Genomic DNA, 47,896 nt, shown 5'->3' on the forward strand with positions numbered 1-47,896 from the left:
GCTTGTTCTGTACGACCGGCAGGTTGCCGTTGTTCGGCGCGCCGCCATTGCCCTGCTGGACGAGCGGGATGTACTTGGTCGGGCCGAGATTGCCGGGCTTGAGCGTCGGCGCGATGGTCTGCGGCGCGAGGAAATGCGTCGCCTGCATCAGCGGGATCTGCTTCGGCTCGATCTGGAGCTTCAATGCCGGCGTTGCATAGGGGCTGTTGGTGTAGCTGTCGTAGAAGGTCTTGTAGGCGAGCGGCGAGTTGGCGAGAACGGCCTTGTGCCAGGCCTCCGCCATCAGCAGGTTGGCGAGCAGCGAGCGGATGTGGTCGGACAGCGGGTCGCGCGGGTACATCTGGATGAACTCCCGATAGTACGCGGGATTGCTCTCGGAGAGCACGTAGTCATAGGCCTGCCGCGCCGAGCGGCTCGGCAGATTGGACGCCACCTGCACGACAGGCGCATTCACCGGCGGACGGTTGGCGGCGACAGCGGTGTCACCGAAGAAATAGAAGTCGCTCGTCAGCGACGAGCTTTCCCACGGCGTCTGCTGGCCATCGGTGGTGTGGTTCACCTCCAGGCGCACGCGCTTGAACAGCTGCTCGATCGGCACGTTCGGCTCGCGCGCGACGTTCAGGAAAGCCTGGGTGTAGGGGCTATGATCACCCCTGCCGTCGAGCGCTTCCGCCCCCGGCGCGGTCGAGTAGCCGACGATCGAGCCGTTCGGCGCGTCGACGATGGCAAGGCCGCGATTGGCATCGATCAGGGATGGGAACGGGTTGTTGCGGCAGGCATCGAGGATGACGATGCGCATCCGGCTCGGGATCGTCTCCAGCGTCGACATCACGTCGACGAGGCGAACCGAATTGTTGACGAGCTCGGTGGGGTTGGAGACCTTCGCATCGACCGGCACGAGATAGTTCTCGCCGGCGAGCTGCACGCCGTGGCCGGCATAGTAGACCATCGCCACCGTGTTGGGACCGCGCGAGGCGACCTTCGCGGAAAAGTCCTGCACGACCCGGAGCATGTCGTTCTGGGTCAGGTCGGTCGCGGAAATCACCTCGAACCCGGCGGAGTTGAGAAATTGCGCCATCGACTGCGCGTCATTATCGGGGTTCGCAAGCTGCGGGGCGTTCCGGTAGTTGGAATTGCCGATCACCAGCGCGACCCGCTGCTCCGGCCCTTGCAGCGCGGCTGGCGCGGCATTGCCCTGCGCGACGACAGCGGTCTGCGCGGAAACAGGGCTGCACGCGAAGCCGAACAGGCTTCCGAGCAGTCCCGCATACATCAGGAATGATTTGAAGCGGAACATGAGCGTGCTCCCTCGGGGCTAATCTCGATGCGAGATTGGTTGCGCCCACGCTAGACCGCGTTCAGGGAAGGGGTACGTGATGCCGATCACAATGGCGCCGTGCGTGAGCTAGGTCACGCAGGGAGCCGAGACGGCTATCGGAATCTCCGTAGGATGGATGGAGCGTAGCGATATCCATCCTCTTGCCGTCGGCGGCGGACGTTCACCGAACGCATGATCGAGCCGGAACGTTGCTGGTCCGATCTTCGGAATTGGCAGTTTGGCACGGCGTGGCTTGATGGGTATCGCTGCGCTCCACCCGCCATACGGGCCCTAGCGGTTCAAAGAGATGGAAAAGTATTTGTCGAAGGTCAGCACCATTGACGTGCAAGGTATCAAACACGCCTCTCACTCCACAATGGACAAGCCACAGCATAGGGTGTTGATTAGCCGGCCAAGAAACTCAAAGTAGTTTCGTCAAGAGATTTGCAATCACTGATCCGTTTCAGAGGGGAAGCCAGATGTCCTTAGCGCGACGATTGGCGACGTTCTCTGCCGCGTTCATTCTAGCAGTCGCTAGCATTGGAAGCGCGCTCGCTCAAAATAAGTATGATCCAGGCGTAAGTGACTCCGAAATAAAGATCGGCAACATCATGCCGTACAGTGGACCAGCCTCCGCATACGGCCTGATCGGAAGGACGATGAGTGCCTATTTTCGGATGATCAATGACAGCGGCGGCATAAACGGCCGGAAGATCAATTTCATTTCGTATGACGACGCCTACAGTCCACCCAAGACGGTGGAGCAGGCTCGAAAGCTGGTCGAGAGCGAAGACGTCTTTCTGGTGTTTGGGCCTCTAGGGACTGCAAGCAACGCGGCCATCCAGAAGTACATGAACACAATGCGAGTGCCACAGCTTTTCGTCGCAACGGGAGCTTCACGCTGGGGCGATCCGGAGCACTTCCCTTGGACGATGGGTTGGCAGCCTACCTACAGAGCAGAAGCGCGTGTGTATGCGACGTACATCCTCGAACATCATCCCAGCGCAAAAATCGGTTTGCTGTATCAGAATGATGATTTGGGAAAAGACTACCTTCTGGGCTTAAAGGACGTGCTTCGAGACAACTACGAGAAGATGGTTATCGCTAGCGTGCCCTATGAAGTTGGAATGCCCACGATTGATTCACAGGTAGTGGCGATCAAGGCAGCGAACCCAGATATCTTCATCAATATCACAACGCCAAAGTATGCGGCGCAAGCAATAAAGAAACTTGCCGAGCTGAATTGGCATCCGATACAAATCCTAGGCAATGTTTCGACTTCGGTCGGTGCAGTTCTGAAGCCAGCAGGACTCGACAATTCAAAAGGCATAATGAGCGCCGCCTACCAGATGGATGTCACCGATCCGCAATGGGATAGCTATCCTGGCATGCAGCGGTTCCGGACATTCATGGAGAAATACTATCCGGAGGCCGACAAATCCGACGGCATGGCGATGACCGCGTACAACATGTCGACGGGGCTGGTGGAGGTTCTCAAGCGGTGCGGTAATAACTTGACGCGCGAAAATGTCATGAAAGTAGCGGGCAACCTCGACTTTGAGATCGACACTCTCCGCCCGGGAATCCGCGTCAAGACCTCGCCGAGAGACTTCTATCCGATCGAGCAGCTTCGGATGGTTCGTTTCACCGGGCATAACTGGGAGGCGTTCGGCCCAATCATAGACGGCCACGCGGAGCAGGTGGCCGCCTCATCAAATTGATCGGTGACAGCAAGCCGTGTGCGCTCTTGCTGTAGTTCGTCCGCCATGCGCGACACACTCGTGTGGCTCGATCCCACCGGATTAGCGCCCCGCAAGCCGACGGACGGCCGCACGGTCCCTACGGCCTTTAGGGAAAGCTTCGAGTAATCTTGATCGGGCCGACGATGGCGGCGTTGAAGGCGTCAAGGTCCTCGGCGGGGATCCAGTATTCGAGATGGGATCGGCCGCCGGCCTCCTGCACGTCGTACTTGTCGATGTAACTCCGCTTGATTCGGAAACGGGTCACGAAACCTGCACCGCTCGCAGGCACGTTCCAGTCACGCGCGATCTTGATGGCGTAGTCCTCGGTCAGCACCGGGTAGAAGATCGGCTGGTCAGGAAGGCGCGGCGGGAAGGCGCGCATGCCCGCTTGCCGGATCAGCTCAAGCTCCTTTGGTCCGACGGGGCGCCAAAGGTGAGGGTGTCGTCAACCGGCATCGCTGGGCCTGTTCGGCATCAGGGTGACGGCGAACCCAATTGCCACGTCGCGCGCTCTGCACTGCCGGGCCAGATGATGCAGGTCGACAGGAGTTAAGTGCAATGTCATCGTATATCCGGGCCTTTAGATTTAGGCCACCTTTGCCACTTTCGGTTCTGCACGTAGCTCAACGCCAAGAGACCCGAGCACTTTCATGATAGTGCCGAATTCGGGATGCCCCTCTGAGCTAAGAGCCTTGTAAAGGTTTTCGCGGGAGAGGCCGGTATCCTTGGCTAGAGCGGACATGCCGCGAGCGCGCGCGGCGGCGCCAATAGCTTCAGTGATGAAGCTTGGATCATTGGTTTCGAACGCTTCGCTCAAGTAAGCGGCGATTGCCTCTGAACTGTCGAGGTATTCGGCTGCATCAAATGGTCTTGTTTTGGCCATTGCTCAGTCCTCCAACTCACTCGCGATCTTCCTAGCTTTGGCGATATCCGCGTCTTGTGAGTCTTTGTCGCCGCCGCAAAGAAGAAAGATCAACTCTTCACCCCGTTGGATGAAATAAACTCGATAGCCGGCTCCGTGATGGATACGCAGCTCACTTACTCCTTCGCCAACTGGCCTGACGTCTCCGGGATTGCCACCTGCAAGTCTTTGGATACGAACAAGTATCTTGGACTTGGCGACGGCATCGCGTAACTTCCTAAGCCAATTGGAGAATTCTTCCGTTTCTCTAACCGACGGCATGTGTATGTTATAAGATACATATGCCGTTTTGCCAACACGAAATTGAAGTTCTGGTTCCGGGAAGATACCGAATTATCTCGCATGCCTTCGCCAATTCAGAAATTTCCTTGCCGGCTTTTCAATTCGGCGTGGGGTCTTTTTTGCCTGGGCGGGCGATTGAGTCGCTTACCAATGATGCCCTTCGCCGCGATTTCGGCGCGGGTGTAGTCGCCAACACTATTTGCTTCTTTCTCTTAGGTCGCGGCGGCCATGCCACGGGCTTCGACATGCCGCCGAGCTGGCCTTGAAGATGAGTGACCGGCAGATCCTCACCGGCCAACCATCGGTCGAAACTGACATCCAACATGTCCTCTTCGAGAGCGGCGGCGTCTCCGCCGATCCCGATCAGTACTCGCCTCTTGGTGGGCTCGCCGACGATGGTGTGAAGCGTGCCGCCTCCTCGGAAGTAGCCATGGAAAAATGCCGGCGACGTGGATCGGTTCAAGGCCGTGAACATCTGCTCGGCGCTCAAGCCCCTCGACGCCCATGCCTCCAGGGGCGACAACCGATGTTCCGAATGGGCCGCACGAACGCGATGATTGAGTGGGCGAAGAAGCGGCGACTGAAAATGATTGGTGCACGCAAGCCATGCGTCTGTTCGCGCCGCGACGGCCCCCGCGCCGGCTTCGACGACTGCCGCACAGCCGCCGGCATCGAGAAGCGAGTAGTTGTACTGCATGGCGTGAGGCAATTCACGGAGTCTGGCAACCGCTTCCTTCGTCGTCGAACATTGATCCAGGATCATCCTCACGATCAGGTCGGCTGATAATCCGGGAAAGCGAGGGCTCTTCTTGACCTGGTGCAGCCCGATCATCAGGCCGTACTCGTTCATGCCATCAAGCCGCCCTGTCAGCTGGTGGCTCGAGCCGATGCTGGCATTGCACCCGCTGGCTTGCAGCAGGACGAACTGCGCTCCGTAGTATCGCGGCCGATAATCGTAGTTGCGACCGTAGACATCGGCGCTGATCGCTGCCGAGCAGCCACCGATCGGCGGGCGCATCCCATCGTTGCCGAACCGCAGCGCGGCCCGTTCCATCGTAATGCCGAGCTCGTCTGCAAGTCCGCAAAGCTCTTCCCAGAGCGCCGGTGCATATTTGGCGAACATTCTCTGCTCGGCGCGAAGATTGAACCACCACGGAAATCTTGTCGTCTTGCTGCGGAGAAAAGCCCGCCCTTTCGGCGTCGTAGCAAACAATCGCGCCTGCGCACGACCGACCTCATATGGCGTGCCCCTGCACTGAGCGATGCTGACGCGAAATGGCTTCGCCGGAGTCTTCATCCGCGCACTCAGTGACGAAAAGAGGGGTGTTCAACAGGAATGCGATGACCGCGTGATCACCGGAATACGTGTCTTCGGCGGGGGCGAACAGCCGCGCCTGCAAACTGCGCAATGATGGCAGATTACCCCTGATTTGCCCGACGTGTCAAATTATTTCGGATAATGCGCAGTACGCAATATCCGTGACCCCCGCTCCTTTGCATGGGGTTGTTTTCGCAATTTTGATCTGAAGCCCGCCCAAGGGGATCCCTCAGGAGAAGAACGCGATCTTCTCGGCCTGGGTCATGCGGCGGATCGGCGCCAGCGGATCGTTGGCGGGGGGGCGGGGCTTTTGCAGCATGCCGCTGGCGAGGATGGTCGAGCCGAGCGACGGCTCCGGCAGCGGCGAGGGCATGGGAAGCGGGGAGGCCTGCGAAGCCGCCTGCAGCGTGGCTTGCAGAGCTGCCAATGCCTCCACCGGCGCCGGGCGCTCCATGATCGCGACGGCGGGCTCGAACGCTGCGACCGGCGCGATCGACTCGGCCGCGATCGGCTCGGACAAAGCTGGCTCGGGCAAGTCTGGCTTTGGCAAGGCTGGCTCGGCAGCGACAGGCTCCGCAATGGGGGCCACTTCGGCCGGCTCGGCGATGGCCTCGTCGAACTCAGGGTCGGGGGCTGCCATCTCCATCGCGATCCGCTCGAGAATGGCTTCGTCCTCAGCCTCTGCTGCAGCATCGAAAGGAAGCTCGTCGACGGCTTCCGCAATGGCGGCAGGCGCGGCGGCGCTCTCTTCGATCGCGACGTGGTCTTCCGCAACCTCGGCCGGTTCGGACTCGCCGGCGACGTCCATCGCCTCGTTGGTCGCCATCTCCTCGGCGGCCTCGGCCGCAGCAACGGTGGCCTCAGGCTCGAAAACCGCCGCGAACTCCTGCGGCATCTCTGCTGCCGGTGGCTCGCTTGGCGACATCGCCGTCTCGGCGTCCGCAGACCGCACTTCCATCGTGGCGGGCATCTCGGGCGCCGGAGCAGGCGAGGGGTGAGTCGCCTCGGCTGCCGGCGCCGCGGTGCCCGCCGTTTCGACCAGCTCGACGTGGTCCCTGAGCAGATCGAAGGCGGCCTTGAGATCGGTGCGGGGGTCGATGGTCGACGTCTGACCGCAGGCGGCCTCGATGGCCGCGAGCTGCGAATCGATCAGGTCGCAGATTCGGCCGTCGGCGCCGATCTCGCGCCAGCGCCAGGAGATCTCCTTGATGATGCGCACGGCGCGATGGATCGGCCCGAGGCTGGTCTCGACAAGGGTGGGATCGACGGCTGCGATCGCGATCGTCTCCGCCTCTCGAATCGCGCGGCGGATCGCCACGAGCGCTTCGGGCAGCCGGTCCTCGACGACGGGCTGGCGCTGTGCTGCAAGGGTTTCCTCGATTTTGGCGACCGCATCGAGCACCATGCGCGTGTCGGCGTTGCGGTTGCGCTTGGCGTATTCGCCGAGGAACCAGCGGCCGCGCGCGGTCTCCATGAAGGCTTCGCGGATCGCATCGTAGTCCTGCTCGTTCGGCTCGGCCGCGCGGGCAGACATAGGCGAGAGGGCGAATGCTTCAGTGGCCATGGCAATCTCGTCGCGCAAATCAGTGCGCGTTACAGTAACGATCATCACGATATCGACCGAATCGCAATTGAATTGATGCCGCCCGAATCACAAATCCCCATTGCAGCAGCGCAAGGCCGGCGATTCGCCGTGCGTCTGGCGCTGTTCTACAGCGTGTCGTTCGCCATCCTCGGCACGCATACGCCCTTCTTCACAGTGTGGCTGAAGGCGGTCGGCATCGAGCCGGCCTGGATCGGGATCATCGGCGCTGTCCCTGCGATCACGCGCTTCACCACGCTGCTCTTCGTGACGGGCCTCGCTGAGCGGCGCCAAGCCGTGCGCGCGGCGTTGATCCTGACCGCCTTTGGATCGGCAGCCGGCTTCGCGCTAGTCGGCACGCAGCATCAGCCGCTGCCGGTGCTGCTGCTCTACATCGTCACGTGCTGCTTCTGGACGCCGTTGCTGCCGCTGACAGACGCCTATGCGCTGCGCGGCGTCGCCCGCTACAAGCTCGACTACGGGCCGTTGCGGCTGTGGGGATCGGTGGCCTTCATCGCCGGTGCGCTCGCTTGCGGGCTCCTGGTCGACGTGATCGACGCGCGCGAACTGATCTGGATCATCGTCGCGCTTGCGGCGCTCACCGCTTTCACCGGCCTTTTGCTTCAGCCGCTGGACGAGGCGCGGCGAAAGAGCGCAGCCGCGCATGGCGGCAAGCGTCTGCTGCGCGATGCGAGCTTCCTCGCGATCATTGCCTCGGCGGCTCTGATCCAGAGCAGCCATATCGCCTACTACACCTTTGCCTCGATCAGCTGGCAGGCTCATGGGCTCGGCGGGCTGACGATCGCCGGCCTGTGGGCGCTCGGCGTGCTCGCGGAAATCATCGTCTTTGCGGTGTCGCCGCGGCTTTCGCTGCATCCTTCGCTGCTGGTGGTGATCGGCGGCCTGAGTGCGGTGGCGCGCTGGTCGATTACCGCGCAGGAGCCGCCGGTCGCAGTCCTCGCGATCGTCCAGCTCGGGCACGGGCTCACCTTCGGCCTCACCCAGGTCGGCGTGATGAATCTGCTGGTCCATCACGTGCCCACGCATCAGATGGCGCGCGGGCAGGGGTACTACGCCGCCACCTGCGGACTGCTCAGCTCGACGACCTCGATCATCTCAGGCGCGATCTACGCGCGCCATGGCGAGGCGCTGTATTACCTGATGGCCGCGATGGCCGGCACGGGAGCGATGCTGATGTGGACGGCGCGGCGGCGCCTGTTCGCTCACCCCCAGAGCGAGGCCTCCGGCGGATAGACGAGGCTCTCGTGGTAGCGCAGGCCGTGGTCGCGATCCCGTGCCAGCAGCAGCGGTCCGTCGAGATCGACGAACCGCGCCTGCGGCGTCACCAGCATCGCGGGTGCCATCGACAGCGAAGTCGCGACCATGCAGCCGACCATGATGTCGAATCCCAGCGCCTGCGCCGCATCGGCCATGGCGAGCGCCTCGGTCAGGCCGCCGGTCTTGTCGAGCTTGATGTTGACGGCGTCGTAGCGCTCGCGGAGAGGCGCGAGGGATGAGCGGTCATGCACGCTCTCGTCGGCGCAGACGGCGAGCGGCCGCTTGATGCGCGCCAGCGCCTCATCCTGGCCGGCCGGTAGCGGCTGTTCCACCAGGGTGACGCCGACGTCGGCGCAAGCGGCCAGGTTTTGCTCCAGATTGGCTGCCGTCCAGGCCTCGTTGGCATCGACGATCAGTTCCGATTCGGGAGCGGCTTTCCGCACTGCGGCGATCCTTTCAGGATCGCCCTCGCCACCGAGCTTGATCTTCAGGAGCGTGCGGTGCGCGGCCTTGGCCGTCGCCTCTGCCATCGCCTCAGGGGTACCCAGCGAGATCGTGTAGGCCGTGGTCCGCTCGCCCGGCACCGGGCGATCGAGCAGGTTCCAGGCCCGCAAACCCGCCTCTTTGGCCTCCAGATCGATCAGGGCGCAATCCAGGGCGTTGCGGGCCGCCCCCGGGGCCATCGCGGCTTGCAGGGCGTGCCGGTCCAATCCGCCCCCAACCGCCTCCTGCATGGCCTGGAGCGCCCTCAGCGTCGCCTCCGGGGTCTCCCCATACCGGGCGTAGGGCACGCATTCGCCGCGACCGGTGACGCCGCCCCGGCTTACCTCGGCCACGACGGTCGCGGCCTCGGTCTTGGCGCCCCGGCTGATCGTGAAGTGGCCTGCGATCGGGAAGCGCTCGATTCGCACAGCCAACATTGGAAGTTTGCTGGAAGTCATTTAGAACTCTGGCAATTTCTGAACCGGCTGGTTACCTGATGCAACTAACTATGGCTGGTTGGGGATACCTTCTTCAAGGTAAGGGCGCGTGCGCAACCATCTCTTCTCATCCGAACCCTTCGCTAGGGAGCGGACATCTTGAACGGCGACCCAAAGCTGGAGCGGATTGCCAAGGGCAACGCGCTGGCACTTTGCGCCACGGGCACCTGGACCGCGAGCTTCGCGCCGGCCCTGGAGCGGATGGTGGCTGACGCCGAGAAGCTCGCCGGCAGCCGGCCGAACATCTTCATCGACGTCTCCGAAGTCTCCAAGCTCGACACCTTCGGCGCTTGGCTGATCGAGCGGCTGCGCCGCAGTCTGACCCAAGGCACCGCGGAGGCCCAGATCGCGGGCCTGTCGGCGAACTATTCGAGCCTCGTCGACGAGGTGCGGCGGGTCAAGGCGACGCCGGTCATCGAGACCGGCGCCATCACCATCACCGGCATGCTGGAGCAGATCGGCCGCGCCGTCGCCGGCCTGAGCGGGACGGTGACCGATCTCGTCGACATGCTCGGGGCGGTGCTCGCGGCCAGCGGTCGCGTGCTGATCCGCCCGCGCTCGTTCCGCCTGACCTCGACCGTGCACCATCTCGAGCAGGTGTGCTGGCGCGCGGTGCCGATCATCGTGCTGATCACCTTCCTGATCGGCTGCATCATCGCGCAGCAGGGCATCTTCCATTTCCGCAGGTTCGGCGCCGACATCTTCGTCGTCGACATGCTGGGCGTGCTGGTGCTGCGCGAGATCGGCGTGCTGCTGGTCGCGATCATGATCGCCGGACGCTCGGGCAGCGCCTACACCGCCGAGCTCGGCTCGATGAAGATGCGCGAGGAGATCGACGCGCTGCGCACCATGGGGTTCGATCCGATCGAGGTGCTGGTGCTGCCGCGCATGCTGGCGCTGGTGCTGGCGCTGCCGATCCTGGCCTTCCTCGGCGCGATGGCCGCGCTCTATGGCGGCGGGCTCGTTGCCTGGCTCTATGGCGGCGTCGATCCCGAAGCCTTCCTGCTGCGCTTACGCGATGCGATCTCGATCGACCATTTCATCGTCGGCATCGTCAAGGCGCCGGTGATGGCGGCGGTGATCGGCATCGTCGCCTGCGTCGAGGGACTTGCCGTGCAGGGTAGCGCTGAATCGCTGGGACAGCACACCACCTCGTCGGTCGTGAAGGGCATCTTCTTCGTCATCGTCATGGATGGCGTGTTCGCGATCTTCTTTGCATCGATCGGGATGTGATGATGGCACCCGAAATTCAAGACCCCATCATCCGCGTCCGCGACATCACCGTGCAGTTCGGTTCGACACGCGTGCTCGACGGGCTGAACCTCGACGTCAAGCGCGGCGAGATCCTCGGCTTCGTCGGCCCTTCCGGTGCCGGCAAGTCGGTGCTGACGCGGACCATCATCGGCCTCGTCTCGAAGGTCGCTGGCCGTATCGAAGTGTTCGGCGTGGATCTGGATTCGTCCAACACCTCGCAGCGCCGCGGCGTCGAACGGCGCTGGGGTGTGCTGTTTCAGCAGGGGGCGCTGTTCTCCTCGCTGACGGTGCGGCAGAACATCCAGTTTCCGATGCGCGAATATCTGAAGGTCTCGCAGCGCCTGATGGACGAGATCACCATGGCCAAGCTCGCCATGGTGGGTCTGAAGCCGGAGGTGGCCGAGCGCTTCCCGTCGGAGCTGTCGGGCGGCATGATCAAGCGTGTCGCGCTGGCCCGTGCGCTGGCGCTCGACCCCGAGCTCGTGTTCCTGGATGAGCCGACCTCGGGCCTCGATCCGATCGGCGCCGGCGATTTCGATGAGCTGGTGAGGACGCTCCAGCGCACTTTGGGCCTGACCGTTTTCATGGTAACGCACGACCTCGACAGCCTCTATACAGCTTGCGACCGCATCGCCGTTTTAGGGAACGGTAAGATCATTGCGGCAGGGTCGATCGCCGACATGCAGGCCTCGCAGCATCCCTGGTTGAGGCAGTATTTCCATGGCAAGCGCGCCCGCGCGGTCATGAGCTGATGTAGCTGGAGCATTTGATGGAAACGCGGGCGAATTACGTTTTGATCGGGTCCTTCACGCTGGCGGTGATCGCCGCGGCGATCGGCTTCGTGCTGTGGTTCCAGTCGCTGCACACCACCAAGCAGCGCAGCCCCTTGCGGGTCGTGTTCGAGGGCCCGGCAGCCGGCCTGCGCAACGGCGGCAGCGTCAATTTCAATGGTATCCGGGTGGGTGAGGTGGTCTCGGTGAAGCTCGACAACCCACGTCGGGTTGTCGCACTCGCCATGGTCGAGAACAACGCCCCGATCCGCAAGGACACCCTGGTCGGCCTCGAATTCCAGGGCCTGACCGGCGTCGCCGCGATCTCGCTGAAGGGCGGCGAGGAGGCGGCCCCGCCGCCGCCGCTGGACGAGGACGGGATCCCGACGCTTACCGCCGATCCCAACAAGCTGCAGGACGTCACGGAAGCGATCCGCGGCACGCTCCAGAACATCAACAAGCTCGTCGCCGACAACCAGGAGTCTGTGAAGAACTCGCTGAAGAATCTCGAGACGTTCACGACCTCGCTCGCGCGCAACTCCGAGCGCGTCGATGCGGTCATGGCCAAGGTCGACGGCGTCATGCTCAAGGCCGACAACCTCATGCTCGGCCTCAACACGCTGGCCGGCGGCAAGGATGGCGGCGAGCTCTTCCAGGCCGTGAAGTCGATCCGCGAGCTCGCCGATGATTTCGACAAGCGCTCCGGGGCGCTGATGTCCGATGGCCGCCGCACTCTCGGCGACATCAGCCGCGCCGTGAACAACTTTGATCGCAACCCGACCCGCGTCCTGTTCGGCGCCAGCAACAGCAGCAGCGCGCAACAGGCCCCGCCGCCCGCCGAGCCGCCGAAGCCCGCGCCCGCGAACGAGCGCAAGCGGCAGTAGGCGCGTTGTCCACGTCTCTCTCCTCCGTCATTGCTGCGAGGAGCTCTTGCGACGAAGCAATGCAGATTGTTTCTGCGAAGGCTGTCTGGATTGCTTCGCTTCGCTCGCAATGACGGCGCTTGTGGGGACGTCGTCTTTTCCCAATGCAGAGTAACCCTCTGGCAGGATGACGATCCAAAACGAAACGGAGCCCGCAAGGGCTCCGTTTTTCTATTCGCTATTCGCCACTCACTATTTGCGAGCGTGACCGCTTAGCCCAACCGTCCCGCCGAGTGCGCGAGCAGGGTGTAGACCAAGCCCGTCTCCGAGGTCAGGTGGCTGCGCAGCTCCTGTGGCCCGCGGCCGTCGCGGGCGACTTCGTCGAGCAGACGCTCGAACTCCGCGATGTAGCGGTCGACCGTACCCTTGAAGTTGCGGTCGGCGCGATACTTGCGGGCGACCTCGTCAAAAGCCTTCTGGCCGGCGGGCGTGTAGAGGCGCTTGGTGAAGGCCTTGTTCTCGCCGCGCTGGTAGCGGTCCCACATCTCGGAGGCGAGGTTGCGGTCCATCAGCCGGCCGATGTCGAGCGACAGCGACTCCAGCGGATTGCCGTTGCCTTGCGGGGCCGGCGGCGGCTGTTGCGGACGACCGCGCGGTGCCTCACGGCCCGTCGGAGCCGCCGGGCCGGTATCGGCGCGGTTCAGCAGATCCGACAGCCAGCCGTCGCGGCCCTGGTCATTGTTGCCGGCGGGCGCGACCGGCGGGGCCTCGGTGCGGCGCGAGGCGGGCATGCCGAGGTCCGGCGGCGGCAGGGTCGACGCGCTGCCGGTGTCGCGCATGCGCGTCTCGGTACCGCGACCACCGCCGACGGCGGCAGCCATGATCGGCTCCTCTTGACGCGGCACGCTGGCGCGGCCCGCGGTCGTGACGTCGAGGCCGCGGCCGTGCTGGGCGACGATGCGGTTGAGCTCGGCGAGCGCCTCGATCTGGTCGACGATCACCTTGCGCATCTGCGCGGTGCTCTCGGCGGCCTCCTGCGGCATCTCGAGCACGCCGCGGCGCAGCTCGTTGCGGGTGGCCTCCAGCTCGTTGTGCATCTCGAACGCCATCTGCTTCATGCTGGCGACGAGGTTGCCGAACTTCTCGGCCGACTGCTTGAACATCGTGTCCGCCTCGTCGGTGGTCTGGCGGTAGATGTCGTGCATGGCGTCGATGGTCTGGCGGTGCTCCTCTTCGGAAGCCGCGCGCACCGCCTCGAACTGGCGGGTGATCGCGGCAGATCCCGCGCCGGCGGTCTCCGCCACGACGCGGGCGATGTCGCGGGCGCGCTCCTCGGCCGCGGCTAGCGATTCATCGAGCAGGCCGGTGAAGCGCGACAGCCGCTGGTCGAGATCGGCGGTACGCAGGTCGATCGTGGTGACGAGCGATTCCAGCGCCTGCTTGCGCTCGGCGAGCGAGGCGGTGGTGTTCTTGTTGCTCTGCTCGACGACGGCCGCGGCATCGACCAGCGCCTTGCCGTGCGCGTCGAACTGGGTCGAGAGCTCGCCGAGGTCGACCAGCGCCCTGGTGGTCTTGCTGTTGAAGACGTTGAGCTGCTCTTCGAGGTTCTGCGTCGCCGCGCCGTTGCGCGCGGTGACGTCGTTCATCGCCGAGACGAAGTCGGCGACACGGGTCACCAGCGCACGCTCGAGCGAGTTGAGGTTGTCGTGCGCTCCCGTCAGCACCTCCTGGAGGAGGATGTTGCCTTCGCGCAAGCGCTCGAACAGGGCGACGGTGTCAGTGCGCAGGATCTTGCTGGTCTCCTGCATCTCGGTGACCGCCGCGATCGAAACCTGGCGCGACTGGTCGATCGCCGAGCGCGAGGCCTGCTCGAGATCGCGAAGCGACTTGTTGACCGCGCCGGTGGCAACCTCGCTCGCCGCGTTGATGGTGCGTGCGACTTCGTTGCCATTGCCCGACATCGACTGTGAGAACGCCTGGCCGCGCGTCTCGATCGACTTCAGCGCGTCGGAGGTGACGCGGTCGATGTCGAGCGTGAGCTGGCTGGTCTTCGAGCCGATCGCGTCCACCAGCGAACCGCGCTTGGCATCGATCATGTTCGACAGGCGGTCGGCCTGCTGCTGCACATAGGTGACGATCTCGTCGGTCTTGGCCGTCATGGCCTGGCCGAACGAGCCGCTGGCGGCGAGCACCGAGCGCTCGACGTCGGCCGAGCTCGACTTGACCCGCGAGCTCGCCTCGTTCGAGGCGGTGATCAGCGCGTTCTGGGCATTCAGCGCGCTGGTCTGGATGTCGTTGGTGGCGTTCGAGGTCGCCGTGCCGAGCGCCCGCTCGATGTCGGTCGAGATCGCGCGGATCTGGCTTGCCGCATCCGCCGACGTCGCGGTCAGCGACGACTGCGCCTCGCGTGCGCTGTTGAGGATCGCCGCCGCGGTATCGGCGCCGACCGCGGTGAGCGTCCGCTCGATATCGGACGACAGCGACTTGATCTGGCTCGCCGCTTCCGAGGAGGCGGTGACGAGCGTTCCTTGCGCGTCGCGGACGCCGGCCGTGAGCGCCTCGATGGTGGCACCGCCGGCCATGGCCAGCGAACGCTGCATCTCGGCGGCGAGCGATTTGACCTGGCCGGTCTGCTCGGCCGAGACCGCGAGCAGGGTGCTCTGCGCGTCGCGGGCGCTGGTCGTGATCGTCTCCGCGGTCGACTGGCCAGCCTGCGACAGCGAGCGCTGCACTTCGGCTGCGAGCGACTTCACCTGGCTCGCCGCATCCGAGGACGCGGTGACGAGGGTGTTCTGGGCCTCGCGCGCGCCGGCCGTGATGGTCTCGGCCGTCGAGGTGCCGGCCATCGAGAGCGAGCGCTGCACGTCGGAGGACAGCGCCTTGATCTGGTTCGACGTCTCGGTCGAGGCCGCGATCAGCGTGCTCTGCGCGTCGCGTGCGCCGGCGGTGATGGCCTCGGCCGTCGAGCTGCCGGCCATCGAGAGCGAACGCTGCACGTCGGCCGTGAGCGTCTTGACGTGGTTTGCGGCATCCGAGGAGGCGGTGATGAGGGACGTCTGCACCTCGCGTGCGCCGGCGAGGATCGAGGCTGCGGTGGCCGAGCCCGCCGACGACAGGGTGCGTTCGACGTCGGCCGACAGGGACTTGATCTGGCCCGCGGCTTCGCCCGATGCGGACACCAGGGTCGACTGCGCCTCGCGGGCGCTGCTCAGGATCGAGTTCGCAGCGCCCGTGCCGACGGCGGTCAATGCGCGCTCGACCTCGGACGACGTCATCTTGAGCTGTGCGTTGACGTCCGACGACACCGTCATGAGCGACTGCTGGGCAGTCCGCGCGCCGGTCTGGATGGTCTCGCTGGTGTTGACCACGAGGTTGGTCAGCGAACGCTCGGCGTCCTCGACATGCGAACGGATGGTGGTGGAGATCATCTCCGCGCGCGACATCAGGTCGTCGCTGGCCTGGCGTCCGCTGCTCTCGATGCGGCCGGCCACGGCCTCGACCCGCGAGCCGAGCAGGTCCTCGAACTGTGCAACGCGCACGTCGATGTCGTTGGCGACCGAGCCGACCTTGGTCTCGATGGCCTGGTGGATTTCCTGGAAGCGCGCGGCGACCGTGCTGGCGAGAAGCGAGCTGCGGCCGTCGATTGTCTCGGTCACGCCGGTGATGCGGCGGTCGACAGCTTCGATCGCCTGCGCGGTGCCGTCGGACAGGGTCGAGGTCAATAGCGTAAGCCGCGAGTCGACCGACTGCACCGCCTGCGCCGCCGTGTTGGTCAGCGAGAGCGTGAGCTCGGTGAAGCGCGTATCCATCGACTGGAGCGCATGCGCCGCGCCGCCCGTCAGCGACGTGGTCAGGTGCGTCAGGCGGGCGTCGATCGACTGGATCGCCTGTGTCGCGCCGTCGGTCAGCGACGCCGTGAGGTGGGTGAGGCGCGAGTCGATCGACTGGATCGCCTGCGATGCACCATCGGTCAAGGACGTCGAGAGCGCGCCGAGGCGGTTGTCGATCGTCTCGGTGACGGACTGCGCGCGCGTGTCGAACGACTGTTCGAGCGCCACGACGCGGCCGCCGAGCTGATCGTCGAAGGTCTTGATGTGGCCTTCGATCACACCGTCGAAGTTGGCGAGCTTGCTGTTGAGCGAGCCGTCGAGATTGGTGACGCGTTCGCCGAGCGTGGTTTCGAACTGCACCAGGCGCTGGTCGAGCGCCGCGGTGATCTCGCCGCCGTTCGAGGTGAGGCGGGTGTCGAAATTGTCGACGTAGGTCTTCAGCGTCTCGGCGATATCGGCCGTACGCTGGCCCATGCGCTCGACGATATCGCCGCCGAAGGTCTTCACCGTGCGGTCGAACTCGGAGATGTGGCGGGTGATCAGTGCGCCCAGCGTGCCGGAGTCGCGGGCGAACCTCTCCACGAGATCGGCGCCCTGGTTCTTCACCAGCTCGTCGAACGCGCTCATCTGGAGCGACAGCGAGTCGTGCGCGGTCTCGGTCTGGCTCACGACCTTGGCGACCAGCGTGTTGACGGTGGCGTCGAGCGCCTCGCTCGCCTTGTCGCCGCTGGTCATGATCTGGCTGGCGAGCCGGTGGCCGGCGTCGTCGATCTTGGCGGAGAGGTCGTTGCTACGCAGCTCGAGCTCGAGCAGGAGCGAGTCGGAGGAGTTCTTCAGGGAGTCGTGGACCTGCTCGGTACGCTCGGAGATGCCGTCGACGATCGCCGACGAACGCTGCTCGAACTCGCTGGTGATGCGGTCGACGCGCTCGTTCAGCATTTCGTGGACGCGGTCGGCGAGATCGACGAACTCGTCGTGGACGTGGCCGGTCTTGAAGTTGAGGCTGGTGGTCAGCCGCTCGCTGGCGTCGAGCACGGCGCGCGTGGTCTCGTTGCTGGCTTCCTCGAGGCGGTCGAGCAGGTCGCCGCCGCGCTCGCCGAGCGCGAGGATCATGTTGTCGCCGGCATTGCTCAGCGCGCCGGTGATGTGGGCGCCGCGCTCTTCCAGCGCGCCGGTGATGCTCTTGGCGACCTCGTCGACGCGCGAGGCGATCGCATCCGAGATCAGCGCGATGTCGTGGCGCAGGTCGATCTGCACGCCGGAGATGGCGCTGCGCACCTGCTCGGCCTGGCCGACCAAATTGTCGCGCTGATGCGCGATGTCCTGGAGCAGGGCGCGGATGCGGACTTCGTTGTCGCTATAGGCGCGCTCGAGGGCGGCGACTTCGTTGGCGACCAGCGTCTCCAATTCGCCGGCGCGCGCGATCGCGCGCTCGATGCCGTCGCCCATCGCCGCGACTTCGCGGCGGATGGCCTGGCCGACGGTGACCATCGAGTCGGAGGCCGAGCCTTCCGGCTCGGAGAAGCGGATTGCGACCTGCGCCATGGCCTGCGCGATCATGCGCATTTCCTGGCCGCGCCAGACGAGGCTCGCCAGGAAGTAGAACAGCATGATGGGCGCGAAGAACATCGCGACGAGGCCGGCGATGACCAGCACGCCGCCGCTCTGGCCCATGGCGGCATGGATCGAGGGCAGGAAGCCGACGGTCAGCGCGGCGCAGGCCGCAAGCCAGATGCCGGCGAAGACAGTTGCGAAGGTGTAGACGCTGCGGGCAGGGCGGCCCTTCTGGAGCGCCTGGAGGAGCTGGCCGATGGTCTCGCGGTCGTCATTGGCGGCCCGGCGCGGCGTGCGCGGCTCCTCGATCGGGTCGAACACCGGCCGCTCGGTCGCGGCGGGGCGCGTCTCGAAGGTCGGCTCGTCGAACGCGGTGGGTGCCGGCGGCGGCACCGGAGGCACGTTCTCGGTTCGAACCGCAGAGGCGCGGCTGGTGTCCGCGGCCGTGTCGCTGATGTTCAGGGCTTCCTGGATTGCAGAAAGCGCAACTTCCGTGGGGTCTTTGACCTTCTTGGGAGTGTTCGCCATGTTCAGTCTGAGCCCTCGTTACTTGTACACGTCCCCGCGAGGCCCGCGTGTTCCGCGAGCCCACAGACCGGTTCATGCCGCTTGCGCGAATCTAGCGCCGTCCTCCACCACGAGACGGCTTGTCCGCCAATTTCCGAAACATCCTATTGGCAGAGCGCTGCGAATGAAATGGCCGCGATTAAGACAATCTTAATCATCGTTAACAGGATCGGGCCGTAAGGCCTTAGCAATAAATGAAATTCTCCACGGAACTCTGACGATTGCGGCAACTTTTTGTCAATGTGCGGGCGGAATTGGGTCAAACAGGCCTAACGTTCCGTTAACCATTTCCATGGTTGGGTGAGGGCGAAAGCTTCGCCGCCGGACTGGCGCGTTGCCAGCGATGCCGGGGCCCGCGCCATGATGCCTGATCTGCAATGGATGGACTGGATGCCCTCGCCGCCGCTTGCTCCGCTCGACCATCCCCTCGATCTCGACCATTTGGCGCGCATGACGCTCGGGGATGCCGAGCTCGAATCCGAGGTGCTCGCAATGTTCGCGGAGCAGTCGAGCCGGCTGGTCGCGGCGATGGCGGCGCTCCCCTCGGATGCATCCGCGCTGGCGCACAAGCTGAAGGGCTCGGCGCGCGGAATCGGCGCCTTTGCGGTGGCGGATGCAGCCGCTGAGCTCGAATGCGCGATCCGGACCGGCGACAACCCGATCCGCGCCTTCGCCGTGCTGAAGGAGGCGGTCACTGACGCCCGCGAAGCGATCGAGGCGATCCTGCGCCGCGCCTGAGGGCTGGTCCCCAAATCCCGCGGATTGCCGGAGGCTGGCGCACTAGCGCTGCGTCAAGCGACCCGTTATAGGACAGCCCGGACCCTCCCTCATTCCCAAGACTCCGGCAGCACGAGCACACATGGCCAAAATTCACTTTGTCGACCACAAGGGCGAAACCCGCACGGTAGAAGTCGAGAACGGCGCCACCGTGATGGAAGCCGCCATCCGCAACGCCATCCCCGGGATCGAGGCCGAATGCGGTGGCGCCTGCGCCTGCGCGACCTGCCACGTCTATGTCGACGAAGCCTGGCGCGAGAAGGTCGGCAGCCCGACGCCGATGGAAGAGGACATGCTGGACTTCGGCTTCGACGTGCGTCCGAACTCGCGCCTGTCCTGCCAGATCAAGGTGTCCGACGAGCTCGACGGGCTCGTGGTGTCGACGCCGGAACGGCAGGCCTAACTTCCCAGTCTAGAGCTTCAGCGGCGCGACCTCGATGCCGCGCTTGTGCCAGGGTCTGAGCTTCTCGATGACCTCGGCGGTGAGCGGTGTCGGCCGCCGCGAGGCCTCCTCGATGAGGACGCCGACCGACATCGCGGAGGCAACGCATCTGCCTTCGGAGAACACGACCTGCTCGAAGGTCACCGACGTCCGTCCCAGTTTCACGACGCCGAGCCCAAGCTCGATCGTGCCCGGCCAGTGCAACTCGGCGCGGAAATGGATGTCGAGCCGCACCATGATCCAGGCGAGCCCCGGCGGCGTCAGCCCGACCTTCGGGTCCTTCATCAGCGTGACGCGACCGGTCTCGAAATAGGTGGCGTAGACCGCGTTGTTGACGTGCTGGTTGGGATCGAGATCGCCAAAACGCACATTGTCGCTGAGGCGATAGGGGAAATCCTCCAGTCGCGGCGCTGAATCCAGGCGGCTTGGTGCGTTCACCGGTTGATCTCCCTCATTTCCTCCGCCGTTACAGCCCAGTTATCCTGCCCCGGCAAGTAGCCCTGCCGGCAGGCGGCCAATGCTTTTATGCCTTCCCTGGGCCGTCCCCGTTGGCTAGACAGGAACTGCCCTTTTCCGTTGCCCGCCGGGCGCCGTCCAACCGATAACGACCGATAAAGAGACGACATGAGCGACGCGATCAAAACCGATGTGCTGATTATTGGCGCCGGCCCCTGCGGTCTGTTCGCCGCCTTCGAGCTTGGCCTTCTCGACATGAAGGCGCACTTCGTCGACATCCTCGACAAGGTCGGCGGCCAGTGCGCCGAGCTCTATCCGGAAAAGCCGATCTACGACATTCCCGGCATTCCGCAGGTTTCGGGGCAGGGCCTCACGGACGCGCTGATGGAACAGATCAAGCCGTTCCATCCGACCTTCCATCTCGGCGAGATGGTCGAGAAGGTGGAGAAGATCGGCGATCCCGCGTTCCGCCTCACCACCGATGCCGGCAAGGTGTTCGAATGCAAGGTGGTGGTGATCGCCGCCGGCGGCGGCTCGTTCCAGCCCAAGCGTCCGCCGGTGCCGGGGATCGAGGCCTATGAAGGCGCCTCGGTGCATTACTCCGTGCGCAAGATGGAGCAGTTTCGCGACAAGGAGATCTTGATCGTCGGCGGCGGCGATTCCGCGCTCGACTGGACGCTCAATCTGCATCCGCTGGCCAAGCGCATCACGCTGCTGCACCGTCGCGATGAATTCCGTGCCGCGCCCCACAGCGTCGAGCAGATGCGCGCACTCGTCGCGAGCGGCAAGATGGATCTACGGCTCGGTCAGGTTACTGCATTGTCCGGCGCTGATGGCAAGCTCGCCGGCGCGACGATCAAGGGCAACGACAACAGCGTCACCGAGATCGTCTGCGACACCATGCTGCCGTTCTTCGGGCTCACCATGAAGCTCGGACCGGTCGCGAACTGGGGCATTGCGCTGGAGAACAATCTGGTGCCGGTCGAGACCAGCGCGTTCGAGACCAACGTGCCCGGCGTCTTCGCGATCGGCGACATCAACACCTATCCGGGCAAGATCAAGCTGATCCTGTGCGGCTTCCACGAGGGTGCGCTGATGGCGCAAAAAGCCCATCGTTACGTCTATCCGGAGAAGCGGCTGGTGTTCCAGTACACGACGTCCTCGTCCAGCCTGCAAAAGAAGCTCGGAGTCAACTGATCCGGGCCGAGACGGGGACGGCACATCCCATGTTTCTGGTGCTGGAACCCTTCGCGAAATAGCCTTAGTCTGCGGCCATTCCAGTCGTGGGTTAGCTAGGTGATCATAATGCGGAATATCTTTTCCAGCTTCCGACTGCTCTCGCTCGTCGCACTCGGCCCCGTGCTGTCGCTCGCGATGTCACAGCCCGCCGCAGCGCAGGCCCAGCAGCCGCAAGCCCAACAGCCTTCGGCTGCGGGCCTCTGGCAGAAGATCGAGGACGGCAAGCAGGTCGGGTGGTTTCTCTTCATCGACCACAACGGCGTCTTCGAAGGGGTGATCGCAAAGACCTTTCCACGTCCGGGCGATGATCCGAACGAGGCCTGCACCAAATGCACTGATGATCGCAAGAACGCGCCGGTGCTCGGCCTGTCCTTCGTGCGCGACATGAAGCGCGACGGCCTGAAGTACGAAGGTGGCAACGTGCTCAATCCGCGTGACGGCAACATCTGGAAGGCCAACATGAAGGTCAGTCCGGACGGTCAGACGCTCACCTTGCGCGGCTATCTCGGCATCTCGCTGCTCGGCAAGGACGAGAGTTGGACGCGGCTGCCGGATGCCAACATGGCGCAGGTCGATCCTGCCATCGTGGCAAAATATCTCCCCGCGCAAGCGGCCGCCGCAAAGCAGCCCGCGCCCGCCGCGAAGAAGGGCGGCGCGATGATGGCGCCGGTGAAGCAGTAGGGCGCGACGCGCGACGCGACATAGTCGTCGCGAGCGTGATGTGCGCGTTCCTCAATCTCGTCATTGCGAGCGCAGCGAAGCAATCCAGAATCTTTCCGCGGATGCATTTCTGGATTGCTTCGCTGCGCTCGCAATGACGGAGCGATGAGCGCCGTCGTCATTCCCAACTCGCATTTGAAATCATAGACGTCGCTTTGCATTCTCGCGGCTCGTTTCGCCCGAGCTCACTCGTCGCGCCGTCTGATGAGGTGCAGACTGGCTAAATGGGAATGCAGTCCTGTTTCGCCCCACCGGCGCATGAGTCCAAAGACGCATACCGCCGATGTCCCCAACAGTAGTTCCCCGGAATGTGTTTTGGCGCCCGTTTTGCATAGTGGTCGGGAAAGCTGCTGGGGGAGCGAATCGCTATTTCTCCACGTCTGCCGCGCGTCCGTGGCGGATGAATAGCGGCGCTTGCGCCCCGCGGCGGACACGGACCCTGCGGAGACGAAGGAATGTTTGCAAGACATTGTGCCGCACTCGTGCTTGGCGCGATCATGCTGGCCACATCGGCGTTCGCGCGCGACGACGGCCGCTACGCCAATTCACCGCTCAAGCCCTGGTTCGAGAGCCTGCACAGCCAATACGGGCAATGCTGCTCGGACGCCGACGGCTACGTCATCGCCGACGTCGATTGGGAATCCGACAACGGCCATTATCGCGTGCGCATCGACGACGAGTGGGTTGTGGTGCCCGACGGTGCCATCATCACCGAGCCGAACAAGATCGGGCGGACCATGGTGTGGAAGCACTATGTCGACGGCCATCCGCGCGTCCGCTGCTTCATGCCGGGCAGCATGACCTGAGTTTCACATCTCAGGCAAAATGCGCGCCAATCGATCTCGGCGCGCGGATGCGTGAATGTGAAGAGGACGCGGTGCGCCTTACACGCACCACGAACTTCGTTAGCGCTGCTCGCTCGTCGCGGTCGCGCTTGCGACCACCCTGACGTGTGGCGACAGCACCGCGATCTGCGCAGGCGAGGCGGGCATGCCTGCGGCGGTTAGCATCGGCGTGGCGATCTGCTCCTGAACGCCGGCGGCGCCGAGCAACTGGACTTGCGAAGCCGAGATCGGAAATGACTTCACTTCGTAAGAGGGAAGCTCGCCGGCAAATGCGACGGCAGTGCTCGCAATCATTGCGCCGGCAACGGCAATCATCGAAAGAATCCGCATTGTAATTCTCCTTGGGCAGAACCAATCGGACGTTGGTCGCGATGACACCGGGACAGGTTCGCAAATCTGCGAAGCGTGAGCGGAGTTATTTGGTTGCGAGATGTCGCGCGATGAAGCGATCCGGAAATCTTGCGCCGATATGTTTCAGGATCGTTTCGCGGAGCCCGATCAGGCTATCCCGCGCCGCCACTCGCGATGTGGCCGAAATGCATCGTTTCGCGGAAAGCGCGTTCGATTTCGCTGCAATCCAACCGATCGTCGCGCCAGTCCGAGAGCAGAGTGGTCGTGAGCCGCTAGACTCAGCCGCGCTGAACCGCAGGACAGAAGGAATTTGCCCGTGAAGCGAACGCTGTTGGTCGTGCTTACCATGGTTGCCGGTGGAGCGGCTGCAGCTGACGCGGCCGATCTCTCGCGGCCTTCCTACGTCAAGGCGCCACGTATCGAGGGTACACTTTACGATTGGACGGGGTTTTATCTTGGCGTCAATGCCGGCTATGGCGTGGGCCGCGATCTCATGAGCGTGGGCTTTCCCGGCACGGTCTTCACCGAAACGAATCGCCTCGCGCCGCAGGGCGCGCTGGGCGGCGTGCAGGCCGGTTACAACTGGCAGACGGCCAATTTCGGGCTCGGCAATGTCGTTGTCGGCGTCGAGACGGATATCCAGGCGGCGGACCTGAAGGACGATCGCTGCGGCATTTTCTCGCTCTCGTCGTGCAGCAGCTTCGGTGTGAACTACTCGCAGCGACTCGGCTGGTTCGGCACGGTGCGCGGGCGCTTCGGTCTCGCCAATGGACCGGTACTGAGCTACGTGACCGGCGGCCTCGCCTATGGCGACGTGCGGACCACCGTTACCGAGCTCCCCGACAGCTTTGGCACCAGCGAGGTGCGCACCGGCTGGACGATCGGCAGCGGCATCGAGGCCGCTTTGGCCGGCAATTGGACCGGCAAGATCGAATATCTCTATCTCAATCTCGGCACGCAGTCGGGCGCCGGCTCCCTGCTGGGGGCGCCGGCCAACTTCTCATCCGATATCCGCGAGCACATTTTCCGGGTCGGCCTGAACTACCGTGTCGGCGGCACGCCCTATCGCGAGCAGCCGGTCGCGAACTGGGCTGGGCTCTATGTCGGCGGCAATGTCGGCTCCGCGATTGCGCGCAATGCCAGCACCAACGGCGTTGCTGGCACGGCCGATCCCGGGCGCCACGAGCTGAGCCCCAAGGGCTTCATCGGCGGCGGACAGATTGGTTACAACTGGCAGGCTGCCAACTGGGTGTTTGGCCTCGAGGCCGACTTCCAGGGCTCTACCCAGCGCGACAACGAGGTGTGCCTGTTGTGGTGCGGTCCGCCAATCGGCTTCGATCTCACCATCGATCAGCGGATGAGCTGGCTCGGCACGGCGCGGGCGCGCGTCGGCTATTCGGTGGGCTCTTCGTTGTTCTACCTGACCGGAGGCGCCGCCTACGGCAATGTCAGGACCAGCTTCGTCGACACCAACAATTTTGGCTTCTTTGACGTCCAGCAGGTGACGGCCTCCCACACCAAGACCGGCTATACCGTCGGCGGCGGCCTGGAATCGCCTGTCAACCTGTTTGGCCTGTTCGGACCGAACTGGACCGCGAAGACGGAATATCTGTTCGTGGATCTCGGCAGCGTGACCGACGTGCGCACCAACATTTTCGGCGCGACGTTTGCTCACACCAGCCATCTACAGGAGCATATCTTCCGCAGCGGGCTCAACTACCACTTCAACGCGCCGGTGGTCGCGAAATACTAGGGGGGCAGCGAGGGCGGGGGTCAGGTCACCGGCGCGGGATTGAACAGCGTCAGGTCGTTGTGGATGCCCCAGCGATCCGACCATGGCTTTGTGCGGCCGCTGGCGACGTCGAGGATCAGGCGGAACAGGTCCCAGCCGGTTTCCTCGATGGTCTTTTCGCCGGTGGCGATGCGGCCCGCGTCGAAATCGATCAGGTCTTTCCAGCGCCGGGCAAGCTCGCTGCGCGTCGCGACCTTGATCACGGGGGCGGCGGCGAGGCCGTAAGGCGTGCCGCGGCCGGTGGTGAACACTTGCAGCGTCATGCCGGAGGCGAGCTGGAGCGTGCCGCAGATGAAGTCGCTCGCCGGGGTCGCCGCAAACAGCATGCCCTTCTGCGTCGCCTTTTCGCCGGGCGAGAGCACGCCGGTGATCGCGCTCGAGCCTGACTTGACGATCGAGCCGAGCGACTTCTCGACGATGTTGGCAAGCCCGCCCTTCTTGTTGCCGGGCGTGGTGTTGGCGCTGCGGTCGGCGCCGCCGCGGGCCAGATAAGAATCGTACCAGGCCATCTCGCGCACCAGCGCGCGGCCGACGTCCTCGTTGATGGCACGGCGGGTGAGGAGCTGGATGGCGTCGCGCACTTCGGTGACTTCCGAGAACATCACGGTGGCGCCGGCGCGCACCAGCAGATCGGCGGCATACCCGACGGCGGGATTTGCCGTGACGCCGGAGAAGGCGTCGCTGCCGCCGCATTGCAGGCCGATGACGAGATCGGAGGCGGGGCAGGTCTCGCGCTTGCGCACGTTGAGAATTTTCAGGCGCGCCTCGGCCTGCGTCATGATCGCATCAACGATCGCACCAAATCCGTCGAAGGCTTCGTCCTGCATGCGGACGATCGCATCATTCACGCCCTCGGGCACGAGCCGCTCGGGGGCGAGCTTTTCGCAGCCGAGGCCCACGACGAGAATCTCGCCGCCGAAGTTCGGGTTCAGCGCGAGGTTTTGCAGCGTGCGGATCGGCACGACAGCGTCGGGCGCGGTGATGGCGACGCCGCAGCCATAGGCGTGGGTGAGGGGAACGACGTCGTCGACGTTCGGATATTTCGGCAACAGCTCGGCGCGGACGCGCTTCACCGCATATTCCATCGTGCCCTTGACGCATTGCACGGAGGAGGAGATGCCGAGGATGTTCTTGGTGCCGACCGAGCCGTCCGGATTGCGATAGCCTTCGAATGTAAAACCTTCGAGCGGGGGCAGCGGCGCGGGCACGGCGGTCGAGATTTCGAGTTTGTCGAGCGCCGGCGCCTCCGGCATGCGGATGCGCGCCTCGTCGACCCATTCGCCGGCCAGGATCGGCGAGAGCGCATGGCCGATCACCTCGCCATAGCGGATAATCGGGGCATCCTGCGCGATATCGACCAGCGCGGTCTTGTGCCCTTGCGGCACGAAGGCGCGCAGCGTCAGCCCGCAGGCAAAGCGGGAGCCGACGGGAAGCCCGAAATCATTGACAACGATTGCGACATTGTCGCGCTCGTTGAGCCTGATGTAGCGGGGCTGCTCTTTCGCTGCGACTGACTGGTCCATGCGGACTCCAGGACTTGTAGGGTGGGTTAGCCGTAGGCGTAAGCCACCACGGTCTCTATCGGCGGAAGCAGAAGAGGTGGGTTACGCTTCGCTAACCCACCCTACAATCTCCATCAGCCGGGATTGGTGTAGCCGGTCTTCACCGTGGTGTAGAACTCGCGCGCGTACGAACCCTGTTCGCGAGCGCCGTAGCTCGAGCCCTTCCGGCCGCCGAACGGCACGTGATAGTCGACGCCGGCGGTCGGCAGATTGACCATCACCATGCCGGACTCGCTGTTGCGCTTGTAGTGCGAAGCGTATTTCAGGCTGGTGGTGCAGATGCCGGAGGCGAGACCGAACTCGGTGTCGTTGGAGATCGCCAACGCCTCTTCGTAGTTCTTGGCGCGGATCACGGCGGCCACGGGGCCGAAGATTTCCTCGCGCGCGATGCGCATGTTGTTGTTGGCTTCCGTGAACAGCGCCGGCTGCAAATAGTGACCGGGGTTCTCGCGCTTGAGCAGCTCGCCGCCGAAGGCGAGCTTGGCGCCCTCGTCCTTGCCGATCTTGATGTAACGCAGGTCCTGGTCGAGCTGGCTCTGGTCGACGACCGGGCCGATATGCACGCCGGCCTTGAGCGCGTCGTCCACCGACAGGCCCTTCAGGCGCTCGGCCATCGCCGCGACGAAGCGATCGTGGATGCCTTCGGTGACGATCAGGCGCGAGGACGCCGTGCAGCGCTGACCGGTCGAGAAATAGGCGCCGTTGACGGCGACCTCGACGGCGGTCTTGAGATCGGCGTCGTCGAGCACGACCAGCGGATTCTTGCCGCCCATCTCGAGCTGGAATTTCTTCATGGGGTTGGAGAGCACGCAGGCCTGCGCGATCTTGCGTCCGGTCTGCACCGAGCCGGTGAAGGAGATGGCCGCGACATCGGGATGTTCGAGCAGCGTCTGGCCGACCACCGAGCCGGAGCCGACGACGAGGTTGAACACGCCGGCCGGAATGCCGGAGCGGGTGATGATTTCAGAGAGCGCATGGCCAGAGCCGGGCACCAGCTCGGCCGGCTTGAACACCACCGTGTTGCCGTAGCAGAGCGCAGGCGCAATCTTCCAGGCGGGGATCGCGATCGGGAAGTTCCAGGGTGTGATCATGCCGACGACGCCCACCGGCTCGCGGGTGATCTCGACCTCGAGGCCGGGACGGACCGATGCGCCTTTTTCGCCGATCAGGCGCAGCGCTTCGCCGGCGAAGAACGCAAAGATCTGGCCGGCGCGGGCGACCTCGCCGATGCCTTCGGGCAGGGTCTTGCCTTCCTCGCGGGCGAGCAGGCGGCCGAGCTCTTCCTTGCGGGCGAGGATTTCGGTCGAGATCTTGGTCAGCGCGTCATAGCGCTCCTGCGGCGTCGAGCGCGCCCAGGCTGGGAAGGCCGCTTTCGCAGCCGCGATCGCCTTTTCGGTCTGCGCCTTGTCGGCCTTGGCGTATTCGCCGACGACGTCGTTGGTGTTGGAGGGGTTGATGTTCTTGGTGATGCCGGAGCCGTCGACCCATTCACCACCAATGAAATTCTTCAGGATCGCAGTCATCTTTTTCCTCCAGGGAAGCTTTTAGCGCACGAGGCAAGGACGTTTGTCGTCGAAGGTCCAGCCGGGGATCAGGTACTGCATGGCAATAGCGTCATCCCGGGCACCAAGTCCATGCTGCTTGTAGAGGCCATGCGCGGCTTCGATGGCTGCCCGGTCGATTTCGATGCCCAGGCCCGGTTTGTCGGGGATGGCGATCTTGCCGCCCTTGATCTGGAGCGGTTCCTTGGTGAGCGCCTGGCCGTCCTGCCAGATCCAATGGGTGTCGATCGCGGTGACCTTGCCGGGGGCGGCGGCGCCGACATGGGTGAACATGGCGAGCGAGATGTCGAAGTGGTTGTTGGAGTGCGAGCCCCAGGTCAGGCCGTTGTCGCGGCACGTCTGGGCCACGCGCACCGAGCCTTGCATGGTCCAGAAGTGGGGGTCGGCTAGCGGAATGTCCACCGCGCCGAGGCGCAGCGCATGGGAAAGCTGGCGCCAGTCGGTCGCGATCATGTTGGTCGCGGTCGGCAGTCCCGTGGCGCGGCGGAACTCGGCCATGATCTCGCGGCCGGAGAAGCCGGCTTCGGCGCCGCAGGGGTCCTCGGCATAGGCGAGGATGCCGTGCATGTCCTTGCAGAGCGGGATCGCCTCATCGAGCGACCAGGCGCCGTTCGGGTCGAGCGTGACGCGCGCATTCGGAAAACGCTTGGCGATCGCGGTGACCGCCTCGATCTCCTGCTCGCCGCGCAAGACGCCGCCCTTCAGCTTGAAATCGGCAAAGCCATAGTGATCGTGGGTCGCTTCTGCGAGCCGCACGACGGTCTCGGGCGTCATCGCTTCCTGATGGCGCAGGTTGAACCAGTCCGGCTTGCCGGTCTCGCCTTCGACATAGGCAAGGCTGGTCTTGCGGCGGTCGCCGACGAAGAAGAGATAGCCGAGCGTCTCGACGCTCTTGCGCTGCTGGCCTTCGCCGAGCAGGGCCGCGACGGGCAGGCCCAGGTGCTGGCCGAGCAGGTCGAGCAGCGCGGATTCAACCGCGGTCACGGCGTGGATCATCACGCGCAGGTCAAAGGTCTGCTTGCCGCGGCCGCCGGCGTCGCGGTCGGCGAACGCCGTGCGGATGCCGGCGAGAATGTTGTTGAGCGCACCCACTGTCTTGCCGATCACGAGATCGCGGGCGTCTTCCAGCGTCTTGCGGATCTTCTCGCCGCCCGGCACCTCGCCGACGCCGGTGTGACCGGAGTTGTCGGTGAGGATGACGATGTTGCGGGTGAAGAACGGCGCATGCGCGCCGCTCAAGTTGAGGAGCATGCCGTCGCGGCCGGCGACCGGGATCACCTGCATCGACGTGACGACTGGCGCGCCGGCGACTGGCGCGCTGGCGACTGGCGCGCCGGAAACTTCGACCATCGGCTGCTCCTCCCTCTTGTCTTTCATTATTCTGCCGCCTGTTGTGTCGATTGCGCGGCGGGCAGTTGTTGCACGAGCGCGGTGAGTTCCGCCATCTCCTGCTCGGTGAGGTCGGTGAGCGGCGGGCGCACCGGGCCGGAATCGCGGCCGATCACTTTCATGCCGGCCTTGATGATCGAGACCGCGTAGCCCTTCTTGCGGTTGCGGATCGCGATCAGCGGCAGGATGAAGTCCTTCAGGCCGGCGTGAATGGTCTCGTGATCGCGCTTGCGCACGGCGGCGTAGAATTTGGTCGCGAACTCCGGCACGAAGTTGAACACGGCCGACGAGTAGGTCGTCACGCCCATGTCGAGATAGGGCAGCGCAAAGGTCTCGGCCGTGGGCAGGCCGCCGATATAGGTGAGGCGATCGCCGAGCTTGGTGTAGACGCGGGTCATCAGCTCGATGTCGCCGATGCCGTCCTTGTAGCCGACGAGGTTCGGGCAGCGCTCGGCGAGGCGCGCGAGCGTGTCGGGCTGGAGGATGGCGTTGTCGCGGTTATAGACGATGACGCCGATCTTCACGGCGGCGCAGACGGCTTCGACATGGGCGGCGAGGCCGTCCTGCTCGGAATGGGTGAGATAGGGCGGCAGCAAGAGCAGGCCGTCGGCGCCGGCCTTTTCAGCGCCGATCGCGATCTCGCGCGCGGTCGCAGTGCCGTAGCCGGTGCCGGCGAGCACGGGGACGCGGCCCCTGGTCTCGTCGACGGCGACCTTGACCACCTGCGGAACCTCTGATGGCGTCAGCGAGAAGAACTCGCCGGTGCCGCCGGCAGCGAACAGGCCGGCGACGTCATAGCCGCACAGCCAGTCCATGTTGGCGCGGTAGGTCGCCTCGTCGAAGGAGTAGTCCGCCTTGAACGGCGTGACGGGAAAGGACAGGAGGCCGGAGCCGATCTTCTGGGCCATCTCCTGCGGGGTCATCTTGCTCATGGGCGCTGCTCCCTCTGGGTTTTGAAGGCGGTGCGCGGATTTGCGCGCCGGATGTTCTGGGGGACGCGCGACAAGCGCGCGTCCATGGGCCGTTACTTAAGAGACGGTTCGATGCGCGTCCAAGCCAAAGCCTATATCGAATGATGCGTATTCAGCATCAATCTTCCATGGTCTCCGCGGCGGCCAATTCACCCGCGATTTTCACCAGTGCCGAGAGCAGCGGGTTCTCGTCGTCGCGCCGCCAGACCATGAAGAGCTCGACCGGAACGCGCGTGCGCAGCTTGAGCGGCCGCAGGCGGACGTCGGAGATCTTCAAGCTCGCGGCCGCCGCCGGGACGATGGCAAGGCCAAGCCCGGCGCGCACCATGGCGAGGATCGAGTGGATCTGGCTCAAATGCTGGACGTAGCGCGGCAGCACGTCGGCGCGGGTGAAGAGCGCGACCAGGAGATCGTGGAAATAGCGGCTCTCATAGGGCGAATACATCACGAAGGGCTGGTCGTCGAAATCCTTGATGGTGACGGACTCGGCGTTCGCCAGCGGATGCTTCTTCGGGATCGCCGCGAGCAGGGGCTCGGCGACGACGCGGCGGCTCGCAAGCTCCGGCCGCGCGATTGGCGGCCGCAGCAGGCCGGCATCGATCTGGCCCGAAGCGAGCGCCTCGAACTGGTCGCCGGAGACCATCTCCTTCAGCGAGAAATCGACCTCGGGCAGTTTCGCGCGGCAGGCGGCGACGAGCTCGGGCAGGAAGCCGTAGGCGGCAGCGGCCGTGAAGCCGATCTTCAGCGAGCCGGTCTTGCCGAGCGCGATGCGGCGGGCGACCTGCGAGGCGCTCTCGGCGAGCTTCAGGATGCGTCGTGCCTCCGGCAGGAAGCTGCGTCCGGCCGGCGTCAGGCGCACCGAGCGGCTGGTGCGCTCTAGGAGCGGCGCGTCGATAATGTGCTCGAGCACCTGGATCTGCCGGGACAGCGGCGGCTGGGTCATGTTGAGCCGCGCGGCGGCGCGGCCGAAATGCAGTTCCTCCGCCACGGTGACGAAGCAGCGGAGCTGGTTGAGGTCGAACATCGATACTGGCCTTAGATGGATAAGGCGTTTCCCCGGCGCTTCTAGCATCGATCACCCCCGAAACAAAGACGGCGGCTGTTGCAGCCGCCGTAAGTTGCCTGGTCCCGCTCCGATTTCTCGGAGCGTTCAGGAGGAGCGCTTGAGCACCACCCGCTGGATCTGGCCGACGACCACGAGGTAGGCGATCGCGGCAACCAGCGCGTTGACGCCGACGAAGACGAGGGCGCCGTTGAACGAGCCGGTCGCGGCCACGATGTAACCGATCACGATCGGGGTGGTGATCGAGGAGAGGTTGCCGAAGGTATTGAACAGGCCGCCGGAGACGCCGCCGGCTTCCTTGGGCGAGGTGTCGGAGACGACCGCCCAGCCGAGCGCGCCGATGCCCTTGCCGAAGAAGGCGAGCGCCATGAAGCCGACCACCAGAGCCTGGCCGTCGACATAGTTGCAGCCGATGATCGCCATCGACAGCAGCATGCCGCCGACGATCGGGATCTTGCGCGCCATGGTCAGCGAGCCCGTCTTGCGCAGGATCGCATCCGAGATGACGCCACCGAGCACGCCGCCGATGAAGCCGCACAAGGCCGGCAGCGTCGCGACGAAGCCCGCTTGCAGGATCGACAGGCCGCGCTCCTTGACGAGGTACACCGGGAACCAGGTCAGGAAGAAATAGGTCAGCGTGTTGATGCAGTACTGGCCGAGATAGACGCCGAGCATCATGCGGTTGGAGAGAAGCTGGCGGATGTGATCCCACTTCGGGCCCGAGTCCGGCGCGCGCTCGTGCGTCAGATCGTCTTTGGGCGCGTCGAGATCAACCAGCGCGCCGCCTTCCTTGATGTAGTCGAACTCGGCCTCGTTGATGGAGGGGTGCTCCCTCGGACCGTAGATGGTCTTGATCCAGACCAGGCCCATGACGACGCCGAGCGCGCCCATCACGAAGAAGACGTAGCGCCAGCCGTAATCATGGGCGATCCAGCCCATCAGCGGCGCGAAGATCACCGTCGCGAAATACTGCCCGGAATTGAAGAAGGCCGACGCAGTGCCGCGCTCATTGCCCGGGAACCACGCCGCGACGATGCGCGCATTGGCGGGGAACGAGGGCGCTTCGGCAATGCCGACCAGGAAGCGCAGGGCGAACAGCATCGCGACGGCGGTTCCAGCGCCGAGGAAGCCGACCCAGCCCTGCATCAGCGTGAACAGCGACCAGACGATGATGCTGAAGGCATAGACGATGCGCGAGCCGTAACGGTCGAGCAGCCAGCCGCCCGGCACCTGCGCGATCACATAGGACCAGCCGAAGGCCGAGAAGATGTAGCCCATAGCGACGGGATCGAGATGGAGCTCCTTGGAGAGCGCGGGACCGGCGATCGACAGCGTGGCGCGGTCGGCATAGTTGACCGTGGTGACCAGGAACAACATGGTCACGATGAACAGCCTGACGCGGGACCTCCTCACGTCCGTCGCGGATACCACTGCGCTCATGAGCGCGCCTCCTCGAGTTCGAAATGTTTCCTCGAGAGGAGTCCTAGAGGGGCGCACACGAAAGTGTCCAAGTTGAAGGGAGTATCGATTGATACCGTTTTTGGATTGATGAAACGGCAGGGTGGCGGGGCCCCTCCCGCGAGTTCGTCATTGCGAGCGCAGCGAAGCAATCCAGAATCCCACCGCAGTGACAGTCTGGATTGCTTCGCTGCGCTCGCAATGACGATGGGGAGGCGGTTCGCGCTGATAGCTATTGCCGTGCGCCCGGCAGCAGCGGCGCCAGAAATCCGCGGGTGAAGCCGGGCGGCACGGCGTCGAGGCCGAGCACGGTGCTTGCGGCCGGCAGGGTCGCGTCCGCCATCGCGGCGTGGCCTTCGGCGGATGGGTGCACGGCGCCGCCATAGACGGCGGAGAGCACGCCCCAGGCGGCGTCGTGAATGTCGTTCGGCTGGCTCGCGGCGGGCAATCCCTGCGGATAGGTCATCGCGGCGAAATAGCTGTCATTGGCGTCGCGGATCCAGCGGGCGCGCGGCAGGTAGGCGCGATATTCGGAGGCGCCGCGGCCGCACAGCATCGGCTGGCTCGCGGCGGTGACGATGTCGGGGTTGAAACTCTGGCCGTTCTCGGCAAAGCAGGCGCGGTCGAATTCGGGGTCGGAGCCGGCATGCGCACAGAAACCGTGGTCGGCGAACAGGCCCTGATGCGTATCGACGAAGGTCATGCGGTCGGATTCGGGATCGCGGCACAGCGCGCCTTGCGTGCAGGTCGCGAGCCCCTTGAGCTGCGGCAGGAATTCGGTGTCGACATAGGTCGAGACGCGGGCGAGGCGCTGCGGATCGGCGTTGAAGGCCGGATGGACGTCGAAGCCGGCACGGCCGCCGCGGCAGGGCACGCCGCCGTCGGCGAGCGCCGGATTGGCATAGGAGACGTAGACGACGTGCGAGAGGTCCCCGCCGACCAGCGGCTTCAGGGCCTCGCGCAGCTTCACGAAATTCCTCGGCAGCTCGCGCGCGAGCGCATCGCGGGAATCGTCGACCCCGGCCATCACGCCGGAGCGCGTGAACAGCGCGCGTTCGGTCGCGGTGTCCACGATCACGTCGGCGACGAGGCCGGAGAAATAGACGTCGTTGGCGCCGATCGAGAGCAGCACGAGGTCGAGCTTGCGGTCCGGCTGCCGCTTCTGGGCTGCGGTGAGCGCCTCGCGCAGTTCGGCGACCTGCGCGTTCACGCTGGTCTGGCAAACGCCGCTCTTGCCGGGCGGACATTCGCGGGCACGCTGCGAGCCGAGCAGCCCGTCGCTGATGCTCGCGCCGGTGCAGGCGAGCGGCAGATAGGTCACGGCGATGTGGGCATAGCGGACCGCGAGCGCGAGCGCGGTGCGGCTCTGGTAGCTGTAGAGCGAGCGGTGGCAAGGAGAGTTGAACCAGAGTGCGCCGTAGCGCTGCCAGTTGGCGAGCGTGTCCGGCGCCTCGCAGGCCCGGCCGCCCTTGAAGCCGCCGCGGCTCGGCCGGTAGTACTGCCCGCCGGCGGTGCCGAGATAGGAGCGGAAGCAGAAGCCGTCGTCGGACAGCGCGATAGGGCGATCCGGATTGCCTTCGCCGGAGGCGATGCTGTCACCAAGGCCCGCGATGAAGATGTCGCGAACCTGGATCTCGGCCTGGATGCGCTGGGTCGGGTCGGCGCCGGCGGAGACGTCGACGGTCGCCACCGTCTGCCTGCCATAGCGGACGCGCAGGTTCACCGGCTCGGCACAGTCGAAGGTCGAGGCCTGCGGCCCGTCACCGTCATCGAACGACCAGGCGCAGACGGCTCCGACCGGCACGGCGCCGGTCAGGCGCACGGTGACCGGATGGTCGACCGGCGTGATGTAGTTCTCTTTCACGTTGTCGCGGGTGCAGGGCTGGTTGACCCGGCCCTGGAGGTCGATGCAGAGGCGGTTGACCATGTTGCGGGCCCAGCCGCGGCCTTCGCTTTGCATCTCCAGCGACTGCTCGGTGGCGAGGATGCTGCGGTTGCGGGCGTTCTCGACATGGAGCAGGAAGTCGCGCTCCTCGCGGAACAGTCGGAAGCGGTTGCGCACCTCCCAGGTGATCTGCAAGCTGCCGTCCTGCGCGGCAGCGCGTTCAGGCGGCAGAGCGCCGAATACCCCGACAAGCAGGGCGCCGGCGAGCAAGGTGCGGAGGTTGGCTCGGATCATGGCCCGCGCTTTCAACGTCAAAGTTGAGGCGGAAATAAGAGAGGCTTCCTGGACCCGCCTTCGACGTTTGTCTGACCGCTTTAAGGACCGCCGTCTAGCGCTTGCTGGCCTGCCGCAGCGAGCGTTCGCGCTCCATCTGCGCCACCTGCTTGGGCAGGTTGGCCTGCGCGCAGGCCTCCGCCAGCCGCCGTCGTTCCTGCCAAGGCTCCACGACGTTCATCCAGAGCTCGCGCGCCCCCATGATGGAAATGGCGAGGCCGAACGGGATCATGAAGTAGAGGATGCGGAAGACCAGGAGGGTCGCCAGGAGCTGCTCGCGGCCGAATTCGGGGAGCGCGACCAGCATGGCGGCGTCGAACACGCCGATGCTGCCGGGGGCGTGGCTGGCAAAGCCCAGCAGCGTCGCCAGGATGAACACCACCGCCAGCGACATGAAATCGATCGGCGGCGTGGACGGCACCAGGAGGTACATCGCCAGGGCGCAGAAGCCGAGGTCGACCACGCCGATCAGGATCTGCACGAGCGTAAGGGGGGCCGACGGCAGCACCACCTTCCAGCCCTTCTGGCCGAGCTCGCGGCGCTTCTCGCCCATCGACAGCCAGACCAGATAGGCGGCGATCGAGGCAAGTCCGCCAACGGCGATCAGGCGGTTGATCGCCGAGGGGAGCTGATCCATGGCGGAGGCGGCATCGGGGTGGATCGCCATGCCGATCGAGAGCACGAAGATGTTACCGAGCCAGAAGGTGAGGCCGGAGAGGAAGCAGATCTTCGCGACGTCGATCGCGTTCAGCCCGTAGTCCGAATAGATCCGGAAGCGGATCGCCCCTCCGGTGAAGACGGTCGCGCCGATGTTGTGGCCGATCGAATAGGAGGTGAAGCTGGACAGCGCTGCGATGCGGTAGGGAACGTGTTTCTTGCCGATCGTTCGCAGTGCGAAGAAGTCATAGAAGGTCAGCGTACAGAAGGCGAAGAAGACGCAGAGCGCCGCAAGGCCGATATTGCCGCGGGGAATCTCGGTTAACGCGGTCAGGATGACGCCGGTGTCGATGCCCTTGAGGGTGCGCACCAGCGTGGTGATCGCGAAGGCGATGATCATGACGCTCGCGGCAATGCCGAGCCGACGCCAGCCGATCCATCTCTTGAAACCGCGTTTCAGCGCGGGCAGCACGTCCTGCATTCATCCTCCCGGCGGGTGGCAAGCAACTCGATCGCAAGCCATATATCCCAGTTCCTTAGGGCAAAAACAGCGACTTGTGCAGCCCTTGACAACGGAAGGTTCTGAGTTTCGGCATCACTTTCGTCATACGTCCTACACATTGCAGCGCATTAAGGATTGCGAGTCGCAGCGTTGCCGCTTCCTTGCCCGCATTTTGCCAAACCACGGCGCGCTTCGCCTTGTTCCGGCGCAAGGTTTTCGATCCTGTCGGAACGTCCTTCTTGCGTGTCGGTTAGCGGTGCATCAGCAAACGAACATCGCGCAACAACGGCCTGCTCGCAGGCCGGTAGCCGCTCTGTTCCCGAAGTGCAAGGATTGGAACGATGGGACTGTTCACCAAGGACATCAAGACCATGAATGACCTGTTCGTGCATCAATTGCAGGACATCTATTACGCCGAGCAGCAGCTCACCAAGGCGCTGCCGAAAATGGCAAATAAGGCGACCGATCCGCAGTTGAAGCAGGGCTTTTTGACGCACCTCGATGAAACCAAACAGCACGTGAAGCGGCTGGAAGAGGTGTTCAGGATGCACGGCGTCGAGGTGAAGGCGGTCGATTGCCCGGCGATCGACGGCATCATCGAGGAAGCCGAGGAGACGGCGGGCGAGGTCGCCGACAAGGCGGTGCTCGATGCGGCGCTCATCAACGCCGCGCAGGCCGCCGAGCACTACGAGATCGTCCGCTACGGCAGCCTGATTGCCTGGGCCAAGCAGCTCGGCCGCAACGACTGCGCAAGCGTCCTCGCCAAGACGCTCGAGGAAGAGAAGGCGACCGACAAGAAGCTGACCATGATCGCCGAGACCAAGGTGAACCTGCGCGCGGCAAGCTAGCCCATGTCGCTTTCGGGAACGCCGCGCGCGCGACGCGCGGCGTTTTCGTGACGCACGCATCATTCGTTCATTATCGAAGCATGCTGTGAGGCTGGAGGTGTAGTCTTCGCATGGGGCTGCAATCGGGATGGCAGCATGCGCACCAATATCGCCAATACCACGATCGACTATAAGTCCTCGGAAAGCGCGCAGCGCTCGCGCCTTGCCACCTCGCTGACGCTCGCTGCGATGAGTCTCGGCTATGGCGTGGTGCAACTCGACGTTACCATCGTCAACACCGCACTTCATGCGATGGGCACCGCGCTTGGCGGTGGGGTCGCCGAACTGCAATGGGTGGTGAGCGCCTATACCATCGCCTTTGCCGCCTTCATCCTGACCGCCGGCGCGCTCGGCGATCGCATCGGCGCCAAACGAGTCTTCATGGCGGGCTTCGCCATCTTCACCGCGGCCTCGCTCGCCTGCGCGCTGTCGCCGAACGCCACCGTCTTGATCGGCGCGCGGCTGATCCAGGGGTTGGCGGCGGCGATCCTGGTGCCGAATTCGCTGGCGCTGCTCAACCACGCGTATCCGGACGAGAAGCAGCGCGGCCGCGCCGTCGCGGTCTGGGCCGCGGGCGCCAGCCTCGCCTTGACCGCAGGGCCGTTCGTCGGCGGCGGCCTGATCACGCTGGTCGGCTGGCGGGCGATCTTCCTGGTCAACCTGCCCATCGGGCTTGCCGGCCTCGGGCTGACCTGGCGCTACACCGATGAGACCACGCGCTCGCGTGCGCGTGAGATCGATCTGCCCGGCCAGTGCGCGGCAATCGGTGCACTGGGCGCGCTCGCCGGTGCGATCATCGAAGGCGGCGCAATCGGCTGGGCGCATCCTGCCGTGATGGCAGCCTCCGTTGCGGCCACGGTCCTGGCCACCCTGTTCATCTGGCGGGAGCAGCGCACGGCGCAGCCGATGCTGCCGCTGTCGCTGTTTGGCAACCGCATGTTCGCGCTGACCTCGCTCGTGGGTCTGCTCGTGAACGTTGCGATCTACGGCCTGATCTTCGTGCTCAGCCTCTACTTCCAGGAGGTCAACGGGCTGTCGGCATGGTGGACCGGGCTTGCCTTCGTCCCGATGATGGGCGCGGTGCTGCCGGTGAATTTGCTTTCGCCGCGCATTTCCGAGCGCATCGGAGCTTGCAGGACCATGATCGTGGGCGCGTGCGTCTCCGCGCTGGGCTGCCTCGGCATGCTCGACATGGCTCCCGGCACGAGCTACTGGGCGATTGCCGTGCAGATGATCGCGATCAGCGGCGGCCTCGGCCTTTTGGTGCCGCCACTAACCTCGACGCTGCTCGGCAGCGTCGAGAAGGCCCGCTCGGGCATCGCGGCCGGCGTGCTCAATGCGACCCGGCAGACCGGCAGCGTGCTCGGCGTTGCGCTGTTCGGCTCGCTGGTTGCGGGGAACTTCATGTCCGGACTGCACGCGTCGCTGATCATTGCGGCAGCGGTCCTGCTGCTGGCCGCGACAGCAATATGGCGTAGCGCGCCAGCCGATGGTTAACCCTGAGTATGCTGCCTCGCGCTCACAGCTTTCGTTCACCATGAGCCGAACCGTGATGTAGCCGGTTACCGACCGTCCATCTCTCGCCGCTTTTAGTGCAGGCGCCGAAAGGGGCCTGCCATGTACCAAGTTTTTTACTGCCTGACGGATCAGCATGACTGGGGTCTGGTCGCGTTGGGCGGCGCAGTCTGCCTGCTCGCCAGCGCGGCGGCGATCAGCCTGTTTCATCGGGCGCGCGCCACACAGGGCTCTGCGCGTCTGGTCTGGCTTGCGCTCGACGCCATCGTCAGCGGTTGCGGCATCTGGGCGACGCATTTCATCGCGATGCTAGCTTACGGGCCGGGCGCCGGCGCGGCCTACAACATTCCGGTGACGATCCTGTCGCTGATCTTCGCGATCTCCGTGACCTTCGTGGGCCTGAGCATCGCGGTATCATCGACGCGCACGCCCTGGATCCTCCTCGGCGGTGCCATCGTCGGCGGCGGCGTCGCGGCCATGCACTATACCGGCATGGCGGCGCTGGAGATGCCTGCGCGCATCGGCTGGGTGAGCGGCACGGTGACGGCTTCGATCCTGTTCGGAATCGTGTTCGGCGCGGCTGCCATCCATGTCGCGGCGCTGCGCGATGACCTCTCGCATGCCCTGAGCGCCACCGGTCTGCTGACGCTCGCCATCGTCTCGCATCACTTCACGGCGATGGGCGCCGTCGAGTTGACGCCGGATCCGACGCTTGCCATCAGCGGGCTGTCGATCGCGCCGGCGACGCTCTCCTTGCTCACCGCGAGCGCCGCGGCCGCCATCATCGCCATCGCGCTCGTCGCCGCCATCCTCGACCGCCGCGCCAAGGGACAGTTGGGGCGCCAGCAGGTCGTGCTCGACACTGCGCTCGAGAACATGTCGCAGGGGCTGTGCATGTTCGACCGTGACGGCAAGATCCTCCTGTTCAACGAACGCTACGCCGCGATGCTGCGCCGGACCGACATGCAGCTCTCCGGCCGCCGGCTGCTCGACGTGCTGCGCGAAGAGCAGGCGCGGGGACACTGGCAGGGCGATCCGGATCAGTTCTTCGCGCAGCTCGTCGCGGACGCCCGCGACGGCCGCACCACGACCACGATCGTCAGCCGGTTCGGCCGATCGATCCGTGTCGTCAACCAGCCGATGGAGGGCGGTGGCTGGGTCGCGACCTTCGAGGACATTACCGAATGGCTGGCGGCGCAGGAGAAGATTTCCCACATGGCGCGCCACGACGCGCTGACCAATCTGCCGAACCGCGTGCTGTTCCACGAGCAGCTTGAGCAGGGCCTGCGCCTCGCCAGGCCCGGCGACCAGCTCGCCGTGCTGTGCCTCGATCTCGATCACTTCAAGGACATCAACGATTCACTCGGGCATCCGATCGGCGACGCGCTGCTCAAGGAGGTCGGCCGCAGGCTGGCTGCCTGCGTCGGCGAGAAAGACACCGTGGCGCGGCTCGGCGGTGACGAGTTCGCCGTGGTCCAGCTCGGCAAGGAGGAGGAAGCGGCGGCCACCGCGCTCGCCGGACGCCTGGTCGAGGTGATTTCCGCGCCCTATCAGATCGCCGACCATCAGATCATCATCGGCGTCTCGATCGGCATCTCGCTGTCGCCGCAGGACGGCAGCAATCCGGACGAGCTGTTGAAGAACGCCGACCTCGCGTTGTACCGCGCCAAGGCCGACGGCCGCGGCACCTATCGCTTCTTCGAGACCGGCATGGATGCCCGTGCGCAGGCGCGGCGGTTGCTCGAGATGGATCTGCGGGCAGCGCTGGGCAGGAACGAGTTCGAGGTCCACTACCAGCCGATCCGCGACGTCGCCAGTGACCGCGTCGTGGCGTTCGAGGCGCTGAGCCGATGGAATCACCCGCAACGCGGCCTGATCTCGCCGGTCGCCTTCATTCCGCTCGCGGAAGAGACCGGCCTGATCGTGCAGCTCGGCGAGCAGGTGCTTCGCAACGCCTGCGCCGATGCGGCCACCTGGCCCGAGGAGATCGGCGTCGCCGTCAACCTCTCGCCGGTGCAGTTCAAGAACCCGAACCTGGTCGCCTCGGTGACCGAGGCGCTGGCCGCCTCGGGGCTCGCCGCCGAGCGCCTCGAGCTCGAGATCACGGAATCCGTGCTGCTCCAGAACAGCGAGGCGACGCTTGCGATCCTGCACGAGCTGCGCGCGCAGGGCGTGCGGATCTCGCTCGACGATTTCGGCACCGGCTATTCCTCGCTCAGCTACTTGCGCAGCTTCCCCTTCGACAAGATCAAGATCGACCGCTCCTTCGTGTCCGAGCTCTCGACGCGCGAGGACTCGATGGCGATCGTCCGCGCGGTCACCGGCCTCGGGCGGAGCCTCGGGATCGCCACCACGGCGGAGGGTGTCGAGAACGATGCGCAGCTCGAGCTCCTGCGGCGCGAGGGCTGCACCCAGGCGCAAGGGTATCTGTTCAGTGCGCCGCGGCCGGCGTCAGAGGTTGTGATGATGTTGGCAAAACCCCGCCTGCGCGCCTCTGCTTGAACGTCAGGCCTTGCGGAGCGCGAAATGCGCGCCGCAGAACGCCATCACTGCGCCGAGGCACAGTGCGGCGAGGCCTGCCAGCACGCCGGAGATGGTCGGGATCGGACTTGGTGCAGCGGCTGCCTGTCCGGCGCCGGCGAGCAGCAGAACACCGACCGCGATCAGGAACTGCCGCATCCTTTGCGGGATCTGGCCCGAGACGGCGCTCTGCATCAGTGTCGCGGTGAAGTAGCCGCCGGAAAAGCCGACGGTGGCGATCAGCCACCACGCGATCGCGGCACCCGCCGGCATGAACTCATGCGTGTCCGAGCGCCAAAGCCCGCCGAGGTCGAGCCCGTAGCGCGCGCCCAGCATGTGCACCGCGAGCGCGAGCAGCACGCCCGCGATCATCGCGCCGCCGAGAATCAGGTGACGGGGAAAAAAGATCGTCTCAGCCATGCCCGATTTGTAGAATGGGTGAGGGCGGTCGCGCAAGCCGATCGGGCCGCGCGCGAAGTTGAAAAGGATCGAGATGTCCGAGGTGCAGGAGGCCGCCGCGCAAGTCCCGAGCGAGCAAGTCACGAGCTACGCCTACAAGGCCTCGCTGATCGGCTCGGCGCACCGCTTCGAGCTGACGGATGAGGGCCTGTCCTGGCACGTCGCCGGCCGCTCCGGCCTGTGGCGCTATGGCGAGATCTCGGCGATCCGGCTGTCGTACCGGCCGGTCTCGATGCAGCAGCACCGGTTTCGCGCCGATCTCCGCCATGCGGACGGTGGCCGTCTCGCGATCCTGTCGACGACCTGGCAGACTGCGGCGCTGATGGCGGCGCAGGATCACGGCTTTCGCGATTTCATCGTGGCGCTGCATGCCCGCATGGCGAAGGCGGGTAGCCGCGCCAAGCTGACCGCGGGCCTCGGGCGCATCGCCTACGCGGCGGCGCTCGCGCTTCTGGCGATGCTGGCGGTGGCGATGGCCGGGCTTCTCATCCGCGCGGTTGCGACCGGCGAATTCACCGGCGCGCTGTTCATCATCGGCTTCGCCGCGCTGTTCACCTGGCAGATCGGCGGCTTTATCCGCCGCAACCAGCCGCGTAGCTACAGCTTTGACCGGCTGCCCGAGGCGCTGCTGCCGTAGGAACGGCTGCAACCGGCGGTTATCAAACGTGACTTCGCAGGAGCGCCTCCATGCCGCATCCTTGTCGCCATGGACCGCAGCACCCGAATGCCGACGGCGGATGAGATCGCCGCAATCAATGCCACGCATCTGATCGAGACCCCGATTCGGCCGGCCGACCTGCTCTTCCTGTTCGGCACCCGCGAGGACGTCGCGCTGCGCGCCGACACCGCGGCGAGGCTCTGGCGGGACGGCTATTTCCGCTGGTCGATTGTCAGTGGCGGGGTGACGCCGGGCTCGGAGCAATCCGAGTGCAAGCTCATCAAGGCTGCGATGGTCGAAGCCGGCATTCCGGCAGACCGCATCCTCGAAGAGCACCGGGCGATGAATACGGGGGAGAACGTGGTCTTCTCGCTGCCGGTCATCGATGCGGCGCTTGGGCTGCAAAATATTCGCAGCGTGATCTGCCTCGGCAATACCTGGACGGCGCGCCGCTATCCCATGACGCTGCACCGGCACTGGCCGGAGGCGACGAAGATGCTTGTCACCGTCGACAGTTTTGCGACGCCGCGCAGGCTCTGGCACACCGATGCCGAGTTTCGCCGGCGTGTCCTGCATGAATGGGACAAGATCACGCCGTACAAGGCGAAGGGCTTCATCGCGGACTGGCCGGTGGCGTGAGAGGCCGGCGCATTACTCCGTCGAGTCGAAATCCTCTTCCTTCGAGCGCAGCATCGCCGAGAGTGTGCGCAGGCCCGCGTCGAGCTGCTCGAAAGTCGGTGCGCCCAGCGCAAGGCGGACCGCATTGGGCGCGTGACCGCTGGCGATCGCGAACGTTGTGGACGGCGTCAGCGCGATGTCGCGGCGGCCGGCTGCGGCGACCAGCGTCTGCGAGCGCCAATGCGGCGGCAGTGCGAGCCACAAATGGTAGGACTTCGGGTCGGCCTGGATATCGAAGCCGGCAAGCCGCTGCGCCGCCAGATGCTGGCGCTTGCCCGCATCGATCCGTTTGAGGCGCGACAATTCGGCCGCAGTGCCGTCGGCCATCAGCCGTTGCCCGGCCGCGAAGGCATAGCCGGACGCGGTCCAGCCGCCCGAGCGCACCGAGGCCAGCACGCTTTCGCGCAAGTGGGGCGGGGCGACGATGAAGCCGAGCGCGAGCCCGGGTGCGACCTTCTTCGAGAGGCTGTCGAGCACGAGGCAGCGGTCCGGCGCCAGCGAGGCGAGCGGGACCTCGTCGGTGAGGAAGCTGTAAACGGTGTCCTCGATGATCGGCAGGTCGAGCTTCTCGGCAACGCGCAGCACGTCGTTGCGGCGGGCGAGCGGCATGGTCATGCCCAGCGGGTTCTGCATCGTCGGCTGGAGATAGAGCGCGGCGAGATGCGCTTCGCGATGCGCCTTCTGGATGGCGTCCGGGCGGACGCCGTGCTCGTCCATCGCGAGCGGCACCAGCGCGATGCCGAGCCGCGCGGCGATACCCTTGATGAAGGGGTAGGTCAGAGCCTCGACGCCGCAGCGCCCGCCCGCAGGCACGAGCGCGGCAAGCGCGGCGGCAATGCATTGCCGTCCGTTCGAGGTGAAGACGAGATGGTCGGCGTTCGGCACCCAGCCCTTGCGCGCGAGGAATGATGCGGAAATGCTCCGAGCTGCCTGCGTGCCGGTGCTGGTCGCAGGCCGCAGCGCGACCTCGAGCCCCTCGGGGCGCTCGAGCCCGGCGAGGCTCTTTGCGATCATCGCCGATTGCTGCGGCAGGAGCGGATAGTTGAACTCGAAGTCGATGCGCGCGCCGCGCGGCTCGGCGGGAGCTGCGACACCGCGCCGCGCCTCGCCGGAAATGAACGTGCCGCGGCCGACCTCTCCGACGACGAGGCCGCGACGCAGCAGCTCCGTATAAACGCGGCTCGCGGTCGAGACCGCAATGCCACGCTCATAGGCGAAATTGCGTTGCGGCGGCAGGCGGTCGCCCGGCCTTAACGCCCCGTTAGTGATATCGGCGGCAATGGCATCGGCCAGCTTCACGTATTCGAACTTGGACATTATTGCACCGAGAACAATGTTTTCCTTGCACCGAGGATTGTACTGGAGCATTTAAGTTCCATCAAGGTCCGCGATTGAGCCGAGGTGAGCGAGAGCGATCCGATGGCAAATGAGGTGCAGACGCTTTCCGCGTTTGCGCCAACGGCATCCGCTTCGCCGCGCAGGACCAAAGGCCGGAGAAGAAAAATGACCACGATCTCGCAAACTGCCGGGCGGAGTTTACGCCCATCCTCGTCGAGCGGATTTTTTGCCACGCTCGTCAACGCCGCCTATGCGCTGTTGGACCGCCTGGAGCGCCGCTCTGCCGTCAAGACGCTGAACGAGCTCGACGACCGCGCTCTGCGCGACATCGGGATCAACCGCAGCCAGATCGAAGACGCCGTCTACGGACAGTTCAAAGCAGAGATGACGCGGTATCTGTGAGCGCCTTCGCCTGTGTCCCGGACGCGCTGCAACGCTCTTCCGTTGCTGCGCAGAGCCGGGACCCAGGGAGCCACAAGCAACGCTGATGCGTGGGCCCCGGCTCTGCAACGTACCGCTGAAGTAGCGCTGCGCCGCGTCCGGGGCACAAGAGCGGAGTTTTGGCGCGCAACTGCTTCCACGCCGTCATTGCGAGCGCAGCGAAGCAATCCAGATCACGACCAAGCCAGCTCGACGTGGCCCCACACGCCACCATAAGCACGATCGTCTTCGGACTGGTCAGGCTTAGGGCGAGGCCGCGCTGGAGCGCCACGCTGGCGCCGATGCCGAGCATCGAAGCGCTGCAAATGCGCGACGAAGCTGCCGACGAGCGACGCGATGCGCGCCGCTACATGCCTGACGACGAACAAAATCGTCGTGACACGACTCAGCACGCCGACCAGGAACAGCACCGAGAAGATGTCGATATAGGCGAGGAAATCGCCGATCAGCATCAGTTCCGGCGGAATCGGGATGCTGTGGTAGTAGGCCCCTATCAGGATGACGACGGGGATGAAGGCGATGATCTTCCGCACCGTCAGCCTGTCCAGCAGCGCGGCCAGTTGCACGACCAGCACCTCCCACAGCGCATCGCCGATCAAGAGCGGGACCTCGTAGGTCCATCTCCGCCACCATTGCTTCACGGCATTGCTCCGAGTTTAGTGCCTGACCACCAGCACCGAGCATTTGGCGTAACGCACGACATGCCCGGCATTTGAGCCGAGGAAATAGGTCCGCATCGCCGGGCGGTGCGAGGTCATGACGATGAGTTCGGCCTTCATATGCGCCGCTTCCTCCAGGATCTCGTGATAGATGCCGCCCTGGCGCACCACGCTGGAGATACGCGCGGCGTCGATGCCGGACTCGCGCGCGACGATGGCGAGCGCTTCCTCGGAGGTCTGGCGTTGCTGCTCGTCGAAATCGGCCGGCACATATTCGGCCAGCATCACCGGCGTCATCGGCAGCACGTTGAGCAGGCGCACCGTGCCGTTCCAGGTCTGCGACAGCGTTGCAGCCGTCGCAATCGCAGGTTTTGCGAGATCGGTGTCGGCGAGGTCGATGGGCACGAGAATGGACTTGAACATCTGCGCCTCCCTGTCTTTCCGAGGCCGGGGACGGCGCCCTGTCGCCCCTAAGCCTGCTTCAGCAGCTTGGGGCTGACGAACAGCACCAGCTTCCCGCGGCGGTACGCCACGTCACCCCAATCCTTGACGTCAAAGTCGAAGACCGCAAGTCCCGCAGTGGGCAGATTGTGGGCGAGGGCCTTGCGGCCGGCCTCCTCGCCGCCGCCCATCAGCATCAATGCAATTTCATGCATGCCGGGATTGTGACCGACCAGCATCAGACTCTTGGGCGAAGGATTCTTGGGCGAGACCGGGATGGTTGCGGTGCGAATGGTTTCCAGGAGCTGCGCGGGGTCGGCGCCATAGAGTTCCGGCAGTAATTCGACCTTGGGCGGCGCGACGCGGTCCTTCATGGCGTCCCAGGCGATGTCCCAGGTCTGCCTGGCCCGCACGGCCGGCGAAACCAGCACGGTATTGGGGAACGGCGGATGATGGGCGATCCAGTCGCCCATCTGGGCTGCATCCCGATGGCCGCGGTCGTCGAGACGGCGGTCCTGGTCACGGCCGCTCGGTGCGTCAGTCTCGGTCTTGGCGTGACGCAGCAGCATCAAACGGCGCATGGCATTCTCGAATCATTTCGGTCGTATTTAAATCTACAGGCACCGGTTCAGGACAAGGTGACAAGGGCCTGACCGGTGCCTTAAGAAAACGACATGAGCGAGACTTACACAAGCGTGTCCCAGGAAGAAGCCGGCTTTCGCGAGCGCGTGCGGCTGTCGTTCGATCTCGACGCCGATATCTGTGTGATCGGCGCGGGGCTCGCCGGGCTCACGATCGCGCTGGAGGCGGCACGGCTCGGGGCCAGCGTCGCGGTGCTGGAGGGCCGGCATGTCGGCTGGAACGCCTCCGGCAATCAACTCGGCACCGTGAAGCCGGGTTTTGCGCTGCCGCTCGCCGACCTGATCGAGCGCATCGGTTTCGAGGACGCGCGCGAGCTCTGGGCGCTGTCGAAGGAGGGCGCCGAATTCGTGCGCGCCAACGCCACCGAAGAGACGATGCCGGGGATCGGCGTCAGTGACGGCGTGCTCGAAGTCTCCAATGTCGATGCCGGCGATCGGCTGATCAGCCGGCTCCAGATGCTGAACGAGGATTTCGATACCGAGGCCGAAGGCTGGCAAGCCGACCGCGTGCGCGCGGTGCTCAAGACCGACCGCTATTTCCACGGCGTCCATTATCCGAGAGCGTTTCAGGTCGATGGCCGCAAATATGTCCACGGGCTCGCGGCCCTGGCGCGGCGGGCCGGCGCGCGCATCTTCGAGGACACGCCGGTCGTCAGCATCGATCATTCCGGCATCCGCAAGCGCATCGTGACGCCTTCGGCGCGCCTGCGCGCGACGCATATCGTGCTCGCCGGCAACATCCATCTCGGCGCGCCGCTGAAGCGCCTGTCGGATACGCTGCTGCCGGTCTGGCGCTACGCCGGAATCACCGCACCGCTCGGCGAGCGCCTCTCCGAGATCCTCGCCTTCAAGGGATCGGTGATCGATACCGACGGCATCGATCATTTTCGCGTGGTCGATGGCGACCGCTTGATGTGGGACAGCCCGGAGACGACCTGGCCCGCGGGCCCGCAACGCTTCGCCGGCGCCATCAAGCGCCGGATCCGCACGATCTTTCCAGATCTTGGCGAGGTCGAGATCACCGAGATGTTTGGCGGGGCCACCGGCCAGACCGTGCACGGCATGCCGCAGATCGGCCAGCTCCGCAAAGGCCTGTGGGTGGCGAGCGGCTTTGGCCGCCAGGGCATGAACACCTCGGCCATGGCCGGGCAGCTCATCGCCCGCAGCATCCTCCGGGGCGATGAGCGCTGGCGCCTGTTCTCGCCGTTCGAGCTGGTCTGGGCGGGCGGGATCACGGGGCGGGCCGCCGGTCAGGCGATCGGGCTCTGGGGCAGGGCGAGCTCGGCCGCCGCTGGCACGCTCGCCCGTTACCGCGAGCGGGCGCGGGTCAAGGAGAGGGAGCGCGAGGCGAAGCTGGCTGAGGCCAACAGGGCCGCCGGCACGGGGCCGCGGCGC

At 65.0% G+C, this 47,896-nt stretch carries 41 protein-coding genes (1 of these 41 cut by a window edge); 18 read left to right on the top strand and 23 right to left on the bottom strand.

The features are described 5' to 3' along the window. On the bottom strand, window positions 1–1,297 hold the 5' portion of the coding sequence (locus QQL28_RS11440; RefSeq protein WP_284264880.1) for a caspase family protein. The gene continues 713 nt to the left of window position 1, outside the view; only the first 1,297 of its 2,010 coding nucleotides appear in the window; the start codon lies at window positions 1,295–1,297; the stop codon falls past the left edge of the window. Between the two features lie 500 nt (window positions 1,298–1,797). On the opposite strand from QQL28_RS11440, the gene QQL28_RS11445 reads away from it, so the two are divergent. Then, window positions 1,798–3,039 (top strand): ABC transporter substrate-binding protein, encoded by a 1,242-nt coding sequence (locus tag QQL28_RS11445; RefSeq protein ID WP_284264884.1) that lies wholly within the window; start codon window positions 1,798–1,800, stop codon window positions 3,037–3,039. A 127-nt stretch (window positions 3,040–3,166) separates the two neighbouring features. Here QQL28_RS11445 and QQL28_RS11450 read toward each other — a convergent pair whose 3' ends face one another. The 5 genes from QQL28_RS11450 to QQL28_RS11470 all read right to left on the bottom strand — a co-directional run bounded on the left by QQL28_RS11450 (window position 3,167) and on the right by QQL28_RS11470 (window position 7,146). Next, the gene (locus QQL28_RS11450) at window positions 3,167–3,442 is read right to left on the bottom strand and encodes a hypothetical protein (RefSeq protein ID WP_284264886.1); all 276 of its coding nucleotides are present in this window, start codon (window positions 3,440–3,442) and stop codon (window positions 3,167–3,169) included. A gap of 204 nt (window positions 3,443–3,646) precedes the next feature. Next, window positions 3,647–3,943, bottom strand: a complete 297-nt coding sequence (locus tag QQL28_RS11455) for an addiction module antidote protein (protein WP_284264888.1) — start codon at window positions 3,941–3,943, stop codon at window positions 3,647–3,649. Window positions 3,944–3,946: 3 nt separating this feature from the next. Continuing rightward, complete coding sequence (locus QQL28_RS11460; protein WP_284264890.1) at window positions 3,947–4,243, bottom strand: type II toxin-antitoxin system RelE/ParE family toxin; 297 nt, start codon at window positions 4,241–4,243, stop codon at window positions 3,947–3,949. A 118-nt stretch (window positions 4,244–4,361) separates the two neighbouring features. After that, on the bottom strand, window positions 4,362–5,561 hold the full coding sequence (locus QQL28_RS11465) for a C45 family autoproteolytic acyltransferase/hydrolase (RefSeq protein WP_284264892.1): 1,200 nt from the start codon (window positions 5,559–5,561) through the stop codon (window positions 4,362–4,364). A 250-nt stretch (window positions 5,562–5,811) separates the two neighbouring features. Further along, window positions 5,812–7,146, bottom strand: a complete 1,335-nt coding sequence (locus tag QQL28_RS11470; RefSeq protein ID WP_284264894.1) for a hypothetical protein — start codon at window positions 7,144–7,146, stop codon at window positions 5,812–5,814. 75 nt (window positions 7,147–7,221) lie between these two features. Between QQL28_RS11470 and QQL28_RS11475 the strand changes: the two genes are divergently transcribed. Continuing rightward, on the top strand, window positions 7,222–8,418 hold the full coding sequence (locus QQL28_RS11475) for an MFS transporter (RefSeq protein ID WP_284264896.1): 1,197 nt from the start codon (window positions 7,222–7,224) through the stop codon (window positions 8,416–8,418). On the opposite strand, the gene dgcA is transcribed toward QQL28_RS11475, so the two are convergent. Next, the gene (dgcA, locus tag QQL28_RS11480; RefSeq protein WP_284264897.1) at window positions 8,388–9,383 is read right to left on the bottom strand and encodes an N-acetyl-D-Glu racemase DgcA; all 996 of its coding nucleotides are present in this window, start codon (window positions 9,381–9,383) and stop codon (window positions 8,388–8,390) included. The genes QQL28_RS11475 and dgcA overlap by 31 nt on opposite strands. Before the next feature lie 138 nt (window positions 9,384–9,521). Between dgcA and QQL28_RS11485 the strand changes: the two genes are divergently transcribed. Genes QQL28_RS11485 through QQL28_RS11495 form a run of 3 tightly spaced genes read left to right on the top strand, consistent with a single transcriptional unit; the run spans window position 9,522 to window position 12,330 of the window. Continuing rightward, complete coding sequence (locus tag QQL28_RS11485) at window positions 9,522–10,655, top strand: MlaE family ABC transporter permease (protein WP_284264900.1); 1,134 nt, start codon at window positions 9,522–9,524, stop codon at window positions 10,653–10,655. Between the two features lie 2 nt (window positions 10,656–10,657). After that, window positions 10,658–11,428 carry an ABC transporter ATP-binding protein gene (locus QQL28_RS11490; RefSeq protein WP_254104893.1) on the top strand — a complete coding sequence of 257 codons (771 nt, stop codon included), beginning with the start codon at window positions 10,658–10,660 and terminating at the stop codon, window positions 11,426–11,428. Between the two features lie 17 nt (window positions 11,429–11,445). Continuing rightward, a complete protein-coding gene (locus QQL28_RS11495; RefSeq protein ID WP_284264907.1) occupies window positions 11,446–12,330 on the top strand; it encodes an MlaD family protein in 885 nt (294 codons plus the stop codon). Window positions 12,331–12,581: 251 nt separating this feature from the next. On the opposite strand, the gene QQL28_RS11500 is transcribed toward QQL28_RS11495, so the two are convergent. Then, entirely contained in the window at window positions 12,582–18,221 is a 5,640-nt protein-coding gene (locus tag QQL28_RS11500; protein ID WP_284264913.1) for an apolipoprotein A-IV repeat region-like domain-containing protein, read from the bottom strand. A 399-nt stretch (window positions 18,222–18,620) separates the two neighbouring features. Between QQL28_RS11500 and QQL28_RS11505 the strand changes: the two genes are divergently transcribed. After that, window positions 18,621–18,998, top strand: a complete 378-nt coding sequence (locus tag QQL28_RS11505) for an Hpt domain-containing protein (protein ID WP_284264915.1) — start codon at window positions 18,621–18,623, stop codon at window positions 18,996–18,998. Window positions 18,999–19,119: 121 nt separating this feature from the next. Continuing rightward, window positions 19,120–19,440 (top strand): 2Fe-2S iron-sulfur cluster-binding protein, encoded by a 321-nt coding sequence (locus tag QQL28_RS11510; RefSeq protein ID WP_283041530.1) that lies wholly within the window; start codon window positions 19,120–19,122, stop codon window positions 19,438–19,440. Window positions 19,441–19,449: 9 nt separating this feature from the next. Here QQL28_RS11510 and QQL28_RS11515 read toward each other — a convergent pair whose 3' ends face one another. Further along, window positions 19,450–19,917 (bottom strand): acyl-CoA thioesterase, encoded by a 468-nt coding sequence (locus QQL28_RS11515; RefSeq protein WP_284264919.1) that lies wholly within the window; start codon window positions 19,915–19,917, stop codon window positions 19,450–19,452. Window positions 19,918–20,103: 186 nt separating this feature from the next. Between QQL28_RS11515 and QQL28_RS11520 the strand changes: the two genes are divergently transcribed. The 3 genes from QQL28_RS11520 to QQL28_RS11530 all read left to right on the top strand — a co-directional run bounded on the left by QQL28_RS11520 (window position 20,104) and on the right by QQL28_RS11530 (window position 22,700). Further along, window positions 20,104–21,132, top strand: a complete 1,029-nt coding sequence (locus QQL28_RS11520) for an NAD(P)/FAD-dependent oxidoreductase (protein ID WP_284264920.1) — start codon at window positions 20,104–20,106, stop codon at window positions 21,130–21,132. Window positions 21,133–21,240: 108 nt separating this feature from the next. After that, window positions 21,241–21,855, top strand: a complete 615-nt coding sequence (locus QQL28_RS11525) for a DUF2147 domain-containing protein (RefSeq protein WP_284264922.1) — start codon at window positions 21,241–21,243, stop codon at window positions 21,853–21,855. Window positions 21,856–22,349: 494 nt separating this feature from the next. Next, window positions 22,350–22,700, top strand: a complete 351-nt coding sequence (locus tag QQL28_RS11530) for a hypothetical protein (protein WP_284264924.1) — start codon at window positions 22,350–22,352, stop codon at window positions 22,698–22,700. 99 nt (window positions 22,701–22,799) lie between these two features. Here QQL28_RS11530 and QQL28_RS11535 read toward each other — a convergent pair whose 3' ends face one another. After that, window positions 22,800–23,069 (bottom strand): hypothetical protein, encoded by a 270-nt coding sequence (locus QQL28_RS11535; protein WP_284264926.1) that lies wholly within the window; start codon window positions 23,067–23,069, stop codon window positions 22,800–22,802. Window positions 23,070–23,406: 337 nt separating this feature from the next. Here QQL28_RS11535 and QQL28_RS11540 point away from each other — a divergent pair, with 337 nt between their 5' ends. Further along, complete coding sequence (locus tag QQL28_RS11540) at window positions 23,407–24,843, top strand: outer membrane protein (protein WP_284264929.1); 1,437 nt, start codon at window positions 23,407–23,409, stop codon at window positions 24,841–24,843. Window positions 24,844–24,863: 20 nt separating this feature from the next. Here the strand turns inward: QQL28_RS11540 and garD are convergent, their stop codons facing one another. From garD to QQL28_RS11580, 8 genes are all read right to left on the bottom strand, one after another. Next, window positions 24,864–26,405: a galactarate dehydratase gene (gene garD, locus QQL28_RS11545; RefSeq protein ID WP_284264931.1), complete on the bottom strand. Its 1,542-nt coding sequence runs from the start codon at window positions 26,403–26,405 to the stop codon at window positions 24,864–24,866. A 113-nt stretch (window positions 26,406–26,518) separates the two neighbouring features. Further along, on the bottom strand, window positions 26,519–27,967 hold the full coding sequence (locus QQL28_RS11550) for an aldehyde dehydrogenase family protein (protein WP_284264933.1): 1,449 nt from the start codon (window positions 27,965–27,967) through the stop codon (window positions 26,519–26,521). 21 nt (window positions 27,968–27,988) lie between these two features. Beyond that, window positions 27,989–29,356 (bottom strand): glucarate dehydratase, encoded by a 1,368-nt coding sequence (gudD, locus tag QQL28_RS11555; RefSeq protein ID WP_284264990.1) that lies wholly within the window; start codon window positions 29,354–29,356, stop codon window positions 27,989–27,991. 26 nt (window positions 29,357–29,382) lie between these two features. Further along, on the bottom strand, window positions 29,383–30,327 hold the full coding sequence (gene kdgD, locus QQL28_RS11560) for a 5-dehydro-4-deoxyglucarate dehydratase (RefSeq protein WP_284264935.1): 945 nt from the start codon (window positions 30,325–30,327) through the stop codon (window positions 29,383–29,385). Window positions 30,328–30,484: 157 nt separating this feature from the next. Beyond that, entirely contained in the window at window positions 30,485–31,390 is a 906-nt protein-coding gene (locus QQL28_RS11565; protein WP_283041541.1) for a LysR family transcriptional regulator, read from the bottom strand. A gap of 126 nt (window positions 31,391–31,516) precedes the next feature. Next, window positions 31,517–32,869 (bottom strand): MFS transporter, encoded by a 1,353-nt coding sequence (locus tag QQL28_RS11570; protein WP_284264939.1) that lies wholly within the window; start codon window positions 32,867–32,869, stop codon window positions 31,517–31,519. 250 nt (window positions 32,870–33,119) lie between these two features. Continuing rightward, entirely contained in the window at window positions 33,120–35,066 is a 1,947-nt protein-coding gene (locus QQL28_RS11575) for an SGNH/GDSL hydrolase family protein (RefSeq protein WP_284264941.1), read from the bottom strand. Between the two features lie 94 nt (window positions 35,067–35,160). Beyond that, window positions 35,161–36,243 (bottom strand): lysylphosphatidylglycerol synthase transmembrane domain-containing protein, encoded by a 1,083-nt coding sequence (locus QQL28_RS11580; protein WP_284264942.1) that lies wholly within the window; start codon window positions 36,241–36,243, stop codon window positions 35,161–35,163. A 362-nt stretch (window positions 36,244–36,605) separates the two neighbouring features. Between QQL28_RS11580 and QQL28_RS11585 the strand changes: the two genes are divergently transcribed. The 3 genes from QQL28_RS11585 to QQL28_RS11595 all read left to right on the top strand — a co-directional run bounded on the left by QQL28_RS11585 (window position 36,606) and on the right by QQL28_RS11595 (window position 41,168). After that, complete coding sequence (locus QQL28_RS11585) at window positions 36,606–37,112, top strand: YciE/YciF ferroxidase family protein (protein WP_284264944.1); 507 nt, start codon at window positions 36,606–36,608, stop codon at window positions 37,110–37,112. 135 nt (window positions 37,113–37,247) lie between these two features. Next, window positions 37,248–38,648: an MFS transporter gene (locus QQL28_RS11590; RefSeq protein ID WP_284264946.1), complete on the top strand. Its 1,401-nt coding sequence runs from the start codon at window positions 37,248–37,250 to the stop codon at window positions 38,646–38,648. 120 nt (window positions 38,649–38,768) lie between these two features. Continuing rightward, window positions 38,769–41,168, top strand: a complete 2,400-nt coding sequence (locus tag QQL28_RS11595) for an EAL domain-containing protein (protein ID WP_284264948.1) — start codon at window positions 38,769–38,771, stop codon at window positions 41,166–41,168. Window positions 41,169–41,171: 3 nt separating this feature from the next. On the opposite strand, the gene QQL28_RS11600 is transcribed toward QQL28_RS11595, so the two are convergent. Beyond that, the gene (locus QQL28_RS11600; RefSeq protein WP_284264949.1) at window positions 41,172–41,606 is read right to left on the bottom strand and encodes a hypothetical protein; all 435 of its coding nucleotides are present in this window, start codon (window positions 41,604–41,606) and stop codon (window positions 41,172–41,174) included. Window positions 41,607–41,679: 73 nt separating this feature from the next. Between QQL28_RS11600 and QQL28_RS11605 the strand changes: the two genes are divergently transcribed. Both QQL28_RS11605 and QQL28_RS11610 read left to right on the top strand, forming a co-directional pair. Further along, the gene (locus QQL28_RS11605; RefSeq protein ID WP_284264951.1) at window positions 41,680–42,282 is read left to right on the top strand and encodes a hypothetical protein; all 603 of its coding nucleotides are present in this window, start codon (window positions 41,680–41,682) and stop codon (window positions 42,280–42,282) included. A gap of 87 nt (window positions 42,283–42,369) precedes the next feature. Beyond that, window positions 42,370–42,942 carry a YdcF family protein gene (locus QQL28_RS11610; RefSeq protein WP_284264953.1) on the top strand — a complete coding sequence of 191 codons (573 nt, stop codon included), beginning with the start codon at window positions 42,370–42,372 and terminating at the stop codon, window positions 42,940–42,942. Between the two features lie 12 nt (window positions 42,943–42,954). Here QQL28_RS11610 and QQL28_RS11615 read toward each other — a convergent pair whose 3' ends face one another. Then, complete coding sequence (locus QQL28_RS11615; RefSeq protein WP_284264955.1) at window positions 42,955–44,298, bottom strand: aminotransferase-like domain-containing protein; 1,344 nt, start codon at window positions 44,296–44,298, stop codon at window positions 42,955–42,957. Window positions 44,299–44,484: 186 nt separating this feature from the next. Between QQL28_RS11615 and QQL28_RS11620 the strand changes: the two genes are divergently transcribed. Further along, the gene (locus QQL28_RS11620; RefSeq protein ID WP_284264957.1) at window positions 44,485–44,721 is read left to right on the top strand and encodes a DUF1127 domain-containing protein; all 237 of its coding nucleotides are present in this window, start codon (window positions 44,485–44,487) and stop codon (window positions 44,719–44,721) included. 212 nt (window positions 44,722–44,933) lie between these two features. Here the strand turns inward: QQL28_RS11620 and QQL28_RS11625 are convergent, their stop codons facing one another. The 3 genes from QQL28_RS11625 to QQL28_RS11635 are packed head-to-tail and all read right to left on the bottom strand — an operon-like array spanning window position 44,934 to window position 46,441. Beyond that, complete coding sequence (locus tag QQL28_RS11625; protein ID WP_284264959.1) at window positions 44,934–45,359, bottom strand: hypothetical protein; 426 nt, start codon at window positions 45,357–45,359, stop codon at window positions 44,934–44,936. 57 nt (window positions 45,360–45,416) lie between these two features. Next, window positions 45,417–45,842: a universal stress protein gene (locus QQL28_RS11630; RefSeq protein ID WP_284264962.1), complete on the bottom strand. Its 426-nt coding sequence runs from the start codon at window positions 45,840–45,842 to the stop codon at window positions 45,417–45,419. A 47-nt stretch (window positions 45,843–45,889) separates the two neighbouring features. Next, the gene (locus QQL28_RS11635; protein WP_284264963.1) at window positions 45,890–46,441 is read right to left on the bottom strand and encodes a SixA phosphatase family protein; all 552 of its coding nucleotides are present in this window, start codon (window positions 46,439–46,441) and stop codon (window positions 45,890–45,892) included. A gap of 93 nt (window positions 46,442–46,534) precedes the next feature. Between QQL28_RS11635 and QQL28_RS11640 the strand changes: the two genes are divergently transcribed. Continuing rightward, the coding region (locus tag QQL28_RS11640; protein WP_284264965.1) for an NAD(P)/FAD-dependent oxidoreductase at window positions 46,535–47,896 on the top strand (1,362 nt) is incomplete at its 3' end.

Origin of the sequence: Bradyrhizobium iriomotense (genome assembly GCF_030160715.1) — a bacterium.
GTDB lineage: Bacteria > Pseudomonadota > Alphaproteobacteria > Rhizobiales > Xanthobacteraceae > Bradyrhizobium > Bradyrhizobium iriomotense.

What these genes read in the sequence shown, in the direction of transcription:
- QQL28_RS11585 (WP_284264944.1), top strand. Translation starts at nt 36,606, where the DNA reads ATGGGACTGTTCACCAAGGACATCAAGACCATGAATGACCTGTTCGTG.
- QQL28_RS11470 (WP_284264894.1), bottom strand. Translation starts at nt 7,146, where the DNA reads ATGGCCACTGAAGCATTCGCCCTCTCGCCTATGTCTGCCCGCGCGGCC.
- QQL28_RS11465 (WP_284264892.1), bottom strand. Translation starts at nt 5,561, where the DNA reads ATGAAGACTCCGGCGAAGCCATTTCGCGTCAGCATCGCTCAGTGCAGG.
- QQL28_RS11550 (WP_284264933.1), bottom strand. Translation starts at nt 27,967, where the DNA reads ATGACTGCGATCCTGAAGAATTTCATTGGTGGTGAATGGGTCGACGGC.
- QQL28_RS11580 (WP_284264942.1), bottom strand. Translation starts at nt 36,243, where the DNA reads ATGCAGGACGTGCTGCCCGCGCTGAAACGCGGTTTCAAGAGATGGATC.
- QQL28_RS11495 (WP_284264907.1), top strand. Translation starts at nt 11,446, where the DNA reads ATGGAAACGCGGGCGAATTACGTTTTGATCGGGTCCTTCACGCTGGCG.
- QQL28_RS11570 (WP_284264939.1), bottom strand. Translation starts at nt 32,869, where the DNA reads ATGAGCGCAGTGGTATCCGCGACGGACGTGAGGAGGTCCCGCGTCAGG.
- QQL28_RS11490 (WP_254104893.1), top strand. Translation starts at nt 10,658, where the DNA reads ATGGCACCCGAAATTCAAGACCCCATCATCCGCGTCCGCGACATCACC.
- QQL28_RS11605 (WP_284264951.1), top strand. Translation starts at nt 41,680, where the DNA reads ATGTCCGAGGTGCAGGAGGCCGCCGCGCAAGTCCCGAGCGAGCAAGTC.
- QQL28_RS11450 (WP_284264886.1), bottom strand. Translation starts at nt 3,442, where the DNA reads ATGCGCGCCTTCCCGCCGCGCCTTCCTGACCAGCCGATCTTCTACCCG.
- QQL28_RS11510 (WP_283041530.1), top strand. Translation starts at nt 19,120, where the DNA reads ATGGCCAAAATTCACTTTGTCGACCACAAGGGCGAAACCCGCACGGTA.
- QQL28_RS11630 (WP_284264962.1), bottom strand. Translation starts at nt 45,842, where the DNA reads ATGTTCAAGTCCATTCTCGTGCCCATCGACCTCGCCGACACCGATCTC.
- QQL28_RS11610 (WP_284264953.1), top strand. Translation starts at nt 42,370, where the DNA reads ATGCCGACGGCGGATGAGATCGCCGCAATCAATGCCACGCATCTGATC.
- dgcA (WP_284264897.1), bottom strand. Translation starts at nt 9,383, where the DNA reads ATGACTTCCAGCAAACTTCCAATGTTGGCTGTGCGAATCGAGCGCTTC.
- QQL28_RS11535 (WP_284264926.1), bottom strand. Translation starts at nt 23,069, where the DNA reads ATGCGGATTCTTTCGATGATTGCCGTTGCCGGCGCAATGATTGCGAGC.
- kdgD (WP_284264935.1), bottom strand. Translation starts at nt 30,327, where the DNA reads ATGAGCAAGATGACCCCGCAGGAGATGGCCCAGAAGATCGGCTCCGGC.
- QQL28_RS11565 (WP_283041541.1), bottom strand. Translation starts at nt 31,390, where the DNA reads ATGTTCGACCTCAACCAGCTCCGCTGCTTCGTCACCGTGGCGGAGGAA.
- QQL28_RS11590 (WP_284264946.1), top strand. Translation starts at nt 37,248, where the DNA reads ATGCGCACCAATATCGCCAATACCACGATCGACTATAAGTCCTCGGAA.
- QQL28_RS11520 (WP_284264920.1), top strand. Translation starts at nt 20,104, where the DNA reads ATGAGCGACGCGATCAAAACCGATGTGCTGATTATTGGCGCCGGCCCC.
- QQL28_RS11600 (WP_284264949.1), bottom strand. Translation starts at nt 41,606, where the DNA reads ATGGCTGAGACGATCTTTTTTCCCCGTCACCTGATTCTCGGCGGCGCG.
- QQL28_RS11525 (WP_284264922.1), top strand. Translation starts at nt 21,241, where the DNA reads ATGCGGAATATCTTTTCCAGCTTCCGACTGCTCTCGCTCGTCGCACTC.
- QQL28_RS11500 (WP_284264913.1), bottom strand. Translation starts at nt 18,221, where the DNA reads ATGGCGAACACTCCCAAGAAGGTCAAAGACCCCACGGAAGTTGCGCTT.
- QQL28_RS11445 (WP_284264884.1), top strand. Translation starts at nt 1,798, where the DNA reads ATGTCCTTAGCGCGACGATTGGCGACGTTCTCTGCCGCGTTCATTCTA.
- QQL28_RS11595 (WP_284264948.1), top strand. Translation starts at nt 38,769, where the DNA reads ATGTACCAAGTTTTTTACTGCCTGACGGATCAGCATGACTGGGGTCTG.
- gudD (WP_284264990.1), bottom strand. Translation starts at nt 29,356, where the DNA reads ATGGTCGAAGTTTCCGGCGCGCCAGTCGCCAGCGCGCCAGTCGCCGGC.
- QQL28_RS11505 (WP_284264915.1), top strand. Translation starts at nt 18,621, where the DNA reads ATGATGCCTGATCTGCAATGGATGGACTGGATGCCCTCGCCGCCGCTT.
- QQL28_RS11455 (WP_284264888.1), bottom strand. Translation starts at nt 3,943, where the DNA reads ATGGCCAAAACAAGACCATTTGATGCAGCCGAATACCTCGACAGTTCA.
- QQL28_RS11635 (WP_284264963.1), bottom strand. Translation starts at nt 46,441, where the DNA reads ATGCGCCGTTTGATGCTGCTGCGTCACGCCAAGACCGAGACTGACGCA.
- QQL28_RS11575 (WP_284264941.1), bottom strand. Translation starts at nt 35,066, where the DNA reads ATGATCCGAGCCAACCTCCGCACCTTGCTCGCCGGCGCCCTGCTTGTC.
- QQL28_RS11530 (WP_284264924.1), top strand. Translation starts at nt 22,350, where the DNA reads ATGTTTGCAAGACATTGTGCCGCACTCGTGCTTGGCGCGATCATGCTG.
- QQL28_RS11460 (WP_284264890.1), bottom strand. Translation starts at nt 4,243, where the DNA reads ATGCCGTCGGTTAGAGAAACGGAAGAATTCTCCAATTGGCTTAGGAAG.
- QQL28_RS11475 (WP_284264896.1), top strand. Translation starts at nt 7,222, where the DNA reads ATGCCGCCCGAATCACAAATCCCCATTGCAGCAGCGCAAGGCCGGCGA.
- QQL28_RS11620 (WP_284264957.1), top strand. Translation starts at nt 44,485, where the DNA reads ATGACCACGATCTCGCAAACTGCCGGGCGGAGTTTACGCCCATCCTCG.
- QQL28_RS11615 (WP_284264955.1), bottom strand. Translation starts at nt 44,298, where the DNA reads ATGTCCAAGTTCGAATACGTGAAGCTGGCCGATGCCATTGCCGCCGAT.
- garD (WP_284264931.1), bottom strand. Translation starts at nt 26,405, where the DNA reads ATGGACCAGTCAGTCGCAGCGAAAGAGCAGCCCCGCTACATCAGGCTC.